The sequence below is a fragment of the Mesorhizobium sp. B2-8-9 genome, assembly GCF_006439475.1.
Taxonomy (GTDB): domain Bacteria; phylum Pseudomonadota; class Alphaproteobacteria; order Rhizobiales; family Rhizobiaceae; genus Mesorhizobium.
Map to the genome: position 1 here is coordinate 159,699 of NZ_VFTQ01000005.1, position 57,671 is coordinate 217,369.

General features: G+C 63.5%; 42 protein-coding genes and 1 pseudogene (2 of these 43 cut by a window edge). 27 read left to right on the top strand and 16 right to left on the bottom strand.

Going from position 1 to position 57,671, the window contains the following annotated elements:
- On the bottom strand, window positions 1–769 hold the 5' portion of the coding sequence (locus FJ423_RS08675; protein ID WP_140840823.1) for an AraC family transcriptional regulator. The gene continues 65 nt to the left of window position 1, outside the view; 769 of the gene's 834 nt are visible here — the first part of the coding sequence; the start codon lies at window positions 767–769; its stop codon lies beyond the left edge, outside the window.
- Window positions 770–917: 148 nt separating this feature from the next.
- Here FJ423_RS08675 and FJ423_RS08680 point away from each other — a divergent pair, with 148 nt between their 5' ends.
- Window positions 918–2,411 (top strand): winged helix-turn-helix domain-containing protein, encoded by a 1,494-nt coding sequence (locus FJ423_RS08680; RefSeq protein ID WP_140840825.1) that lies wholly within the window; start codon window positions 918–920, stop codon window positions 2,409–2,411.
- A gap of 117 nt (window positions 2,412–2,528) precedes the next feature.
- Here FJ423_RS08680 and FJ423_RS34090 read toward each other — a convergent pair whose 3' ends face one another.
- The 4 genes from FJ423_RS34090 to FJ423_RS08705 form a co-directional block, all read right to left on the bottom strand.
- On the bottom strand, window positions 2,529–3,302 hold the full coding sequence (locus tag FJ423_RS34090) for a hypothetical protein (protein WP_246680109.1): 774 nt from the start codon (window positions 3,300–3,302) through the stop codon (window positions 2,529–2,531).
- Between the two features lie 72 nt (window positions 3,303–3,374).
- Complete coding sequence (locus tag FJ423_RS08695; protein ID WP_281408953.1) at window positions 3,375–6,479, bottom strand: efflux RND transporter permease subunit; 3,105 nt, start codon at window positions 6,477–6,479, stop codon at window positions 3,375–3,377.
- 118 nt (window positions 6,480–6,597) lie between these two features.
- Window positions 6,598–8,178: an FAD-dependent monooxygenase gene (locus FJ423_RS08700; protein WP_210239551.1), complete on the bottom strand. Its 1,581-nt coding sequence runs from the start codon at window positions 8,176–8,178 to the stop codon at window positions 6,598–6,600.
- 2 nt (window positions 8,179–8,180) lie between these two features.
- On the bottom strand, window positions 8,181–9,323 hold the full coding sequence (locus FJ423_RS08705; RefSeq protein WP_140840829.1) for an efflux RND transporter periplasmic adaptor subunit: 1,143 nt from the start codon (window positions 9,321–9,323) through the stop codon (window positions 8,181–8,183).
- Window positions 9,324–9,773: 450 nt separating this feature from the next.
- Between FJ423_RS08705 and FJ423_RS08710 the strand changes: the two genes are divergently transcribed.
- The 3 genes from FJ423_RS08710 (at window position 9,774) to FJ423_RS08720 (ending at window position 13,385) form a co-directional block, all read left to right on the top strand.
- On the top strand, window positions 9,774–10,250 hold the full coding sequence (locus FJ423_RS08710; protein ID WP_140840831.1) for a MarR family transcriptional regulator: 477 nt from the start codon (window positions 9,774–9,776) through the stop codon (window positions 10,248–10,250).
- Complete coding sequence (locus FJ423_RS08715; protein ID WP_140840833.1) at window positions 10,247–11,467, top strand: HlyD family secretion protein; 1,221 nt, start codon at window positions 10,247–10,249, stop codon at window positions 11,465–11,467. The genes FJ423_RS08710 and FJ423_RS08715 overlap by 4 nt, the downstream gene beginning before the upstream one ends.
- Window positions 11,468–11,852: 385 nt before the next feature.
- Window positions 11,853–13,385, top strand: a complete 1,533-nt coding sequence (locus tag FJ423_RS08720; protein ID WP_140840835.1) for a DHA2 family efflux MFS transporter permease subunit — start codon at window positions 11,853–11,855, stop codon at window positions 13,383–13,385.
- A gap of 30 nt (window positions 13,386–13,415) precedes the next feature.
- Here the strand turns inward: FJ423_RS08720 and FJ423_RS08725 are convergent, their stop codons facing one another.
- Window positions 13,416–13,922, bottom strand: coding sequence for a CAP domain-containing protein (locus FJ423_RS08725; protein ID WP_140841074.1), 507 nt, complete (start codon window positions 13,920–13,922; stop codon window positions 13,416–13,418).
- Window positions 13,923–14,090: 168 nt separating this feature from the next.
- Here FJ423_RS08725 and FJ423_RS08730 point away from each other — a divergent pair, with 168 nt between their 5' ends.
- Window positions 14,091–14,915: a DUF2189 domain-containing protein gene (locus FJ423_RS08730; protein ID WP_095767874.1), complete on the top strand. Its 825-nt coding sequence runs from the start codon at window positions 14,091–14,093 to the stop codon at window positions 14,913–14,915.
- 224 nt (window positions 14,916–15,139) lie between these two features.
- Here the strand turns inward: FJ423_RS08730 and FJ423_RS08735 are convergent.
- The 3 genes and pseudogenes from FJ423_RS08735 to FJ423_RS08745 all read right to left on the bottom strand — a co-directional run.
- Window positions 15,140–15,418, bottom strand: a pseudogene (locus FJ423_RS08735) (LysE family transporter); the annotation flags it as partial.
- A gap of 32 nt (window positions 15,419–15,450) precedes the next feature.
- Window positions 15,451–17,424 carry a pilus assembly protein gene (locus FJ423_RS08740; RefSeq protein ID WP_181174750.1) on the bottom strand — a complete coding sequence of 658 codons (1,974 nt, stop codon included), beginning with the start codon at window positions 17,422–17,424 and terminating at the stop codon, window positions 15,451–15,453.
- A 198-nt stretch (window positions 17,425–17,622) separates the two neighbouring features.
- A complete protein-coding gene (locus FJ423_RS08745; protein WP_281408954.1) occupies window positions 17,623–19,542 on the bottom strand; it encodes a TadE/TadG family type IV pilus assembly protein in 1,920 nt (639 codons plus the stop codon).
- 210 nt (window positions 19,543–19,752) lie between these two features.
- On the opposite strand from FJ423_RS08745, the gene FJ423_RS08750 reads away from it, so the two are divergent.
- Complete coding sequence (locus FJ423_RS08750; RefSeq protein WP_140840837.1) at window positions 19,753–20,613, top strand: TIGR01459 family HAD-type hydrolase; 861 nt, start codon at window positions 19,753–19,755, stop codon at window positions 20,611–20,613.
- Between the two features lie 32 nt (window positions 20,614–20,645).
- Window positions 20,646–21,629: a bifunctional riboflavin kinase/FAD synthetase gene (locus FJ423_RS08755; RefSeq protein WP_140840839.1), complete on the top strand. Its 984-nt coding sequence runs from the start codon at window positions 20,646–20,648 to the stop codon at window positions 21,627–21,629.
- A 158-nt stretch (window positions 21,630–21,787) separates the two neighbouring features.
- Here the strand turns inward: FJ423_RS08755 and FJ423_RS08760 are convergent, their stop codons facing one another.
- The 4 genes from FJ423_RS08760 to FJ423_RS08775 all read right to left on the bottom strand — a co-directional run bounded on the left by FJ423_RS08760 (window position 21,788) and on the right by FJ423_RS08775 (window position 26,031).
- Window positions 21,788–22,342: an HdeD family acid-resistance protein gene (locus FJ423_RS08760; protein ID WP_095767869.1), complete on the bottom strand. Its 555-nt coding sequence runs from the start codon at window positions 22,340–22,342 to the stop codon at window positions 21,788–21,790.
- 184 nt (window positions 22,343–22,526) lie between these two features.
- Window positions 22,527–23,954 (bottom strand): glycosyltransferase family 1 protein, encoded by a 1,428-nt coding sequence (locus FJ423_RS08765; protein WP_140840841.1) that lies wholly within the window; start codon window positions 23,952–23,954, stop codon window positions 22,527–22,529.
- Window positions 23,954–24,919, bottom strand: coding sequence for a glycosyltransferase (locus tag FJ423_RS08770; protein WP_181174752.1), 966 nt, complete (start codon window positions 24,917–24,919; stop codon window positions 23,954–23,956). Before FJ423_RS08770 ends, FJ423_RS08765 begins: the two co-directional genes overlap by 1 nt.
- A 110-nt stretch (window positions 24,920–25,029) precedes the next feature.
- Window positions 25,030–26,031: a hypothetical protein gene (locus FJ423_RS08775; RefSeq protein ID WP_210239553.1), complete on the bottom strand. Its 1,002-nt coding sequence runs from the start codon at window positions 26,029–26,031 to the stop codon at window positions 25,030–25,032.
- 192 nt (window positions 26,032–26,223) lie between these two features.
- Between FJ423_RS08775 and FJ423_RS08780 the strand changes: the two genes are divergently transcribed.
- The 4 genes from FJ423_RS08780 (at window position 26,224) to FJ423_RS08795 (ending at window position 32,358) form a co-directional block, all read left to right on the top strand.
- Window positions 26,224–27,306: a glycosyltransferase family 4 protein gene (locus FJ423_RS08780; protein WP_348642885.1), complete on the top strand. Its 1,083-nt coding sequence runs from the start codon at window positions 26,224–26,226 to the stop codon at window positions 27,304–27,306.
- A gap of 120 nt (window positions 27,307–27,426) precedes the next feature.
- Window positions 27,427–28,224 (top strand): MipA/OmpV family protein, encoded by a 798-nt coding sequence (locus tag FJ423_RS08785; protein ID WP_095767864.1) that lies wholly within the window; start codon window positions 27,427–27,429, stop codon window positions 28,222–28,224.
- A gap of 304 nt (window positions 28,225–28,528) precedes the next feature.
- On the top strand, window positions 28,529–31,492 hold the full coding sequence (gene ileS, locus FJ423_RS08790) for an isoleucine--tRNA ligase (protein WP_140840849.1): 2,964 nt from the start codon (window positions 28,529–28,531) through the stop codon (window positions 31,490–31,492).
- 191 nt (window positions 31,493–31,683) lie between these two features.
- Window positions 31,684–32,358: a hypothetical protein gene (locus FJ423_RS08795; RefSeq protein WP_095767862.1), complete on the top strand. Its 675-nt coding sequence runs from the start codon at window positions 31,684–31,686 to the stop codon at window positions 32,356–32,358.
- A 79-nt stretch (window positions 32,359–32,437) separates the two neighbouring features.
- On the opposite strand, the gene FJ423_RS08800 is transcribed toward FJ423_RS08795, so the two are convergent.
- Window positions 32,438–32,893 carry a nucleoside deaminase gene (locus tag FJ423_RS08800; protein ID WP_140840851.1) on the bottom strand — a complete coding sequence of 152 codons (456 nt, stop codon included), beginning with the start codon at window positions 32,891–32,893 and terminating at the stop codon, window positions 32,438–32,440.
- Window positions 32,894–33,074: 181 nt separating this feature from the next.
- Between FJ423_RS08800 and FJ423_RS08805 the strand changes: the two genes are divergently transcribed.
- From FJ423_RS08805 to FJ423_RS08840, 8 genes are all read left to right on the top strand, one after another.
- Entirely contained in the window at window positions 33,075–35,036 is a 1,962-nt protein-coding gene (locus FJ423_RS08805; RefSeq protein ID WP_140840853.1) for a pseudouridine synthase, read from the top strand.
- Complete coding sequence (gene rsmD / locus FJ423_RS08810) at window positions 35,017–35,571, top strand: 16S rRNA (guanine(966)-N(2))-methyltransferase RsmD (RefSeq protein ID WP_140840855.1); 555 nt, start codon at window positions 35,017–35,019, stop codon at window positions 35,569–35,571. The genes FJ423_RS08805 and rsmD overlap by 20 nt, the downstream gene beginning before the upstream one ends.
- 84 nt (window positions 35,572–35,655) lie before the next feature.
- Window positions 35,656–37,017, top strand: a complete 1,362-nt coding sequence (locus tag FJ423_RS08815; protein WP_140840858.1) for a pitrilysin family protein — start codon at window positions 35,656–35,658, stop codon at window positions 37,015–37,017.
- A gap of 2 nt (window positions 37,018–37,019) precedes the next feature.
- The gene (locus FJ423_RS08820; RefSeq protein WP_224632375.1) at window positions 37,020–38,417 is read left to right on the top strand and encodes a pitrilysin family protein; all 1,398 of its coding nucleotides are present in this window, start codon (window positions 37,020–37,022) and stop codon (window positions 38,415–38,417) included.
- Window positions 38,414–39,271 carry a patatin-like phospholipase family protein gene (locus tag FJ423_RS08825; RefSeq protein WP_140840862.1) on the top strand — a complete coding sequence of 286 codons (858 nt, stop codon included), beginning with the start codon at window positions 38,414–38,416 and terminating at the stop codon, window positions 39,269–39,271. The genes FJ423_RS08820 and FJ423_RS08825 overlap by 4 nt, the downstream gene beginning before the upstream one ends.
- A gap of 524 nt (window positions 39,272–39,795) precedes the next feature.
- On the top strand, window positions 39,796–42,231 hold the full coding sequence (locus tag FJ423_RS08830) for a hypothetical protein (protein ID WP_140840864.1): 2,436 nt from the start codon (window positions 39,796–39,798) through the stop codon (window positions 42,229–42,231).
- A gap of 31 nt (window positions 42,232–42,262) precedes the next feature.
- Window positions 42,263–44,275, top strand: a complete 2,013-nt coding sequence (locus FJ423_RS08835) for a type I secretion system permease/ATPase (protein WP_246680110.1) — start codon at window positions 42,263–42,265, stop codon at window positions 44,273–44,275.
- Window position 44,276: 1 nt separating this feature from the next.
- Entirely contained in the window at window positions 44,277–45,578 is a 1,302-nt protein-coding gene (locus FJ423_RS08840) for an HlyD family type I secretion periplasmic adaptor subunit (protein ID WP_140840866.1), read from the top strand.
- Between the two features lie 192 nt (window positions 45,579–45,770).
- On the opposite strand, the gene FJ423_RS08845 is transcribed toward FJ423_RS08840, so the two are convergent.
- Complete coding sequence (locus tag FJ423_RS08845) at window positions 45,771–46,310, bottom strand: dihydrofolate reductase family protein (protein WP_140840868.1); 540 nt, start codon at window positions 46,308–46,310, stop codon at window positions 45,771–45,773.
- A gap of 119 nt (window positions 46,311–46,429) precedes the next feature.
- The gene (locus FJ423_RS08850) at window positions 46,430–47,737 is read right to left on the bottom strand and encodes an outer membrane beta-barrel protein (RefSeq protein WP_140840870.1); all 1,308 of its coding nucleotides are present in this window, start codon (window positions 47,735–47,737) and stop codon (window positions 46,430–46,432) included.
- Between the two features lie 511 nt (window positions 47,738–48,248).
- On the opposite strand from FJ423_RS08850, the gene FJ423_RS08855 reads away from it, so the two are divergent.
- From FJ423_RS08855 to FJ423_RS08895, 8 genes are all read left to right on the top strand, one after another.
- Window positions 48,249–49,562 (top strand): DUF6161 domain-containing protein, encoded by a 1,314-nt coding sequence (locus FJ423_RS08855; protein ID WP_246680119.1) that lies wholly within the window; start codon window positions 48,249–48,251, stop codon window positions 49,560–49,562.
- Window positions 49,563–49,688: 126 nt separating this feature from the next.
- Window positions 49,689–50,573, top strand: coding sequence for an HNH endonuclease (locus FJ423_RS08860; protein ID WP_140840872.1), 885 nt, complete (start codon window positions 49,689–49,691; stop codon window positions 50,571–50,573).
- A 107-nt stretch (window positions 50,574–50,680) separates the two neighbouring features.
- Window positions 50,681–51,568: a restriction endonuclease gene (locus FJ423_RS08865; RefSeq protein WP_140840874.1), complete on the top strand. Its 888-nt coding sequence runs from the start codon at window positions 50,681–50,683 to the stop codon at window positions 51,566–51,568.
- A gap of 208 nt (window positions 51,569–51,776) precedes the next feature.
- On the top strand, window positions 51,777–52,826 hold the full coding sequence (locus FJ423_RS08870) for a LacI family DNA-binding transcriptional regulator (protein WP_140840876.1): 1,050 nt from the start codon (window positions 51,777–51,779) through the stop codon (window positions 52,824–52,826).
- 74 nt (window positions 52,827–52,900) lie between these two features.
- Complete coding sequence (locus FJ423_RS08875) at window positions 52,901–54,148, top strand: sugar ABC transporter substrate-binding protein (RefSeq protein ID WP_140840878.1); 1,248 nt, start codon at window positions 52,901–52,903, stop codon at window positions 54,146–54,148.
- Between the two features lie 330 nt (window positions 54,149–54,478).
- On the top strand, window positions 54,479–55,399 hold the full coding sequence (locus FJ423_RS08885) for a sugar ABC transporter permease (RefSeq protein WP_140840882.1): 921 nt from the start codon (window positions 54,479–54,481) through the stop codon (window positions 55,397–55,399).
- Window positions 55,400–55,410: 11 nt separating this feature from the next.
- Window positions 55,411–56,256 (top strand): carbohydrate ABC transporter permease, encoded by an 846-nt coding sequence (locus FJ423_RS08890; RefSeq protein ID WP_224712111.1) that lies wholly within the window; start codon window positions 55,411–55,413, stop codon window positions 56,254–56,256.
- An 18-nt stretch (window positions 56,257–56,274) separates the two neighbouring features.
- On the top strand, window positions 56,275–57,671 hold the 5' portion of the coding sequence (locus FJ423_RS08895; RefSeq protein WP_140840886.1) for a glycoside hydrolase family 127 protein. Its footprint extends 583 nt past the window's final position; only the first 1,397 of its 1,980 coding nucleotides appear in the window; the start codon lies at window positions 56,275–56,277; its stop codon lies off the right edge, out of view.

Below are 57,671 nucleotides of genomic sequence, written 5' to 3' on the forward strand. Positions count from 1 at the left end.
CATAGCGCTCGAACTCGGGCGCATCGGCGATCTCGTGGCCGGAGGCCGGCAGCCAGCTGTTCCAGATCGTGTTGACGGTCCGGCGGATGGTCGAGATGTGCTCGCGATGCGAGAATACCGCATGTTTCTGCGCCGGCACCCGCACGCGGTGGAAATCCTTCGGCAGGTCGGAGAAGTCCGTCACCTCGACGCCGACGACATAGTCGAAATTGCCGGCATCGTCGCCGTTGACGCAGACGCCGTAGGCGACATCGCCGATCTCACCCGGGATGTTGCCGATATAAGGGCCGAAGCGCTGCCACTGCATCGGAATGCCGGCGCTGGTCTCGCAGCTGTAGCGCTCGCCGAGCCCGGCGACGAGGAAGGGGCGGCTGGTCTCGAAGCGCGGCGGCTCGAGTGTGGTGAGAAGCGAACTGTCCATCAGAATGGGCTCCACGAGGTCCAGGTTTTCGGCCGAGCCTTGCGCGCGCACCAGCTCCGGCGTGGTGCCGAATTGCTCGCGAAAAGCCCGCGTGAACGCCTCATGCGAGCCGTAGCCGGTATCGAGCGCGACCGAGAGGATGTCGCGCGCGCCGCCGGCCAGCTTGCGCGCCGCTTCGCTGAGCCGCCGCGCTCGCATATAACCCATCACCGATCGTCCCGTGGCCGCGCCGAAGGCGCGCGTCACATGGAAGCGCGACACGCCGCTGCTTGCCGCTATCTCGTTGAGGCTGATGGCGTCGGGCAAGTGGCTTTCGACAAACCATAGCGCCTTCTCGGTCGGGTTCATGGCTCCTCGCATTTGGCGGGACGATACTAGCCCTACGCCGCCGGCCAGTTTGATCGAAATTGCGCTCTGGGCAATAATGGTGATGTGCGAGCCGGGTCGAGCGGGAAGGGCTGACATTGTGCACGATAGGCGGGAAGGGGTGTTCCCGATGACGACGGCGACGGCCGATCAGGTGTTCCGGTTTGGCGGGTTCACGCTCGACCTTGCCATGGGTACGCTGCGCGGCGTCAACGAGCCGCTGTTCCTGCGCCCGAAAGCCTATGCGCTGCTGTCGCATCTTGCCCGCAACATGGGCCGCGTCGTGCCGAAATCGGAACTGATGGATGTCGTCTGGCCGGGCGTCTACGTCACCGAGGATTCGCTGACGCAATCGGTACGCGAAATTCGCAAGGTGCTGGGCGAGGATATGGTGCGCACCATCTCCAAGCGCGGCTACATGCTTGCCGCCGAGGCCGAAGCCGCGCCCGAGATCAGTTCGCAGCCGATCGTGGCCGTCGTGCGCTTTCGTAACGATAGCGGCGATCCGGCCGACGAGGCGATGGTCGACGGCTTTGCCGAGGACCTGATCAACGGCGTAGCGCGGTTTGGCACGGTCACGGTCCTGGCGCGCAATTCGAGCTTCTCTTTCACCTCCTTCGGCCGCGCCGAGTGGCCGCAGATCCGCGCCCGCATCGGCGCCGACTATCTGGTCGAGGGGTCGCTGCGTCGGCAGGGCGAGCATGTCGTGGTGGCCGTTAGCCTTGTCGACATCGCCAGCGCCAGACAGCTCTGGGGCGACCGCTACCAGTCCCAAGGCGCCGGGCTGTTTGCCATCGAACGCGAGATCGTCGAGCAGATCGTCAGCCGCCTGGTGACGCGGGTCACCAATGCCGGGCTGGAGCGAGCTTCACGCAAGCCGGTGACCAGCCTCGCCGCCTACGAGCTTCTGCTGCGCGGTTTTGCGCTGTTGCGCGATCCGGCTCAGACCGACCAGCGCGGCGCCGAGGCCTTGTTCGAGGCGGCGATCGCCAAGGACCCGAATTACGGGCTTGCCTACTCCTATCTCGCTTTGGCGCGCTCGCTGGACGGGGAGTTCGGGCGCGCCAACGATGCCGTGCTGGAGAACGCGCGCGACCTTGCCGACAAGGGCCTGGCCTTGTCGCCCGATCAGCCGACCGGCCATCGCGTGCAGTCCCTGATCCGCCTCTATATGCGCGATCACGAGGCGGCCGAGCATCACATGCGCATCGCGCTTGAGCTCAACCCCTACGACGCCGACAGCATCGAGCAGATGGGAATGCTGCTCACCATGCGCGGCCGGCCGCTAGAAGCGCTGACCTGGCTGGCCCGCGGCGTTCGCATCGATCCCTTGCATCCGCACTGGTACCAGTTCGACCGCGCGCTGGCGCTTTATATGATGGGGGAGTACCGGCAAGCGGCAGAGGCGCTGGAATTGGCAACGCGCCCGGCGCCCTGGATCCGCACGCGGCTGGCGGCCTGCTATGCCCAGATGGGAGATATGGAGAAGGCGCGTCGGCAGATCGCCCTCGTCGACGAGGGCGCTCCGTTCTCGCCGCTCGACTATGCATTGCGCGGCGTTCCGTTCGAAAGCCAGGCGGATGCTGAGCATCTCGCCGAAGGCGTTAGGCTTGCCCTCGGCTAAATGCATGTCGCTCAGACGTGCAGCGGTTCCGAGACAACGTGCACCAGAACAAAGACCTAAAGCGCGTCGCGTGACTCCGTTTCAGCGCAACGCGCCTTAAGTCGTGCTCGGGACCAATCAATCGGTCACGACCACGATGTAGCGGCCCTGATAGGCGCGGTAGTAGGTGCCGCCGCAGCGCCAGACGTCAAAACCGTTGACCTTGGTGCGGACGCAGCCGGCGGGGAGCGTCGCGACCCAGGCTGTCGTATGCCGCAGCACGCGCCAGGTGGTGGTGCGGCGGGCAACGCCCGCTGCGCTGCGCGGCGTCCAGGGCGCGCCAATTCGTGCCTCGGCAGTACTGACCAGCGACAGGGCCGGAACGGCGCTGCCGACGATCTCGACGGCGGTGATCGCGAGGGCGAGCAACGCTGCCGCCGAACGGCATTTCCTGAGGGATTTCATAGGCATGTTGGTTTCTCCAGATGTTGGTGAGGTCTGGTGGGAGGATGCAGCGGCAAGCCGGGTCGAACCCGTCAGCACCGCCAGGTGAGCAACCACGAACAGCCAGTGCGCCGCGGTTGTGACGCCGCCGACGACGAGCACGTCGGCGGCGATGAAGAACTGCCAGAACAGGAGGTTTGCCGTTCCGAGCAGCACATGCACGGCAGCCATCACGGCATGCCAGATGCGGGAGTAGGCGATACGCCAGAGCGTCACGCCGATGATCAAGGCGAGCCCATGCGCTTCGATAAAGCCGATGCCGGTGCCGGGCGCGTTGTTGAGCAGCACGGCCTCGGCGCCGCGGCCGAAGAAGGAGCCGGCGATGTCGGTGGCGAGCCCGCCGACCGATGCGAGGATTAGGAAGCCGGCGTTGAAGCGAACCAGAAGATTGCCAAAGAAGGGTGTCATGATCGTTCCTTTCCGTGTTGGATGAAGGGTCGCCACGGCGGCATGCGCCGTGGCTGTTGGAGGAAGCGCCGGTCAGGCCGCCAGCGGTTGGGGCTCGGCGGCGGCCGTGGTCCGCTCGGCCGCGGGAGCGCTCTCGACCGGCGCCTTGATGCCGAACCAGGTGACGTAGAGCGTCGGCAGAAAGACCAGCGTCAGCACGGTCGCGACCAAAAGGCCGCCCATCACGGCATAGGCCATCGGCCCCCAGAACACGGTTGGCGCGATCGGGATCATGCCGAGAATGGCGGCCGCCGCCGTGAGCAAGATCGGCCGCAAGCGATGCGTGGTGGCGCTGATCACCGCCGCCCAGGGTTCCTCGCCGGCGGCGATATGCTGGTCGATCTGCGCGATCAGGATCACCGAGTTGCGGATCACGATGCCGATCAGCGACATTACGCCGAGGATCGCGACGAAGCCCATCGGTGCTCCCGACAGAAGCAGTGCGCCGGCGACGCCGATGAGAGCCAGCGGAGCGGTGAGCAGCACCAGCACCAGGCGCTGGAAGCTCATCAACTGGATCATCAGCACGGTGGCCATGATGAACAGCATCAGCGGGAAGACCACGAAGATGCTGGCCTGCGCCTTGGCGCTGTCCTCTATCACGCCGCCCTGCTCGACGCTGTAGCGCGCCGGCAGCTCCGCCTCGAAGGTGGCAATGGGGCTCGCTAGCCGCTTCGACACGGTGGTGGCGTTCTCGCCAGGTGCGACGTCGGCCTGGACGGTCACGGTCGGCAGGCGGCCGCGGCGCCAGATCAGCGGCGGCTCGGTCTGATAGCTGAGCTTCGCGACCTGTTCGAGCGGCACCCGCCGTCCGCCCGAAGCGCCGATCGTCAGACCGCGCAGCGTGTCGATGCTGGCGCGTTCGCTGTCCACGGCACGTGCGACAATGTCGACGAGATAGGTGTCGTCGCGCATCTGCGTGATTTTGGAGCCGGACAGCACTGCGTTGATCGTCTCCGACAGCTGCTGCGAGGAGATGCCCAGCGCGCGCGCACGATCCTGGTCGACATCGACCTTGATCACCTTGGCCGGCTCGTTCCAGTCGTAGTTGATGTTGCGCACGGCGGCATCGCTGCCCAGCACCTGCGCGAACTGCTGCGCGAGGCTGCGCGTCTTGTCCGGGTCCGGACCGCTGACGCGGAACTTCAGCGGCCAGCCGACCGGCGGGCCGAGCTCCAGCGGCGTGACGCGGGCCATAACGTCGTCAAAGCCGGTCGACAGCTTTTTCTCCAGCCGGTCGATGACCGCCTGGCGTACGGCGTGGCCCTTGGTGACGACCACGGCCTGGGCGAAGAAGTCGTTGGCGAGCTGCGCGTCAAGCGGCAGGTAAAAGCGCACCGCGCCCTGGCCGACATAGAAGCTCCAGTGGTCGATATCTGGATCGGCGGCGAGCAGCTTCTCGACGCGCTCGACCACGGCATCCGTAGACTTGATCGAAGCAGTGCGCGGCAAGGTGAGGTCGAGCATGACCTCGGGCCGGTCGGACTTCGGGAAGAACTCCTGGCCGACGAAGCCCATCGCCACGACGGAGAGCGCGAACAGTCCGGCCGTCGCCGACAGCACCAGCCACTTCGCCCGCATCGCCATTTCGAGCAGCGCCTGGAAACCGCGGGCGATGCGCGAGGGAAGATTGCTGCCACCATGACCCTTTATGCGATCGGGCAGCAGGAAGACTCCGGTCAGCGGTGTGAACAGCACCGCAACCACCCAGGATACAACGAGCGCGATCGCTACGACAGCGAACAGCGAGAAGCAGTATTCGCCGGCGCCGCTCTTGGCGAAGCCGACCGGCACGAAGCCGGCGATCGTCACCAGCGTGCCGGTGAGCATCGGGAAGGCGGTCGAGGTGTAGGCATAGGTGGCGGCCGAGATCTTGTCGTAGCCTTCCTCCATGCGCGCGATCATCATCTCGACCGCGATCATCGCATCGTCGACCAGCAGGCCGAGCGCGATGATCAGCGCGCCGAGCGAGATGCGCTGCAGCGAGATGCCGAAATACTCCATGGTGACGAAGGTGATCGCCAGAACCAGCGGGATGGCGACCGCCACGACGACGCCGGGACGCCAGCCGAGCGCCAGCAGCGAGACGGCGAGCACGATGGCGATCGCCTCGCCGAGGCTCTTGGTGAACTCGCCGACGGATTCTTCCACCACATGCGACTGGTCGGCGACCAGGCCGAGTTCGGCGCCGAGCGGCAGCTCGCCCTCCATTTCATGCATCTTCTCCTTGACCGTCTCGCCCAGCGCCAGCGCGTCGCCGCCCGAAGTCATCGAGATGGCGATGCCGACCGCCGGCTTGCCGTTGAAGCGGAACATCGGCTGCGGCGGGTCGGAATAGGCGTGCTTGACCTCGGCGACGTCGCCCAGCCGGAAGTAATGGCCGTTGGCATAGAAGTTGATCGCCTTGAGGCTTTCCTCGGAGGTGAAGCTGCCCGAGACGCGGATGGCGATGCGCTCGGGGCCGGCATCGACCGTGCCGCTGGGCGTCAGCGCGTTCTGCGCCTGCAGCGCCTGCGACAGCGTGCCGACATCGAGGCCGAGCGCCGCCACCTTCTGCGTCGAGAATTCGAGATAGATCTTCTCGTCCTGCTGGCCGATGAGGTCGACCTTGGCGACATCTTTCACCGCCAGCAGCCCGGCCCGCAGGCTGGTGGCGAGATCCTTCAACTCGCGATGGCTGAGGCTGTCGGAGGTGAGCGCATAGATTAGCGAATACGTGTCGCCGAACTCGTCGTTATAGAACGGGCCCTGCACGCCTGACGGCAGCGTCGGCTTGATGTCGTCGAGCTTCTTGCGCACCTGGTACCAGAGCGGCTGCACCTGGTCGGCGGCCACCGTGTCCTTGAGGTTGACGAAGACGACGGATTCGCCGGGTTTCGTGTAGCTCTTGACGTAGTCGAGGTCCGGCAGTTCCTCGAGCTTCTTCTCGATGCGGTCGGTGATCTGCTCCACTGTGTCGCTGGTGCTGGCGCCCGGCCACATCGTCTTCACCACCATGGTTTTGATGGTGAAGGGCGGGTCCTCCTCGCGGCCGAGGCCGCCATAGGCGTAGAGGCCGGCAAGTGCGGCCGCGATCATCAGATAGACGATGAAGCTGCGGTGGCGCAGCGCCCATTCGGAAAGATTGAAGCTGGTCATGATGCGGTTCCTTTTCAGGGCGCGCGCAAGCGCGCTCCGCCGGCGCTTGCCGGCTGGCCAAAACAAATGACGGTTTGGGTTCAGTCAGCGCCCGCCGCTCGGCGGGCACCGTCGCAATTCAGGCCAGGCTGTGCATGGTGCCCGGCACACGGTAGGGCGCGCGTTCGGCGGTCCTCGGTCGGATGGCGAGGCCGGCGAGATAGCGCTGGAAAACGGCGGCTTCCTGAACCGGCGAGGCGAGCGCGACATGGCCGTCCGGCCTCACCAGATAGGCGGCGTCGCGCTGTAGCCCGGCTTTCCCGGCTGCATCGGTCCAAGCGAAGGCATGCACTGCAATTCCTGTCGGTGCGAGCATCGCCCGGAAATCGCAATTGACCTCGCCATAAACATGGATCTGCCAGTCGAGCGACCGCAGCGGCTCGAAATTGTCGCCGCCCGCGCCCATGATGTTGCAAGCGACATAGGGCAGGCGATCGCCGCCGCTGACCTTGCCCGCCACCCCCGAGCTGATCGGCCCGGCGCGATACTGGATCGCCGCCTGCGAGATCACGCCGAAGAAGGCGCGCGAGCCGATCGAGGTGTGCAGGGCGATGTTCAGGATCTTCGGCATCAGGTAGCGCCGGAACAGGCCGACGAGCCGCGAGCGGCTGGTAATGAAACGGAAAGCGGTGTCGGTGCTCTCGATCAGCTTGTGCGCGAAGGCAATGCGTTCCGGTTCGTAGCTGTCGAGCAGGCGCGCATCAGCCCGGCCCTGTACGACCGCCGCGAGCTTCCAGGCGAGGTTCACCGCATCGCCCATGCCGGTGTTCATGCCCTGGCCGCCGGCCGGGCTGTGGATGTGGCCGGCATCGCCGGCGAGGAAGACGCGGCCGACGCGGAAGCGCTCGGCGACCCGGTGATGGACGCGGTAAGTCGAGAACCAGTTGACCTCGTCGACCTTGACGCCGGTGTCGCGCTCGACATCGGCGCGGATCGCCTCGAAGCTGATCGTCTCGTCGGCTTCATGCGCCTTCGGCACGATCCCAATCAGCCGGACCGAACCGGACTGCCGCACCGGCATGACGATTGCGAAGCCGTAGGTGCTGATCGTCGTGTCCATGCCGTTGCGGGTGATGTCGCCGCTACCTTTCACGTCTGCGACGTAGAAGGACTGCTCGTAGGTGCCACCGGGGAAGCCGATGTTCAGCCCGTGGCGCACCGCGCTGCGGGCGCCGTCGCAGCCTGCGAGATAGGCGGTGCTGACGGTCTCGATCCGGCCATTCCTGCTCAGCGTGGCGATGACCGCCTCGCCTTTGTCCTGGAAAGCGACGAGCTCCGTATTGCGCTCGATCTCGACGCCGGCGCGCTCCAGATGCGTGATCAGCACGCGCTCGTGGATGTCCTGCGGCAGCGCGAAGGCGAAGGAGTAAGGGCTGATGCCGCGGCCGAAATCCGACAGCGGCAGCCTGGCGGCGACGCCGGCCGGCGTGTGCACGGTAAGCCGCTCGAGCTTCACGCCTGCCGCCAGCACGTCGTCGACGATGCCGATCTGGCGGTGGAACTCCAGCGTGCGCGCCTGGACGGCCAGCGCCCGCGAGGTTTCGCCGGGAGCGGCGGCCTTGTCGAAGATGCGCACCGGCACGCCGAGCCTGGTCAGCCACAGCGCGAGCGTCAACCCTGTCGGACCGGCACCGGCGATGAGGACCTTTGCCTTGGACATGGTCATTTTCCTTCTCCCTCGATGATACGAACTTTTTCGTGCTCCCGCAGCCGGTTCACGCCGGCGGTGACGACCATATCGCCCTTGGCGAGCCCGTTGCTGACCACCACGCGGTCGGTCTCGTAGCGGGCGACCGTGATGGGCTTGAGTTCGACAGCGGACGAAGAGGTGACAACCCAGACTGCCGGCTTGCCGTCCTTGTCGAAGAGCGCGCTGCCCGGCAGCACCATGACCGGCGCGCCACCACCCATCTCGGCGCGGCCGGCGACGCTTGCGCCGAAACGCATCTCGTCGGGTGCATTGTCGATCGAGACCTTCACCTGGAAGGTGCGGGTCGCGGCATCGGCCATCGGCGCGATCTCGCGGATGGTGCCGACGGCCGTGATCGCCGGATTGCTGAGTAGAGAAACGGTCACCTGCGGCGGCCGCTTGGTGTCGGGAGCGTTGGCGAAGGCGGCTTCCGCGATCGAGAACACGGCGTCGCGGCTGTCCGGATCGGCGACGCGCACCACCATCTGTCCGACATTGACTGACTGGCCGGCTTCGGCGCCGGCGGCGGTGACGATGCCGTCGAATTCCGCATGCAGCTCGGTATAGCCGAGCTGGTCCTTGGCCATATCGGAGGCAATGGTCGCCGATTTGAGCTTGGCTTGCGCCGAGCGCAGGTTCTTCAGCGTCGCGTCATAATTGGCCCGCGTCGTAAAACCCTTGGCGAGCAGCGCGCCGATGCGCGCCTCGGCGGCATTTGCCTCGACAAGTACGGCCTGCGCCGCCGCGACATCGGCTTCGGCGCTGGCGAGCCGGTTGCGATAGTCTTGATCGTCGATGCGGGCGAGCACGTCGCCCTTCTTCACCGTCGCGCCGATCTCGGCGATGCGTTCGATGAGCTTGCCGGATAAACGAAAGCCGAGGTCGCTTTCGAGCCTCGGACGGATCTCGCCGACGGCAGTGCGGGTGTCCGCGCCGAGCATCGGGGCGACCGCTATCGCCTTGACGAGCTTCGTCTCAGGCGTCGCGGGTTTGGCGTTCGAGGCCTCGCTTCTTGCGCCATGCCAGGCCATTGCGGCGCCGCCGGCAAGAACGGCGATCGATCCGGCGACAAGGCGGCGCCTCAGCGGCCTGTTGTGGAAGAGTGCGGCAATCATGTTGTCTCCATGCCCAGGGTTGCGGCCGCGCTGGGAGGATGCGGCCCGGGAAATATGTTGGCTGGAGCGGGATCGGGCGTTCGCGGGCCTGTCTTTCACCAGCCCGATCTTCTTGCGGTTTCCGGCCTGGGAAATCCCGAACGGTTTCTGAAAATTTTCCGATGTTTGTCCGAGAGACAGCCTCGAAAGGATTGACGTCGGCGCTCCAAATGTATGGCGCCCTTCGATCGGCATCATCACGAGCTCGCTCGCCGCCTTCTTCGTCGTCACCATGCTGATGCGCAACCGGCCATGATCTCTTGGCCTTGGGATGGGCCTACCGGCACCGACCCCTGCACGTTCATCGATCGCTAACCGTAAGGGAGCTTGCCTTGCTGCAGCGTCGATTTGCCGGCTTCTGGAACAACGCGGCCTCTTGAATAGTAAGCACGCTTATTATATGTATCGCTCATGGTTTCCGACGGTATCGACAGATTAGGGTTTTTGATCCACGACGTGCAGCGCTTGATGCGCAAGCGTTTCGAGGCGCGCGCCAGTGGGTTGGGTCTTTCCTCGGCGCAATGGCGCCTGCTCGTGCGCGTTGCCAAGGAGGCGGGCGTCGCGCAGGCGCGGCTTGCCGAGCTCCTCGAAATCGAGCCGATCAGCGTCTCCCGCCTGGTCGACCGCATGGAGGAGGGCGGCTGGATCGAGCGTCGCCAGGACGCGACCGACCGGCGCGTGCGCATGATCTTTCCGACCGAGAAGGCGAACGCGGCCTATGCCGACGTCAAGAGCCTGGCCGGCGAGGTCTATGAGGAATCGCTGACCGGCGTGTCGGCGGAAGATCGCCGCGTCCTGATCCGAGTGCTGGACGCCATCGTGCAGAATTTGACGGACGCCGAGACGTCCCTGGAAAAGATGAAGAATACGGAAGGGGCAGCAGCATGAACGCGGCAGCCAAGATAGAAGACGACAACGTCACCAAGCTTGCGCCGGCCCAGCCGGTCGTTAATGCGCCGGCGCAGCCGGTCGCTGAAGCGCCGGCCCAGCCGGCGGCCGCTCCGGTTGCGGCGGCTGCCGAGCCGCGGCTCGCTCCGGCGCTGAAGAAGAAGCGCCGCCCCGGGCGCTTCCTGTTGATGGTCGCCCTGCCGCTGGCCCTGCTTGCCGGCGGCGCGTATGTCTGGATCACGGGCGGCCGCTATCAGGAAACCGAGAACGCCAACCTGCAGCAGGCCAGGATTTCGGTCGCCTCCGACACGGCTGGCCGTATCGTGCAGGTCGGCATAGCCGACAACCAGCTGGTCAAGCAGGGCGACCTTCTCTTCGTCATCGACCCCGCGCCTTACAAGATTGCGCTCGCCCAGGCCGATGCGGCGGTTGCCGCCGCGCGCCTCAATGTCGAGCAGCTGCGCGCCGCTTACAGCCAGGCGATGGCGCAGGAAAAGTCCGCCTCCAGCGAGGTCGACTATGCGCAGTCGCAATATGGCCGCGCCGCCGATCTCGCGCAGAAAGGCATCAACGCCAAGTCGTCGCTCGACGAGGCCCGCAACGATCTCGACAAGGCCAAGCAGCAGCTCGCCGTCGCACAGCAGGGCATCGTCAGCGCCAAGGCAGCGCTCGGTGGCAATCCGGATATCGAGACCGACAAGCATCCGACCGTGATGGCGGCGCTCGCCGCGCGCGACAAGGCCGCCTACGATCTGGCGCAGACGACGGTCAAGGCGCCGGCCGACGGCATCGTCTACCAGGCCGCGTCGTTCAAGGTCGGCCAGTATGTCGGCGTCGGCACGCCGCTGTTCGCTCTGGTCGAGACTGGCGACACCTGGATCGACGCCAATTTCAAGGAGACCCAGCTCACCAACATGAAGCCGGGCCAGAAGGCCGAGATCGTCGTCGACACCTATCCGGGCCGCACCTTCGAGGCGACCGTGAAAGCCATCGGCGCCGGGACGGGCGCGGAGTTTTCGCTGCTGCCCGCGCAAAACGCCACCGGCAACTGGGTCAAGGTCACGCAGCGCATTCCCGTGCGCCTGGAATTGACCGACCCCGACGCCAAGATGGCGTTGCGCACCGGCATGAGCGCCACCGTCACCGTCGATACCGGCGTGGCGCGCGGCCTGCCGTCGATCTTCGGTCACGCCACGGCAGGGGAGCAGGCGCGGTAAGACAGCGAGCCCGTCGCGATCCGGCGGGCATTGAGGGGATTGGTCTGGTGGAGACGTGGCAAGGGATCAGCAAGGTAAGCCGCATGGCGGCTCGTTCGAAAGCTGAGGCCCGGCCACGGACCCGTTGGTCCTCAGGTTTCCGGGCGGCAGGCATCCGCTCCAACAGAGACTTTCAGTCGATGTAACCCCCACATCGATAGTCGCGTCCCACCGCGATGAAGGTCTCTCAACGAAGGCTTTGCCGCCCGGAAACCTAGAGCCGGATGATTTCGGGCCTGTTCGACCTGAAATCTGAACCCGCCTCTAAATCAAGGAGATAGAGCAGGATACTTCGGCATCATGCTCTAGCGTATATGTTTTTGTTACCTGCTGGAAGTTCAGCATCATGAGCACGCCCGAACCTTTCAAGGAAGTGCCGCACCGCGGACTGATCACAGTCGCGCTGATGCTGGCGACGATCATGCAGGCGCTCGATACCACGATCGCCAACGTCGCGCTGCCGACCATGACCGGCGACCTCGGCGCCTCGCCCGACAACATCAACTGGGTGCTGACCTCCTATATCGTGGCGGCGGCGATCATGACGCCGGTTACCGGCTGGCTCGCCGACAGGCTCGGCCGCAAGGAGCTGTTCCTCACCGCCGTCGTCGGCTTCACCATCTTCTCCATGCTCTGCGGTCTTGCCTGGAGCCTCGAGACCATAGTGCTCTTCCGCCTGCTGCAGGGCGTGTTCGGCGCGGCCATCGTGCCGCTGTCGCAGACATTCCTGCTCGACATCAACCCGAAGGAGCGCCATGGCCAGGCAATGGCGATCTGGGGCGCCGGCATCATGCTCGGGCCGATCCTGGGGCCGACGCTCGGCGGCTGGCTGACGGAAAACTTCAACTGGCGCTGGGTGTTCTTCATCAACCTGCCGGTCGGCATCCTCGCCTTCCTCGGCATGGCCGCCTACCTGCCGGTCATCGCCAAGCGCGTGCGCGGCTTCGACTTCTTCGGCTTCGCCATGCTGTCGCTCGGTGTCGGCGCGCTGCAGCTTCTGCTCGACCGTGGCGGCGAGGTCGACTGGTTCAACTCGGCCGAAATCTGGATCGAGCTCGCGCTGTCGCTCACCGGCTTCTGGGTGTTCATCATCCACACGGTGACGGCCGAGCATCCCTTCATCGATCCGAAGATATTCCTCGACCGCAATTTCTTGACCGGGCTGGGCTTCATCTTCGTCATGGGCGTGCTGATCCTGGCCTCGATGTCGCTGTTGCCGCCGATGCTTGCCAACATCTTCGGCTATCCGACCGTGACCATCGGCGTCGTGCTGGGGCCGCGCGGCATCGGCACGATGATTTCGATGCTGGTCGTCGGCCGCATCATGCACAGGATCGATGCCAGGATCCTCGTCGCGATCGGTTTCCTGCTTACTGCGCAGTCGCTCTACACCATGGCGAGCTTCACGCCGCAGATGGACAATTGGCTGATCATCTCCTCGGGCGTCATCCAGGGCCTAGGCATGGGCATGGTGTTCGTGCCGCTGTCGACGGTCGCCTTCGCCACGCTCGACGCGCGCTACCGCACCGACGCCACCTCGCTGTTCAGCCTGGTGCGCAATCTGGGCTCCTCCATCGGCGTATCGGTGGTCGCGGCGCTGATGGTGCGCAACACCCAGATCAACCACACCGAGCTGTCAGCCTTCATCAATCCGTACAACCCGAATCTGTGGGCCGCTTCTCCGGCGGCCGCCGCCGGCAATCCCCTAGCACTTTCGCAGGTCGACCGCGCGGTGAATGCCCAGGCGATGATGATTTCCTATATCAACGACTTCAAGATCCTGATGGTGATGACGCTGGCCGCCATTCCTTTCGTCATTCTGCTGCGCAAGCCAAAAGCGGCACCGGCGGGCGGGGCGCCGGCCGCGCATATGGATTGATAAAGTCGCTGCTCTCAGCCGGCCGCCTTTTCAGCGGCCCAGCACCAGCGCCCAATAGCGCAACGCCGGATCGCGGCCGTCGCGCACGTAAGCCAGCCCGAAGCGGCTGAAGTCCTGATCGAGCATGTTGCGGCGGTGGCCGGCCGAATGCATCCAGATGTCGAACAGCTTCTCAAGGTCGAAGCGGCCCTCGGCGATGTTTTCGGCGGCGGCGCCGCGCACGCCATTGTCCTTCATGCGCGAGGCGAAATCCTTGCCCCAGGCGGTGGTGTGGCTCATGCGCTCGCGGGAGGCCATATAGCCGGCCTGCTGCAGCGCCGCCTGTTCGAGCTGCGCGTCCGGCGTCAGCGTCGGCAGACCGGCGGAGCTGCGGATACTGGCCAACGTCGCTGTCGCGGACGAAGAGACACCGGCGCCTTCGCCGGTTGGCACGGAGACGGTGCTGCAGGCGGCTATGCCGGCAAGCGCCACCAGGCCGGCGGCCGCGAGCAACGTGCGGCGGTTGAAATCGGGGGAGGTGGTGATCGAGGTGGTCATGCGGCCTCTGATACCGGCGATCGTGGCTTTTGCCGGGCAGGGCGATGAAAATCGCATGAAGCGCGACATTCCCCGGAAGATCGGTTATCATCCCGGCGTTCTTGAAAGTGGCAGCCACGGGCGGCCACCCAGGCGGTGACCGCCCCCGGTATAAAACGGAGGACGGTTATGGCTGGTTTTCATGTCATGGCGGACGCGCGCGGGATGCATGTGCAGCCCACGGTGCGCCACATCACCACGTCGGATCTCTGGGATGCGTTGAGGCTCGGCGCCGAGGATTTCTGGGCCAAGCCGTCGCATTATGTGTTCCTGTGCCTGATCTATCCGATCGTCGGCCTGATCCTGACCCGGTGGAGCTCCGGCTCCAACGCCATCCAGCTCGTCTATCCGCTGATGTCAGGCTTCGCGCTGATCGGGCCCTTCGCGGCCATTGGCCTGTATGAGATCAGCCGCCGGCGCGAGCTCGGCATGAGCAGCCGCTGGCACCATGCGCTCGACGTGCGCCACTCGCCGGCGCTCCCGTCGATCGCCGTCATCGGCGTCCTGCTCTTCGCGCTGTTCCTGTTGTGGCTGTTCGCCGCGCAGTCGCTCTACACCAGCCTGTTCGGCGCCGAGCCGCCCGCTTCGGTCGGCGCCTTTTTGCGCGATGTGCTGACGACCGGCAGGGGCTGGACGTTGATCCTCGTCGGCAACGCCGTCGGTTTCGTTTTCGCCGCCGTCGTTTTGGCCACCACCGTCATTGCCTTTCCGCTGCTGCTTGACCGCGATGTCGGCGCCGTCTCGGCAATTGAAACCTCGGCCCGTGCCGTCATGGCCAATCCGCTGACGATGGCGCTTTGGGGGCTTACGGTCGCCGTGTTGCTGGTGGTCGGCTCGATCCCGCTGTTTGCCGGGCTTGCCGTCGTCATGCCGATCCTCGGCCACGCGACCTGGCATCTCTATCGCAAGGTGGTCGAGCCGGAGCAGATCCGGCCTGTACGCCGGCCGATGTAGATCTGATGGCTCGCCCTTAGGGTGCGTTGAGATTCAGGTCAGGCGGAGTCGAGAATGATGGCTGTCGAGAACCGGCCTACGCCGGCCGTAGCCTTAATAGGGCAAAGACACTTATGAGGGCTTCGGCCGGCGAAGGCCGGAGCGGAGCGTACTGCCGTACGTGAGCACCGGAAGCGCAGACAGCCGTCATTCGCAGGCCGGTCTCACCTGAATATCAATGTGCCCTAGCGCTGCGCCTCGGTCGCCATCTTCAAGGCCAGGGCGGTCAGCACCGTGCCCATCATCCAGCGCTGCACGACCAGCCAGAACGGCCGTCCGGCGAGGAAATTCGCGATCGAGCCGGCCGTCACCGCAATGATGGCGTTGACGGTGAGGCTGATCGAGATTTGCGTCACGCCGAGCACCAGAAGCTGCGACAGAACATGACCCTTGGCCGGATTGATGAACTGCGGCAGCAGCGACAGGTAGAGCACGGCCACTTTCGGATTGAGCAGGTTGGTCAAGGGGAGATCAGCAGCTTCAGCGCTGGCCCCCCTTACCCAACCACGCGCAAATTGGACAGCTCGTTGGCAATCTCCTTGAAGTTGTCGGAGAGCGTTGCGCCGGTGGCGTTCCAGAACAGCTTGGCCGGTTTGCTGGGGTCGGTCGGATCCTTGCGGAAGCGGGAATCGGAAGAGCAGGCCTTCAGCGCGGCCATCGCCTTCTGGTCGCTTGAACTGATAGACGACATGTCGAGCGCCACCGTCATCACCATGATGTTGGCCGCCTTGGCATTGTCGCACAGCTTCGCCATCTGCTCGTTCATCGCCGCGGTGTAGTTGCTCGACGAATAGTTGAACTGGCCGATGGCGCTCGACGTGCCGCCGAACAGGCGGGTGACCGAGGTGCCGTTGTAGCCGACGCCGGTATAGCCATAGGCGGCGTAGGTCGACTTGTTGCCGGCCGGGTCGGAATTGACCGTCGAATAAGTGTTCTCGCCGTCGGTGAGCACGATGACGACCTTGTCGTTGCCGCGCTCGGATTCCGGACGGCCTTCGGTGAAGGGTTCGGCGCTCGAAACCGTGCGCCAGCCCCAGGCCATGCCTTCGGGCACATTGGTGTTGCCGTTGGGCTGCATCAGGTCGATCGCCGCCTTGATGGCGGCAAGCCCATCTGTTTGGGTGATGTCGGTGAGCGGCGTGATCGGTGTGGTGGTGCAGCTGTAATTCGGCCCGGCGCCCGAACTCAATACCGGAGCATTGATCGGCCGTGGCATGAAGTATTTGGCCATATTGGACTGCCTGATCTTGCCGGTGGTGCTCGACGGATCGTCGTTCCACCAACTGTTGGCGGCGCCATAGGTCACCGGCTTCGGTTCGTCAGGATCCTGTGTGACATACCAATGGTTGCCGGGCTCGTCGGGCGCGAACATCGGCACGAACATGGTCGCCGGATCGCCGACGCCGATGCCCGTGTTGTTCGGCCCGCCGGAGGCCGGCGTGTCGTTGACATTGTAGGGATAGGGCCGCACTTCCACGCAACCCTGCCAACTGGCGAACGGGCCATAGGTGTCGTTGTAGTCATATTCGTTGTGGCTGCGCTCGCAGGTATGGTTGTCGCGATATTCGTCGCAGACGACGCGCTTGCTGCCGGCGATGCGTTCGTGGCTGGTGACGACCTTCATATCCCGATAGAGCTCGAAACGGGTTAGTATCTGCCCTTCCTCCGCGCCCCAGCCGGTGCCCTTTTTATACCAGATGCCGTTGATTTTCTGGGCGTATTTGGCGGGAGCGTTCAGCGTCGACCAATCGAAATTCTCGTTGGCGATTGGCGACAGCCCGTAGGTGTCCATCCAGGAGGCATTGTCGTTGTTCGGCCCGACATTGACCGACGCCGCGAACGGCACGAGGCTGAACTGGACCGGCTTGTCGATCTGCTTGATCTGCGCCGCCTGCTGCCCCAGCGTGTCGACGAGCTGCTTGGCCGCCTGCTTGAGCAGGTCGATGCGCTTCTGTCCCGTGCCTGTGCCGGGCGTTGTCATGGAGCCTGAATTGTCGAGCACCATCGCCACTTCCAGCGTGTTCTTTAGCCGCACCTGGGAGTTCATGGCGAGGTTGATCGGCTTGTTCGCATCGACCGTGGATGCGCCGACGAGCAGCGAGGCGGACGGGTAGAAGTAAGGGTGGTAGTTCAGCGTCGCGCTCATCGTGAGCAGACCGCCGCCGGCCTGGCTGGTGGGCAGCGTGATGTTGAGCGAGATGTCGGCGGGGTCGATGTTGCTCAAATTGGCGTTGAAGAAGTCGACCGCATAGGCTCTGATCTGGTCATCCGTGGCGCCTTCGGCAAGCCGCCGCGCCGCGGCGAAATTGGCGGCATCGAGCGCGTTGAGCACCATCTGCTTCTGGCGGTTGAGCTCGCTGAAGTCGACGGCCATCGCCACTGCTCCCATCAGCGGCACCATGGCGATTGCGGTCATGAGCGCATAGTTGCCGCGGCGGTCACGGCAGAATTGATGCCAGAATTTGCGCATTTTTCTCGAGCGGCCCCCCGCCGGCGGATTCTCTGTCGGGCGACATTTCCACAAAACGCTGAAGGACCGGTTTGGCAAACCCCTCGATTGCTTAACGGCGACTTCACCAGCCGCTAACCAAATCATTTCCGATGGTGCGCCGCACGATGGAAACGCCCGCCTGGCGAGCGGGCGTCATCGATTGCTTGTCCGAGCAGATCAGCTGACGATGCGCAGGTTCGACAATTCGTTGCCGATTTCCTTGAAGTCGTCCGACAGCGTCGCGCCGGTCGAATTCCAAAACAGCTTCTTGGGCTTGCTGGGGTCGGTTGGATCCTTGCGGAAACGCGAATCCGACGAGCAACTCTTCAGCGCGGCCATCTGTGCCGCTTCGGCGCTGTTGCTGGAATCGAGGTCGAGCGCGATGGTCATGACAATGATGTTGGCGGCTTTGGCATTGTCGCACAGCGTGGCGAAATGCTCGTTCATGGCCTTGGTGTAGTTGGCATTCGAATAGTCGGTCTTGCTGACATTGCTGCTGGTACCGAGAAAAATGCGGCCATAGCTGTAGGTGGTATTGTACGGGTTCACATAACCCAGCGCCGAATAAGTAGATTTGGCACCCGCCAGGTCATTGGCCCCGAGCGAGTTTGGTGTGTAATACGTGTTGGCGCCGTCGGTCAGGACGATCAAGACCTTGTCATTACCTTTTTCATTTTCGGCGCGGCCCTCAGTGAACGGAGCTGTGCTGGAGAGAGTTCTCCAGCCCCAGGCCATGCCTTCCGGTACATTGGTGGCGCCGCTGGCGGCCATGGCATCGATCGCCGTCTTGACCGACGTTGCGCCTGCGGTTGTCGATACATCGGTGAGCGGCGTGATCGCGGTTGTGCTGCAACTGGTGTTTGGGCCTTCGTTCATGCCGTAGGCGGGCGTCACTTTGGTGCCGATGCCGGCATTGAAATATTTCGGCATATAGCGCTGCCGCGCCGCGTCTGTACCGCTTGATGCATCCAAGTGCCAATTGCTGTAAGCGGAACGCGAATAGCCGTCGGCGTTATCAGTCTCGTCAGGTGCGAACATAGGTACGAACATAGTCGCCGGTGTCGAGCTCGATGCCGCCGTATCCTGAATGTTGTAGGGGTAGGGGCGCGATTCGACGCAGCCGCCCCAGCTCGCAATTGGTGCGTACACAATGTTGGACGTGCAGTTGTTATTCCTGTCTTTGGTGCACGACGATATGCGCTTCATCCACTTGTAGATCGAGAAGCGCGTCAGCACATTATTCAACTGAGCTGGATCCCATGCCGAACCTTTCGCGTAGTAGTTGTTGCCGGATTTCACCGCGTATTGGTTGGGAGAGTTGGCCGAAGTGAGCGTCGACCAATCGAGGTTCTCCTGGTCGAGCGGCGAGAGGCCTGTGGTGTCCATCCAGGCAGCGTCGGCGTTTGCAGAGCCGACATTAACCGAGGCGGCGAAGGGCACCAGGCTGAACTGGACAGGCTTGGAAACTTGCTTCATCAACTGCGCTTGGCCGGCCAACTGGTCGACGAGCTGCTTGGCGGCACTCTTGAGCAGATCGAACCGCACCTTGTTCGAGACGCTGATATCGTTCATCGAGCCCGAATTGTCGAGCACCAGCGACACTTCCAGCGTGTTCTTAAGGCGGATTTCAGATCTGGCCGAGAAGTTGACGTTCGTCTGGCCCGGCGTTCCGCCAAGCAATGCGACCGCGGCCGGCAGGAAGTAAGGTTGGTACTTCAGGGCGGCTTCGAGCACCAGCGTGCCGCCGCCCGCATTGTTGTTGGGCAAGGTGACCGTCAGCGTGGTGTTCGCCGGAAGGACGTGCCTGAGATTGGCCTCGAAAAATGTCTTGGCATAGGCCTTGGCTTCGGCGTCGGTGGCGCCGGCGACGATATGCTGTGCCGTCGCGATGCCGGCGGCGTCCAGCGCGTTCAGCGTCTCCTGCCGCTCTCTTATGAGCTCGGTATAGTCGACCGCAAGCGCCACCCCGCCCATCAGCGGTATCATGGTGACGGCCGTCATCAAGGCATAGTTGCCTCGTCTGTCGCGTAGGAATTTGCGGATCAATGCCCTTAGCCCCCGCCAAGATCCTGTAGTTTCTCGTTTAGCATGATCCATGAATCGTTAAATTTTAGCTCCCTCGAAGCGTCAAGATCGCACGGTCGTTTGACTGGGCATTAACCCTGTGCACCGACGCGCCGTCGAAGGCCGATGCCGGAAAGCTGGTGACAGGATGAAGCGCTTCGGTTATGCGGGACCGGCCGTGGCGTCCTCTGAACTGAAGAATGGCTGTCGCGGTCTTGTCAGGATCGAAATCAGGGACACGGCATGGCGGATTCGCCTGACATTATCGCTTCGCTCGACGATCTTGCAGGGCGCTACGCCGCCATACTGTGCGACGTATGGGGCGTCGTGCACAATGGTGAATGGCACTTTCCGGCCGCTGCCGCGGCGCTTGCAAGGGCGCGCGCGGCGAATGTGCCTGTCGTGCTCATCACCAATTCGCCGCGTCGCAGCGCCGACGTCGTCGCCCAGATGAAGGTGATCGGGGTACCGGCCGACGCCTTTGACCGCGTCGTCACTTCGGGCGACGTGACCCGCGACCTGATCGCCGAAGGACCGAGGAAGATCTTTCACATCGGTCCCGCGCGCGATTTCACCCTTTATGATGGGCTCGACGTCGATCTCGTCGAGGAATTCGAGGCCTCCGGCATCGTCTGCACCGGCCTCTATGACGACGAGGTCGAGAAGCCCGCCGACTATGCGGAAATGCTGCAGCGGCTGCGTGCGCGCAATCTGCCGTTCATTTGCGCCAATCCGGATATCCTGGTGGAGCGCGGCGAGCGCACCATCTGGTGCGCCGGCGCGCTCGCGCGAGATTACGCGCAGCTGGGTGGCCGTACGCTGATTGCCGGCAAGCCCTTCGCGCCGATCTACGATGTCGCCATGAAGGAGGTCGCCGGCCTTCTTGGCCGCGCCGTCGAGCGCAGCGAGGTTCTCGCCATCGGCGACGGCATGATGACCGACGTCAAGGGCGCGGCCGACAACGGCTTTGACGTGCTCTATGTTTCGGGCGGCATCCACGCTCGCGACTATGGCGATCCGCTCCGCCCCGATCCTGAAAGGCTGGCCGGCTTCCTTGAAAAGCACGGCTACCGGCCGGTCGCCGTCATTGCGCGTCTGCAATAAGTTGGAGGTCTGGCCATGACGGGCGCCTCGACATGAACCAAGCCTTCCAACGTCTTTCGGCTGTCGCGCCGCTGCCCGCGCATCTGCGCGGCGGCGTCGTGGCGATCGGTAATTTCGACGGTGTCCATCGCGGCCATCAGTCCGTCCTGGAGCGCGCGCTGAGCGAAGCAACCCGCAATGGCGTGCCCGCTTTGGTGCTCACCTTCGAGCCGCATCCGCGCAAGGTGTTCCGGCCACAGGTGCCACTCTTCGTGCTGACGCCGCCGCCGATGAAGGCGCGGCTGCTCGCCGGACTTGGCTTTGCCGCTTTGGTCGAGCAGCCGTTCACGCGCGATTTTGCCTCGCTCTCGCCCGAGGCTTTCGTGACCGATGTGCTGGAGAAGAACCTCGGCATCCGCCACGCCGTCACCGGTTTCGACTTTCATTTCGGCAAGGACCGCCAGGGCGGGCCGGCCTTTCTGATGGCGGCCGGCGAACGGCACGGCTTCGGCGTGACGCTGGTCGACGCCTTCCGCGATGAAGGCGCGGAGGTGGTTTCATCGAGCCGCATCCGGGACCTGCTCGCCGAAGGCAAGGTGGAGGAGGCCGCCGGCCTGCTCGGCTACCGTTTCACCGTCGAGACTGAGGTGATTGGCGGTCAGCGGCTTGGTCGCACTCTCGGCTTCCCGACCGCCAATATGCGGCTTTCGCCGGAAGCGGCCTTGAAAGAGGGGATTTATGCCGTCCGCTTCCGTCGCGCCGACGGCGCGCTTCATGACGGAGTCGCCAGCTTCGGCCGGCGTCCCACCGTCGACGACAATGGCGCGCCGCTGCTCGAAACCTACGTCTTCGATTTTTCCGGCGATCTTTATGGCGAGACCTGCCAGGTGTCGTTCTTCGGCTTCCTGCGCCCGGAGCTCAAATTCGACGGCCTCGATGCGCTGGTAGCACAGATGAAAAAGGACGAGGCAGAGGCGAGGGCGCTGCTCAAGGGCGTGCGCCCGCTTTCGCAACTGGACGCCGAAATCGCGTTCTAGGCTGCGTTGATATTCAGGTGATGCCGGCCTGCGAACGACGGTTTCCTGCGCTTCCGGTGCTCACGTACGAGAAGTACGCTCCGCTCCGGTTCTCGGAAACCGCCGTTCTCGGCTCGGCCTGACCTGAATCTCAACACACCCTGGATCGCCGCTTGCTGCTACCGCTTCAGCGCCAGCCCGATGGCGATGAAGCTCCATCCCTGGAACACTAGATCGATCGCCAGGAAGAGGCCCAGCACCCAAAGGCTGTTCACCGGCCAGCCCATGGCAATCATCAGGCCGAGCACAATGGTGATGATGCCGGCGGCCAGCAGCCATCCCCAGCCTTGCTGTGGCCGATGATTGAAGGCCACCCAGGACCGCAAAAGTCCCGAAGCGACGAGCGCGATGGCCAATAGCAGCGTCAGCACCGCCGAGGCAAGCAACGGGTTGTCGAAGGCGAAGAAGCCGGCAACGGCGTAGAGCAGGCCGCTCAGCAGCCAGTAGAAGAAACGTCCCCAGGTCTTGACCCCGAAGGCGTGGATGATCTCGATGACACCTGCCATCAGCATTAGCCAGCCGACGACATAGACGGAAGCGACGGTGGCGATGAACAGATTGCCGAAAGCGATGCCGCCGAAGATCAGCAGCAACACGCCGAGCGCCACAAACCATCCCCATTTGTCCCGCGTCTGGCCGATCGCGTCTTTCAGAGCATCGCCTTGCAAAGTCATGATCTTTTCCCTCCGATGTCGCCGCGCCGCTTGCGGGTGAAAGGAAGGTAGTCCCGATGAACTTGAGCGTCCAGCGAGCAGCGCGGCGCCAGCGAAGCGCCGCCTTCGTCAGCCCGCCATTTGCCGACGAACCGACTTCGCCGGCGTCGGCCGGATGACCGCGATCGGCGGGCATACAGCGATTTCAACGTTGCGGCGTTTGGATTTCGTCAGGGAAGGGTGCCAGCGTCGCCTCCAGCGTCTCCCGGCCGGCCTGCCCCCAGCTTCGCGCCACGAAATATGCGGCCTTCGCCTCGTACGGAGCACGGGCCGCGGGCGAAGTGATCCACTCCCGCATCGCGTTTTCCCATCCTTCGACGTCGAGCGGATCGAGGCAGAGTCCCGACGAACCGACCACTTCGGCGATGGCTCCGCCCGTCGAGGCGATCAGCGCCTTGCCGTAGGCCAGCGCCTCGACAGGCGGCAGCCCATATCCCTCATAGAGCGACGGGTACACGCAGAACGCGCTGTTGCGGTAAAGAAGGGACAGCGTACCATCATCGACGTTGTCGAGATGAACGAGGCTCTTGCCGTAGGCAGGATGGCCGTGAAGCTTGGCCAGGATGCCGTCGACCATCCAGCCGCTGCGGCCGACGAAAACCAGCTTCATGCCGCTACGCGCGACTGTTCCGTCCAGGACGAGGCGCGTCCAGACATCCATGAGCAGCGAGTGGTTCTTGCGCGGTTCGATGGTGGAAACGAAGACCACGTAGCGATCCGTCTCAAGCCCATCCGGCAGGCGGCCGTCCGCCTTCGATTTGCGGGCACTGTCGCAGCCGAGAGGGACATGCTCCAGCTGCGGCAGGTGGATGCCGCGCTTGGCGGCATATTCCACGACATCGGTGGTGACGCGCCTCGAAGTCAGGATGAAACGGTCTGCCAGCCTCATCGCCAGATCCACATAATCCGTGAATCTCTTGACGTCGTGCGGCTTGTACCATTCGGGAAACTGGATCGGAATGATGTCGTTCAACAGCACGATCAGCTTTGCGCCGGCCAAGCGCGCCTCACGCGAAATGACCTCGATATCGGTGTGCGCCCAGTCGTTGTTCATCAAGAGCAGATGGTCGCCGGGCGAAAGGTCGTATTTGTTGCCGGCCACGGTCCTGAGCGGGACGATCCGGGCGCGTGAACCGCCCACGCCAGCGACTTGCCGCCGCTCGGTTTCCTTCATCAGCCGGTTTTCGATCCGCTCGAGGAAACGAAGCAAAGGGCTGCCGGGATTGCGCAGGCCGAACGCGCCGATTTCCATTATCAGGATCCGGCGCGGTCTGATGATCGCCATCAGCGACCGCCGTGCCCAGTTCGGCCAGCGATCGTAAAAACGCATCTTGAAGCGGGCAGGGTCCGGGTAAAAGCTCATGTCGCACGAAATGTCGCCGGCGATGATCTCCGCCGCCATGGTCGGCGAAACCTGTCTAAGCATCCGCTCGATCGGGTCGAACACCGTGAATGCCACCTCGGAGGCCTTGAATGCGGCCGCCGCGGCTGCGTAGTGGCGTTGCACGCGGACCAGGCCGACCGGGGGGCCGAGCCAGCGCACCATGCTGGAGAGATCGACGACAAGCCGCATCAGCTGGGCCGAATTCGTGCAGGACGCGCGATCATCCTGCGCCAGGCCAGTCGAGGTCCTAGCGCGAGCGTCCTGAAGGACGGGGCGCCGACAGCCGCAAGGAACAGCAGCTTGCAAGTGACGGCCATGGGTATGCCCGCGGTTCGCAACAGCAACTCGATGTCGCGTCTTTCCAGGCTGGAGATGCCGGCCCCTGTGGCGGCGCGCGATGCCAGAAAGCTCGCGATGGCCTGCGCGGGTTGGCTGTTGGCGTCGAACGGCTCGGTGCGATTGCGACGCAGCAGCGCCGACTGCCTAGCCAATGCCGCGGCAGCCTTCTGCTGATCCTGCTTCATGCGCGATACCTGTCCCGGATGCGATCTCAGCTTCACGAGCCGCGCATCCATGTTGGCCAGTTTTCCGGTCTCGGAAAGCCGCAGCCAAAGATCGTAGTCCTCGGCATAGGTGAACGCCCGACGGTAGCCTCCCGCGCGCCGGACGGCCTCGGTCAGGAACATCACCGTCGGATGAAGCATCGGATTGTACCTGGCAAGCGCGTCCCGCAACTGGTCGTTGCCGGCCGGAACGTCTATCTGCCCCAACGGGTTTCCGTCCCGGTCGATCTGCAATCCCGCCGTGCCGAGCAACTGCAAATCGGCGTCGGCCTGGAAACACGCCACCTGCAGGCGCAACCTGTTGGACAGCGAGATATCGTCGCAATCCATGCGCGCGGCAAGAGGGGCCCGCGCGAGCGAAATCCCCATGTTCAGCGCATCGACGATCCCCTTGCCGTGGTTGGCGACAACTTTGACGCGGCCATCACGGTTGCCGATCGATGTCGCGATCGCGGCGCTGTCGTCGCAAGATCCGTCGTCGACAACGATGATTTCGATATCCGCCAGATCCTGGTCCAGGATGCTTTGCAGGGCCTCGCCGACATATTGCGCGCCGTCTCGCACCGGAATGATGACGCTTACTGTCGGCAATGGAACTTTCCTTGCGATGATCGGTCGCGACCGAATGGCCGTTGAATTCTCGGATGTCGGCAGCCTGGCTTCAAAATTCCAATTCCAAAGTTTCCTCGGTCTGTCGACCGTCAATTTCCTTGTCGCGCCGATCCGAGCGGGACCTCAAGTGCGGGCGCGAGCAGCCGCAGCACCGCCTCACGCTTTTTCGCCTTCAACGAGAGGTCGCCATCGAGGCCGACTTCATGAAGCCAGCTTCCCCGCCATTCGCAATAGGCCCGTCTGAGCTCAACCCCAGGCAAGGCCGCGAATGCGGTTATCGGCCGTTGCGGAACTGTGCTCGGATCCATATACCGATAGAGCGCCTCCCAGTTGGCTCCGCCGGTGTCGAGGCCGGCGAACCAGTCGAGCCCGAAATCGAGAGGCTTGCGGCCGACGGCGTCGAATCGGAAGAAGCAATAGCCAGCCCACAAATACCATCGCGAGCCTGCCCTGCGGAGGTCGCCGTGAAACGGCGCAACTTCAAGAGGCTCGAAAGGGTCGCATGGCTGCGTCGGGAAAAGATCCTGGTCCAGGAATCCGAAGGCGGTCGGCGCGGCAGGCTTCAGAATATTGTGCCACATCCAGTTGAGCGCCGCGCCATGGGACCGGCTCGGGCTTCTTGCGGTCCACGGATTGGTCGGCAGCCTAACATGCGCGGCGCCATGGGTTGCGCATACCTGCCTGTTGTCGCGTGCGGAAGCTTCGCTGATGCTGTTGTCGGCAACGATGTGGAGATCATGGCGAACGAATCGTCTCGTCAGCCGCAACTGCAATTCCAGGCACTGAGCATCGCCGAAAGCGACGGTAATCAGGACATGGCGATCGCGGGCGGCGGCACGGATCCCTTGGATATCGCCATTCTTGAGCGGCTGACGCAGAAACCTTCGGTCGATTTTCCGGTAACGGGCACTCTTGACGGCATGCAGCAACGGCTGCAGCCTCAGCCATTGCCGCAAGTCATATTCGCGCAGGGCCTTTGGCACGGCCGCCGCGGCTTTCAGTCGGACCCGGCTTGGTAGCCACGATCGCCCCGTGGAATTTTCATGCGCGCTCCAATTGAGTTTTTTGAAAAAGCTCGAATGCAACAGCATCCAGGTCTCTTGATAACGGGCTATATACAGCATATGCGTCTTTTCAACACGACCAACATTTGAGCGCCCGGCGTGTTTGTTTGAATGGGGAAGTCTGGGGCGCACCCGGGGTCTCTCTCCGATCTGACTTGGGGGTGGGGTGGCGCTCCGGAAAACGCGATGAGAATCTGCTGCGCAATCTCTACCCTCTTCATGAATGGGGGTCTGCAGAGGGATTGTCTCAATATCAGCGACCGATTGGTCGGGCGCGGCCACAGCGTGACGATCCTGACGACGCGCCAGGTCGGTCATGTCGAGAGCTCGGCTACGATAAAAATCCAGCCGGCAAGGGTTCTCTCCAATCCGGGCACCGAATATGCGCTGGGAAGGTCGGTGCTGACGGCCAGGCGCGACTTCGACTGCGTGGTCGGTTTCAACAAGATGGCGGGTCTGGACATCTACTATGCCGGCGATCCGCCCTATTTTGTGTCGAAGCTCGGATGGTGGCGGCCGTTTTCGCCCCGCTTCATGCGCCAGCAGAATCTCGAATCGATGATCTTTGCCCCTGGCAACACCGTGCAGATCATTGCGCTCAGCGAAAACCAGGCAGCGCTTTACCGAGACTTCTGGCGAACCGAGGAATCGCGCATTCACGTCGTCGGCCCGACGCTCGATCCGAAACGCCGCAGACCGGAACTGCTCACTGTCGACCGCAATGAGATCCGCGATCGTTTTGGGCTTCCCCGCAAATCCGTCATTGCCTTGACCATCGCCAACAGATTGAAGGTGAAGGGTCTCGATCGGGCGGTAAAGGGCCTGCAGCCGTTCCCGGATATCCATTGGCTGATCGCCGGTCTTCGAAAAGGCAGCGAGGAAGAAACGCGACTTCGCGCCCTGATTGCCAAATCCGGCATGTCGGAACGGGTTACCCTGCTGGGCATCCAGGAAGACATTCCGGCGATTGTGGTTGCAAGCGATTTCATGCTGCATCCGGCTCGTCTTGAAAATACAGGCACGGTGATCCTCGAGGCACTCGCAAACGGCTTGCCCGTCATCGCATCGGACGCCTGCGGATATGCAAAATATGTCGAAGCCAGCGGAGCGGGGCTGGTTGTGGCCAACCGCGACGATCCTGAAATCTGGCGGCAGGCAATCCTGAAGGCCGGCAACCCGGCGGTCCCCGCGCAATGGCACAAGGCGGCTCTTGCCTACGGGGCATCAAATCCGCTTACCGGCGGACTGGAAGCGGCCTGCGATCTGATAGAGACGTCTCGCCGCACCCGGCGTGCCGCCTAATTCGTCCGTCGATTCCGCTGGTTCCGACGTCATGACTTTAAGTCAAATTTTACCGAACGCACGGCATGGCTTGAGCGCTGGCAGGTGGTGCTGCCGGCGCGTTTCGCGTAAGGGGTGACGATGCGTATTGTCGGGACGATTCCGCTGGCCGTTGCCATGGGCCTGTCCACCGCGCCCGTCGCCCAGGCGGGCGAGGGCAGCTGGATATCCGGCGACTGGTATCTGACGCTCGGCGCCACAGCACTGGTCGCGCCGAATTTCGAGGGCGGCAAGAAATATATGCTCAGCGCCCAGCCGATCATTTCGCTCGGCAAGGTCGGTCCGGAGGCGCGTTTCACCTCGCGCAACGACAACATCTCGCTGGCGCTGATCGATGACGGTTCCGTTCGCGCCGGCTTGACCGGCAAATTCATATTCTCGCGCGAGAGCAAGGATGAGCTCAAGGGGCTCGATCCGGTGCGCTTCGGCGGCGAGGTGGGCGGCTTCTTCGAATTTTATCCGCTGGACTGGTTGCGCGCGCGGGCCGAGTTGCGGCATGGCATCCGCTCCCACAACGGCTTCGTCGCCGATATCGCGGCCGACGCCTTCTACGACATCACGCCGACCGTTCGCATCTCCGGCGGTCCGCGCGTTTCCTTCGCCTCGTCGGACTATTTCGACGCCTATTACGGCGTCAATGCCAAGGAAGCGGCGGCTTCGGGCTTGAGCGAGTACCATCCGGGCGGCGGTGTGAAGTCGACAGGCCTCGGCGGCGCGATCACCTGGAAGGTGACCGAGCCGATGACGGCGAGCGTCTTCACCGAATATTCGCGCCTGATGGGGCCGGCTGCCGATTCCAGCCTGGTCAAGGAACGGGGCGACCGCAACCAGTGGACCTTCGGTGTCTCGACCACTTACCGCTTCAATTTCACGATGTAGGTCGCGAAAGCGGCCTCATGCCTTGAAATCCGCGCTTTATTCCTGCCGCGCCATCCGCTAAAAGCCACGCCATGACGAGCTTTTCGCGCCTTTTCGCGATCGCGATACGAATTACGGGCCCGGTGTTCCGGGCGGCCTGAGCGCCGCTGGAGCCGCCGGGAGTTTTCGCGCGCGCCCCTCGCGTTTTTTCATGAACATCAACGCATATCGCCCAAAGGTGGCTTCGTTTTGGGAAAACGATATGCGTCAAGGCAAGACCTGAACGCCCGGCTTTTGTCGTCGGGTACCCTGAGATGGCAGATCAATGACCGACACTGTTGAGACGATCGACTATTCCAAAACGCTTTATTTGCCGCAGACGGATTTCCCCATGCGCGCCGGCCTGCCCGAGAAGGAGCCTGGCCTGGTCAAGCGCTGGCAGGACATGGACCTTTACAGAAAGCTGCGCGAGGAGGCCGCCGGCCGCGAGAAATTCGTGCTGCATGACGGCCCGCCCTACGCCAACGGCAACATCCATATCGGCCATGCGCTGAACAAGATCCTCAAGGACGTCATCAACCGCTCCTTCCAGATGCGCGGCTATGACGCCAACTACGTGCCGGGTTGGGACTGCCACGGCCTGCCGATCGAATGGAAGATCGAGGAGCAGTATCGCGCCAAGGGCAAGAACAAGGACGAGGTGCCGGTCAACGAGTTCCGCAAGGAATGCCGCGACTTCGCGGCTCATTGGATCAAGGTGCAGGGCGACGAGTTCCAGCGCCTCGGCGTCATCGGCGATTTCGGCAATCCCTATACGACCATGGCTTACCATGCCGAGTCGCGTATTGCCGGCGAACTGCTGAAATTCGCCATGTCCGGCCAGCTCTACCGTGGCTCGAAGCCGGTGATGTGGAGCGTGGTCGAGCGTACCGCGCTCGCCGAGGCCGAGGTCGAGTATCAGGACTATGAGAGCGACACGATCTGGGTGAAGTTCCCCGTCGCGAGTCTTGCCCAGCCGGTCGCCGGCGCCGCGCCGGCGCTGGACGAGGCCGCGCTCGATCTGGTCGAGGCGCATGTCGTCATCTGGACGACCACGCCCTGGACCATTCCCGGCAACCGCGCCGTGAGCTATTCGCCGCGCATCGCCTATGGCCTCTATGAGGTGACGGCGGCCGAGAACGCCTTCGGTCCGCAGCCCGGCGAGAAGCTGATTTTTGCCGACGCGCTGGCCGAGGACTGTGCGGCCAAGGCCAAGGTCACGTTCAACAGGCTTCATAGCGTCTCGGCCGAACAGCTTGGGAAGCTTACGCTTTCGCATCCTTTCAAAGGGCTCGGCGGCGGCTATGAATTCCCGGTGCCGATGGTTGCCGGCGAGCATGTCACCGACGATGCCGGCACCGGCTTCGTGCACACCGCGCCCGGCCATGGCCGCGAGGATTTCGACGCCTGGATGGAAGCCGCGAGCGAACTGAGGGCGCGCGGCGTCGATACCGCGATCCCCTTCACGGTCGACGATGCCGGCTTCTTCACCAAGGACGCGCCGGGCTTCGGCCCCGGGCGCGAGGGCGGTGCGGCGCGCGTCATCGATGACAACGGCAAGAAGGGCAACGCCAATCAGGCGGTCATCGACGAGCTGATCAAGCGCAACGCGCTCTTCGCGCGCGGCCGGCTGAAGCACAGCTATCCGCACTCCTGGCGCTCCAAGAAGCCGGTCATCTTCCGCAACACGCCGCAATGGTTCGTCTATATGGACAAGGACCTTGGCGACGGCACGACGCTGCGCGGTCGCGCGCTGAAGGCGATCGACGGCACCCGCTTCGTGCCGGCGGCGGGCCAGAACCGCATCCGCGCCATGATCGAGGAGCGCCCGGATTGGGTGCTGTCGCGCCAGCGCGCCTGGGGCGTGCCGATCGCCGTCTTCGCCGACGAGGACGGCAATGTGCTGAAGGACGAGGCCGTCAACCGGCGCATCATGGACGCTTTCGAGAAGGAAGGCGCCGACGCCTGGTTCGCCGAGGGCGCCAAGGCGCGCTTCCTCGGCAATCACGATGCCTCGAAATGGCACCAGGTGATGGACATCCTCGACGTCTGGTTCGATTCCGGCTCGACGCATGTCTTCACGCTGGAAGACCGTCCGGATCTCAAATGGCCGGCCGACGTCTATCTCGAGGGCTCGGATCAGCATCGCGGCTGGTTCCATTCCTCGCTGCTCGAAAGCTGCGGCACCAGGGGCAGGGCGCCTTACGACACGGTCATCACCCATGGCTTCACCATGGACGAGGAAGGCCGCAAGATGTCGAAGTCGCTCGGCAACACTGTCGTGCCGCAGGACGTCATCAAACAGTCCGGCGCCGATATCCTGAGGCTCTGGGTGGTGACGACCGATTATTGGGAAGACCAGCGCCTCGGCAAGAACGTGCTGCAGACCAATATCGACGCCTACCGCAAGCTCAGGAACACCATCCGCTGGATGCTGGGCACGCTCGCCCATGACGACGGCCAGGATGTGCCGGTCGAGGCGATGCCGGAACTGGAACGGCTGATGCTGCATCGGCTGTCCGAGCTGGACGAGGTGGTGCGCCAGGGCTACGACGCGTTCGAGTTTAAGCGCATCACCCGCACGCTACTGGACTTCATGGTGGTGGAGCTTTCGGCCTTCTATTTCGACATCCGCAAGGACGCGCTCTACTGCGACGCGCCGTCGAGCCTGCGCCGCAGGGCGGCCGTGCAGGTGGTGCGCCACCTCTTCGAATGCCTGGTGAAGTGGCTGGCGCCGATGCTGCCCTTCACCACCGAGGAAGCCTGGCTCGACCGCCATCCGCAAGCCGTATCGGTGCATCTCGATCAGTTCCCGGCGATCCCGCAGAACTGGCGCAACGAGGCGCTGGCCGAGAAATGGCGCAAGGTAAGGCAAGTGCGCCGTGTCGTCACCGGCGCGCTTGAGATCGCGCGCGCCGAGAAGCTGATCGGTTCGTCGCTCGAAGCGGTGCCGGTGGTGACGCTCGACGACGCGGTGCTGGAAGCAGCGATCGCCGATGTCGACATGGCCGAGATGGCGATCACCAGCGACCTCGTCGTCAAGCATGGCAAAGCCCCGGAAGGCGCCTTCACGCTCGACGACGTCAAGGGCGTGGCGGTGGTGGTGGAGAAAGCCGAGGATCGCGGTCTGATCAAATGCGCGCGCTCCTGGCGCTACACCGCCGATGTCGGCCAGGACCCGGAATTCCCGGACGTTTCGGCCCGCGATGCGGCCGTGCTGCACGAGCTGAAGGCGCTTGGCCGTCTATAAGCCGGTGCAAAAGCAGCGCGCCGGGTGGCCGGAAACCCGCCCGTGCGTTGCCCTTGACGAGCGGTTGAGGTAAACACGCGACACTCCGGCAGACAAATTGTCGCCGGATTTCCATCGCAAATGCGGGGAAGCAGGGGACCGTGCCCTTGGCCGGTGGCGACCGAAAGGCTGTTAGAGTGGGACTTTTTGGCATGACCGACAGAACGTTTGCGCGCGCCGCGCTGATGGCGCCGCTTGTGGTATCGGCCATCGCAATGTCCGGCTGCGTGAGCTCGCCCACCTACGGGACCGGCAAGACCGCTGCCGCGCAGCTCTTCGATGATGTTTCCGGCGCTGCCGCGATCACGCCGAAGCGTCGCGATCCGATCGACTACAAGCCGCGTCCTGAACTGGTGAAGCCAGCTCCTGGGCAGAAGGAAAGCTTGCCCGCGCCGCAGCAGAGCATCCAGACGGCGAGCGCCGACTGGCCCGAATCGCCGGAGGCGCGCCGCGCCCGCATCCGCGCCGACGCCACCGCGCACCAGAACGATCCGAACTACCAGCCTGAAGCGGCCGAGGATGTCCAGACCGATCCCGAAGCGGTGAAGAAGGCGATGGCGGATTCGGGTTCCAGCCACCCGCCGCGCTGGTCGCCGGATGATTCCAGCGCCACGCGCCGCGCCGAGGTTCAGCGCCGGCTGGCCGAACAGAAGCAGGGCGATCCGACCACTCGCAAATATCTGAGCGAGCCGCCGCTTGCCTATCGCCAGGCGGCCGCCACCGCGCCGCAGAACGAGCTCGGCGAGGACGAGTACAAGAAGGAGCGCCGTCTCAAGGCGCAGGCCGAAGGCAAGAAGGGCGGCTGGTTCGACTGGCTCGGCCTGTGAAATAGTCAGTAGTCAGTAGTCAGTAGTCAGTAGTCAGTGGTGACTGCTTCACTACTCACTAACCACTACTCACTACACCTCACCCGCCATTCCGTCTCTCGCGAAAAAAATCCTTGAGGATGAGGGCGGCGTCGCTTTCGCCGATCCCCGCATAGACATCCGGCGCGTGGTGGCAGGTGGGCGAGGCGAAGAAGCGCGCGCCGTTGACCACCGCGCCGCCTTTCTCGTCGGCGGCGCCGAAATAGAGCCGCCGCAGCCGGGCGAAGGAGATCGCGCCGGCGCACATCGCGCAGGGCTCCAGCGTCACATAGAGATCGTGGCCTGTGAGACGCTCGCTTGCGAGCTTCCGGCAGGCCTCGCGGATCGCCAGCATCTCGGCATGCGCGGTCGGGTCCGAGAATTCGCGCGTGCGGTTGCCGGCTTTCGCGACCACCGTGCCGCCATTGGCGATCACGGCGCCGACCGGCACTTCGCCGCGGCCGGCGGCCGCTTCGGCCTCTTCAAGCGCCAGGGCCATGAAATCCGGTCGTTTCAAGCGGTCTCCATTCCGATTACTCCTCGCCACCCGACAGCGATCCTGTTATCTAGCGCGAGACCTTGAAAACCGGAATCGGTTTTTGCCGCGCTGGCATATGCGCAATAATCAAGATGACACCGCCTGCGCTGGGCGTCCGAAAGGGCGTGCTGCGCTGTAGCAGGTGAAGACGAGCGAAGTAATGAACGACGACAAGAAATCTCCACGCGGGCCGCGCAAAGGCGGCTCGAAACCGGCGGGCCGGCGAGACGGCAAGCCGGCCTACGGCGCCAAGAAGCCGTTCGCCAAGCGCGAGCGGCCCGCCGCTGCCGAAGGCGAGCGCCGTTATGGCGAGCATAGCTATAAGCCACGCGAAACGGGTGAGGGCGCTGGGCGTGCCGAAAAGCCGTTCCTCAAAGGTCCGCGCCGTGACGGCAAGCCCTTCGAGAAGCGCGATGGCCGCAAGCCTTACACACCGCGCGGCGACCGGCCAATGGCGGCCGAAGGCGAGCGCCCGGCCCGCGACTTCAAGCGCAGCTACAAGCCGCGTGAAACGGGGGAAGGCGGGGAGCCTGGCGACAGGCCGTACCGCAAAGGTCTGCCGCGCGACGGCAAGCCCTTCGACAAGCGTGAGAGCCGCAAGCCTTATACGCCGCGTGGCGACCGGCCGGTAGCGGCCGAAGGCGAGCGGGGCGAACGACGTTTCGACCGTCCCAAGCGCGAATTCGGTGATCGCCCGGTACGCGACTTCGCCGACCGGCCGAAGCGCGACTTCAGCGATCGCCCGCCGCGCGACGCCACCGCAAGAAAGCCGGAAGGCGGCTTCAAGCCACGGCCGCGGCCCTCGGAAGCGGCATCGGAAAGCGGCGAGCGCATCGCCAAGCGGCTGGCGCGCGCCGGCATCGCGTCGCGCCGCGACGCCGAAGAACTGATCGCGGCCGGCCGCGTCAAGGTCAACGGCAAGGTGCTGGACTCGCCGGCCTTCAATGTCGGCGCCGACGACATCATCCATCTCGACGGCACCGAGATTCCGCCGATCGAGCGCACGCGTCTCTTCCTGTTCCACAAGCCGGCGGGAGTCGTCACGACCAACCGCGATCCGGAAGGCCGCAGGACCGTCTTCGACGTGCTGCCGCCCGACCTGCCGCGGCTGATGACGATCGGCCGGCTCGACATCAACACCGAGGGCCTGCTGCTTTTGACCAATGACGGCGGGCTGTCGCGCGTGCTCGAATTGCCGGCGACCGGCTGGCTGCGGCGCTATCGTGCGCGCGTCCACGGCAAGGTCGAGGAGAGCGCGCTCGCCGGCCTGCGCGAAGGCATCGCCGTCGACGGCGTCTTCTACGGCTCGATCGAAGCCTCGCTGGATCGCGAGCAGGGCTCCAATGCGTGGCTGACGCTCGGCCTGCGCGAAGGCAAGAACCGCGAGGTGAAGAACATACTCGGCGCGCTTGGCCTCGACGTGACGCGGCTGATCCGCATCTCCTACGGGCCGTTCCAGCTCGAGGACCTGCCGGAGGGCCATGTGCTCGAGATCAAGGGCCGCGTGTTGCGCGAACAGCTTGGCGAGCGGCTGATCGAGGAGTCCGGCGCCAATTTCGATGCCGAGATCCAAAAGCCGTTCTCCAACAAGCCGGTGCGCGGCGGCGGGCCTCGCCGTGAAGAGACCGACCGGCCGAAATTCACGCGCGACGGCGACCATCGACCGATCGGCGAGGGCGGGCTGATCAAGGCGCGCAAGCGCCGCGAAGGCAGCCGCGACGAGGCGCTGAGCAAGCTCTCGACAAAGCCGGACAGGGCATTTGGGCCGGACAGGGCGTTCGGCGAGCGCGGCCCGAAATCCGACCGCGGCGGTTTCGGCGACAAGCCGCGGTTTGGGGGCAAGAAATCCGAGCGCGAGCAGCGGCCGATCGAGCCGCCGGGCCAGCGCAAGGCCAATGTCTGGATGGCGCCGGGCGCCCGGCCGATCGGCAAGGGCAGGGCGGAGGCCGATGCCGCCAAGGCCGCCGAGGCGAAGGCGCGCAAGGCATCCTACAAGCCGGGCGGCAAGGGCAAGCCGAGCGCGAAGCCGTTCGGCAAGCCTCGCGGCGAGCGTCCTGAAGGCGATGGCGGCGACAGGCCGCGCGGTCCGAAGAGGGGCGGCGATGCGGATCGTCGGCGGTGAATTCCGCGGGCGTCCGCTGGCGACGCCGAAAAGCAATGCCATCCGCCCGACCACCGACCGCACCCGCGAGGCGGTGTTCAACGTCCTGGCGCATCGCTACGCGGAAAAGCTCGACGGCGGCCGCGTGCTCGACCTTTTCGCCGGCACCGGCGCGCTCGGACTTGAGGCGCTGTCGCGCGGCGCCTCCTACTGCGTCTTCATCGAAGAATCGACCGAAGGGCGAGGTCTGATCCGCGAGAACGTCGAGGCCTATGGGCTCACCGGCCGCACCAAGATTTTTCGTCGCGACGCCGCTCATTTGGGCGAAGCCGGCACGATCTCGCCCTTCGGCCTGATCTTCGCCGACCCGCCCTATGGCAAAGGGCTCGGCGAGCGCGCGCTGCGCTCGGCCAAGGCCGGCGGCTGGCTTCTGCCTGGCGCGCTCTGCGTCGTCGAGGAGGCTGCCTCGGCGGCGTTCGAACCGGGCGCCGGTTTTTCCGTGATGGACGAGCGCAATTACGGCGAAACGGTCATCCGCTTCATCGAGGCCAACTAGCCTCGCCTCGAAAATGCCGAACAAATCACTTTGCCTCACCAGCGAACCTTGCCTATCGTCGCGCAACCGCGACCGGAGAACTTGATGAGACAAACAGGGATTGGGCTGCGCGCAGCGCTTCTGGCGGGCGCGCTGGCGCTTGCCGCGGCCGCTCCGGCCCGCGCGGCCGATGATGGCGAGGTCAAGGATTTCCTGCTCGACAACGGCATGGAAGTGGTCATCATCCCGGACCATCGCGCCCCGATCGTCACCCACATGGTCTGGTACAAGATCGGCAGCGCCGACGAGCCGCCCGGCAAATCCGGCATCGCGCATTTCTTCGAGCACCTGATGTTCAAGGCCACGACAAATCACGCCGCCGGCGAGTTCGACCGTGCCGTGTCCGAGATCGGCGGCTCCAACAACGCCTTCACCTCTTACGACTACACCGCCTTCCACGAGACGGTGCCGCCTTCGGCGCTCGAGCAGATGATGGGCTTCGAGGCCGATCGCATGCGTAACCTCATCCTGACCGACGATGTCATCAAGACCGAGCGCGACGTGATCCTGGAGGAGCGCCGCTCGCGCATCGACGGCAACCCGCAGGCGGTGCTCGACGAGGAGGTCGACGCGACGCTCTGGCAGAACCAGCCTTACCGCATTCCGGTGATCGGCTGGATGCAGGAGATGGAGCAGTTGAACCGTCCGGACGCGAAAGCCTTCTACGACGCCTATTATCGGCCGAACAACGCCGTGCTGGTGGTGGTGGGCGACGTCGATCCCAACGCGGTGAAGGCGATGGCCGAAAGGACCTATGGCAGGGTCGCCCGCGGCCCGGACCTGCGGCCGCGCATCCGTCCCGTCGAGCCCGAGCAGAACACGAAGCGCACGGTGACGCTCACCGACGCGCGCGTCTCGGTGCCGAGCTTTTCGACGCAATGGGTGGTGCCGTCCTATCATACGGCCAAGCCCGGCGAAGCCGAGGCGCTCGACCTGCTTGCCGAGATACTCGGCGGCGACAACCGCAGCAGGTTGTACCAGCAGCTCGTCGTCAAGCAGGGTATCGCTTCCGAGGCCGGCGCCTACTTCCAGGGCACCATGCTCGACGCCACCAACTTCACCGTCTATGGCGCCCCGCGCGGCGACGCCAAGCTTGTCGATATCGAGGCGGCGGCCGATGCCGAGATCGCCCGCATCGTCAAGGACGGCGTGAGCGACGATGAGCTGGAGCGGGCCAAGACCCGTTATGTGCGCTCCATGATCTTTGCGCGCGACAAGCAGGACGACATGGCCAACATGTACGGCACGACGCTTGCGACGGGCGGCAATGTCAAGGACGTCCAGGAATGGCCCGACCGCATCCGCAAGGTAACCGCCGATGAAGTCAAGGCGGTCGCTGCCCGCTATCTGGTGCTCGATCGCTCAACCAGTGGCTATCTCTTGCCGCAGCAGCAGGCGGGGAATTGATGATGAGCATGGTTCTTGGCCGCACGAGCACCTTTCCTTCTCCCACAAGGGGAGAAGGTGGACGCGTCTATCGCGCCGTTGCCATACTTTGCTTCGCCCTGTTCTTCCTGCTTTTGCCGGCGCTTGCCGCGCGCGCCGAAATGAACATCCAGGAGGTGAAGTCCAAGAAGGGCGTCACCGCCTGGCTGGTGGAAGACCATTCGATCCCGCTGGTTGCGATCCGTTTCGTCTTCGACGGCGGCACGGCGCAGGATCCGGCCGGCAAGGAAGGCCTGGTCAACCTGATGACCGGGCTGTTCGACGAGGGCGCCGGCGACCTCGACAGCGAGGGCTTCCAGGTGAAGCTCGACGATGCCGGCGCCGAGATGAGTTTTCAGGCCGCCCGCGATGGCACCTATGGTTCGATGCGCATGTTGTCCGAGCAGAAGGACGAGGCTTTCGGCCTGCTGAAGCTGGCGGTGAACAGTCCGCGCTTCGACCAGGCGCCGATCGACCGCATCCGCGCCCAGATACTGTCCGGGATCCTCGCCAACGAACGGGATCCCAACACGATCGGCCAGCAGCGCTGGCTGCGCGCGATCTATGGCCAGCATCCCTATGCGCGGCCGGACGAGGGCAACAAAGACAGCCTCGCCACCATCACTGCGGACGACCTCAGGGCCTTCCACAAAGCAAATTTCGCCCGCGGCGGCCTGCATGTGGCGGTGGTGGGCGATATCGACGCCGCCACGTTGAGCAGCAGGCTCGACGAGGTGTTCGGCGACCTGCCGGACAAGCAGGCGCTGGCGCCGATTGTCGACGTCACGCCCAAGCTCGGCCAGCAGCTCGAAGTGAATTACGACTTGCCGCAGACCTCCCTGCAGCTTGCCTGGCCGGGCGTGAAGCGAAGCGATCCCGACTTCTACGCCGCCGCGCTGATGAACGAGATACTCGGCGGCTCGACATTCACCTCGCGTCTCTACGAAGAGGTGCGCGAGAAGCGCGGCCTTGCCTATAGCGTCAGCTCCGATCTCGTCGATCACGAGCATTCCAACGCGCTGCTGGTGACGACGGCGACGCGTTCCGACCGCGCGGCCCAAACGCTTGCGATCGTGCGCCAGGTGGTGAAGGACATGGCCGAGAACGGCCCCTCGGAGGAGGAGCTCGCGGCGACCAAGAAATACATGGTCGGCGCCTACGCCATCAGCAATCTGGATTCGTCCAGCTCCATTGCCGCGACGCTGGTGGAGCTGCAGATCGATCATCTCGGCATCGATTATATCAAGCGGCGCGCGGCTCTCATCAACGCGGTGACGCTGGCCGACGTCAAGGCGGCGGCAAAGAAGCTCCTGTCCTCCGATCCGGCGGTGATGGTCATCGGGCCGCCGCTGGTTCAGGTGGCGGGAGGCCGCAAGGGATGAGCCCGACCTTCGGGGTGGCCTTCGGCGGCGGCGGCGCGCGCGGTCTTGCGCATATCCATATCATCGAGGCTCTCGACGAGCTTGGCATCAAGCCGGCGGCGATTGCCGGCTCGTCGATCGGCGCCATCATGGGCGCCGGCATGGCGTCGGGCATGAAGGGCGCCGAGATTCACGATTATGCCCGGTCGATCCTCGGCAGCCGGGCCGAAGTAGCGGCGCGCATGTGGCGCTCGCGGCCGGGCACGATCGCCGAAGCCATGCAGGGCGGCATCCGCGTCGGCCAGTTCAATATAGAGCGCATCCTGAAGGCGTTCCTGCCTCAGGATATCCCCGCCACCTTCGAAGAGCTGAAGATTCCGCTCAAGGTGACGGCGACCGACTATTTCGGCCACAAGCTCGCGGTGTTCGCCGAGGGTGAATTGCATTCGGCGCTTGCGGCCTCGGCCGCCATTCCGGCGGTGTTCCGCCCTGTGGTGCGCAATGATTGCCTGCTGATCGACGGCGGCATCTACAATCCCGTCCCTTTCGATCTCCTCGAAAAGGATGCCGATATCATCATCGCAATCGACGTGGTCGGTGCGCCGAGCGACGCCGAGCGCAAGCATCCGACCACGGTCGACCTGATGTATGGCGCCTCGCAGTTGATGATGCAGTCGATCATCGCCAACAAGCTGCAGCAGTCCAGCCCCGACATCCTGATCCGCCCAAAAGTCTCGAAGTACCGCGTGCTCGATTTTCTCAAGATCGAGGCGCTGATGGCCGAGACGGCGGAGATCAAGGATGAGCTGAAGCGCGCCGTGGAGAAGGCCGTGGAAGCGCATGGCGGCAGGCAGGACAACAAGAAGGCGGTTTGAGAGCCTCCTCCAGCCGCATCGCTTCAGGTGCCATGGCTGCGCAAGAGGTCTGACACCGAAGTCTGAACGGTCGGCGCAAAGGTCCCTTATAGAATAAGACTTAAGAATAGAGCACAGTATTCTTTATGCCGAATGGTCGAATTCGCACCCGGATTTGAGTTCTGTCATTAACTCTTCATCGAATTGCCCGTTGACGCACGCTGCGGTAGAGTTAATAATATCCTAATATAGTAGCGTGAACAATCTCGAGATCGGCAACAACGAGATACTGCGCTACTGGGGTAGGGGAACGCAGCGCGGCATCTGTGCCGCTTTTAGCCGTCACCATCGAGCCACCACCCGCCATGAGGCACCATGTTGTATTTGGTGCGCTCGGGCCGGGGACGGGCAGGTGCGGCGCGCCGGGCGCTAAGCGGATCCTCCTCCCCGCACGGAATTTGGACGCCGATCTTGGCGTCGTTGCATGGGGTAGTTAGCCGCCGTGGCGGCCAAAAAGGCGCGCGAGCGTCTCTGGAGGAAATGAGATGAGTATTGAGCTTGATACCCAGTCTTATATTGAAGCGACGACTATCGGATCGGGAACCGGGAACTACGATTCCTTTTTGCGACTCCAAGCGACCAGCGTGGAGGAAGGTTTCAACACCGATCAGAATGGCAATGTCGTCGACAACAAGGCGTCCTTCACGCACAGCCTGCAATGGAGCGATATGCAGGCGATTAGCGCTGACCCCGACGGCGACGGCGTCTTCTCGCAATACATTGAGTTCCGGCTCGATCTCAATGAAAGCAACAACGCAACCAACGGCGAGATTACGCTCACCGGGCTACAGGTCTATATTTCCGGGGCCGGGGCCACGTTGACCGATTACAACGCCGGATTTGCCGGGTTTGTCCCTGTCCTCGATTTTAGCGGTGCGCAACTGCTGATCGACGCTAACCATGGGTCGGGGACCGATGACTATCGCGTGCTGATCCCGGTCAGCGCCTTCATTGACGCAGGCGTTACGCCCGATTCTTACGTGACGCTTTATTCAAGCTTTTCCGGATCGAATGGCGGCTTCGAGGAATGGCGTACCATCACCGGTTCGGGTGCCTCGGAAGACAATCCGGCGATCGCGATCGATAAGATAACGGTCGATGGCACAGCATCCGGCGACGGCATAGTGGTGCTGGCCGGTGACGCGATTTCCTGGGAATATACCGTTACCAACACCGGCAACATGGCGTTGTCGGACGTCGTAGTGACGGACGATCAAGGGGTGTCCGTCACAGAAGTTCTTGGAGCCGACAACTCTCACAACGTCGGCGATATCAACAACAATGACCTCCTTGACGTCGGCGAGATCTGGAAGTTCACCGGTTCTGGCCAGGCGATTATCGGCGACTATGCCAACATCGGTTCAGTGTCCGCCTCGTCCAATGGCACCACGGTGAACGACACCGATGAATCCAGCTATTTCGGCGCCGATCCCGAGATCGCCATCAACAAGGTGACGGTGGATGGCGGGACCAAGGGCGACGGCCTCAACATCCTGTCGGGCGAAGCCATCTCCTGGGAGTACACCGTCACCAACGTTGGCAATGTCGCGCTGTCTGGTGTGACGGTTACCGACAGCGATTCTGGTGTGACACCAGTTGCTGTGCTTGCCGATGCCACTCACAACATCGGAGACACTAATCTGAACGGCAAGCTCGATCTCGACGAGGCTTGGATCTACACGGCCAGTGGTGTCGCGGGGAAGGGCTCCTATAGCAACATCGGCACGGCCTCGGGTTCATTCACTGACGACGCCAGTCACACCGGCAGCGATACCGCAACTGACGGCTCCAGCTACTTTGGTGCCGATCCGCACATCACACTCGACAAAAAGACCAACGGCGTCGATCATGATCTCAACATCTTCCAGGGTCAGGCGGTCACCTGGACCTACGATGTCACCAATGACGGCAATGTCGCGCTCGCCAATGTGGTCGTGAAGGATGACAACGGTACTCCGCTCAATCCTAGTGACGACTTCAATGCTTCGGCAATCACCAGCGGCGGGTTCAATACCGGCGACACCAACGGCAACGGTCTGCTCGATGTCGGCGAGACTTGGCACTACAAGGCTACCGGCACGGCGCAACTGGGCAGCTACGTCAACAACGCGACGGCCACGACCGACGCGTATACGGACACCGCCGGCCATTCGCGCACGCCGAGCGCCACCGACAGCAGCGACTATGAGGGTTTCTCCAACAAGGCCCTGACGCAGGGCTTCTGGGGAAGTCACTCCGATGCCTGGGACAATGTCGCCAACAACGAAGGCAATCCGACCAAGAGCGCCTTCGCCAGTCACGTTTTGTCCAGTCTGGATATCAATCCGCGCAGCGATGGCTATTTGCTGCTGGGTGACAGTAACGGCAATGGCACGGCAGACGCTAACGAACACACCCTGCTGATTTCGATAAGCTTGGCGAAATCCATTGAATCGTCCTCGACCAGCGGTGACGCCAGAGTGATCATGCTGCAGCAGGCGATTGCCGCTCAGCTCAATATCGACAACCACGTCGCCCAGCCTAACGATCTGGTCGGCGAGGCAGTGATGTGGCTGACCGGTCAGGGCGCCTGGGCAAACCTCGGCGTCAATGTCGACACCAATAGCGACGGCATCGTCGACCAGAACGGCTCGGCGCTCGGGGGCAGTGCTGTAAAGACCAGCTCCACGGCTTGGACCAAATATGTCGACGTTACCGACGCCAGCACGGGCATCACGGACTGGAATGGGGGCAAAGAAGCCGACGGCGAAGGGCTGAAGAACGCCCTGATGTGGTTCAACCAGGGCCAGTTGGTGACCTCCGGCCCCGGCGGCCATGTCGCCTGGTTCAACGGCACCAGCATCATCGACGAGCACCCGAATACGCTTGACCAATTCTGGGTGACGCTGCACGAAGTCGGAGGACTGACGGGCATCAGCTGAGCGGAACAATCAGGCCTGGCGAAAAACCGACATGGCAACAACCGGCATGTTCGGCACAGGGCAGGCGAGGGCGAGGCTGGCGGGCCTCGTCCTTCTCGTCCTTGGCGTGGCGATTGTTGCGGCCGGATCGCTCTCGGGGGGCACGGTGTTGGGCGCAACGGCGATCGCCGGTTTCGGTGGTCTGGTTTTGTTTCGTGCCCGTCCTGCTGATTTCGGCGAGCGTGACGCGGCTGCCAAAGTTGCCGCGTCCACCCGGCCGGCCGCAAAGCCGACTAAGCGCCCGCCTGGCTCAGAGCTTGCTGAGGCCCTTCGCGCCTGCCGCTCCGCTTTCCTTGCGGTCGGGCTGTTCAGCGGCATCCTTAACGTTCTGATGCTCGCCGGCTCGCTCTATATGCTCGAGGTCTATGATCGCGTGCTGCCGAGCCGCAGCCTGCCGACGCTGGCTGGCCTCTCCATCCTGCTCCTCATTCTCTATAGCGGACAGGGAGTGCTCGAATTCGTGCGCGGACGCGTGCTCGTCCGCATCGGCGGGGCTCTTGACGAGGCGCTCGGCGGCCGAGTCTATCAATCAATCCTGCGTCTGCCCCTCAGGACGGGCCGCGACAGCGACAGCTTGCAGCCGATGCGCGACCTCGACAGCGTCCGCGTCTTCCTGTCGGGCAGCGGGCCAACGGCGCTTTTCGACCTGCCATGGCTGCCGCTCTATCTGTTTATCATATTCATGTTCCACTGGCTGCTCGGCGTGACGGCGCTGGTCGGCGCGGTCGTGCTGGTCGCGCTGACGATCATGGCCGAACGGCTGACGCGAAAGCCGGTTTCGTCCGGAACGTCGAGCGGCATCCGCCGCAACGGCCTGGTCAGCGCCGCCAATCGCAACGCCGAGGTCGTTGCCGCCATGGGCATGGCAGGCGGTCTGACCGCGCGGTGGGAAGACGCCAACCTCGATTACATCGCCGAGCAGCGCAAGGTGAGCGACGTGGCCGGCGGCTTCGGCGCGATATCGAAGGTCCTGCGCATGCTGCTGCAGTCGTCGATGCTCGGCCTCGGCGCCTGGCTGGTCATCGAGGGGCAGGCAACGGCGGGTATTATCATCACCGCCTCGATCCTCAGCGGCCGCGCGCTGGCTCCGGTCGATCTTGCGATCGCCAACTGGAAGGGCTTCGTCACCGCGCGCCAGGGCTGGCAGCGGCTGAACAGGGTGCTGGCGGCGCTGCCGGCTGAAACCGAGCCGATGTTGCTGCCGCCGCCGAGCGCGAATGTCGGCATGCAAAACGTCTCGGTCGGCGCCCCGGGCACGCAGAGACTGCTGGTCCACGACGCAAGCTTCGCTCTGGAGGCGGGCCACGGCGTCGGCATCATCGGACCGAGCGGGTCGGGAAAGTCCACGCTGGTGCGCGCGCTTGTCGGCGCCTGGCAACCGGTCGCCGGCCGCATCAAGCTGGATGGCGCAGACCTCGATCAATGGTCGCAGGCGGAGCGCGGCCGCCATATCGGATACCTGCCGCAAGATGTCGAGCTCTTCGCCGGCACCGTGGCCGAGAACATCGCGCGCTTCGAGCCGGACGCGGACGCCGGCGCCATCATCGCCGCGGCGAAGGCAGCGGGCGCGCACGAGCTGATCGTCGGTTTTCGCGAAGGCTACGAGACCGAGATTGGCGAGCACGGCGAGGCGGTCTCGGCCGGTCAGCGCCAGCGCATCGCGCTGGCGCGCGCGCTCTATCGCGATCCCTTCCTCGTGGTCCTGGACGAGCCGAATTCCAACCTCGACATGGACGGCGAGCAGGCCCTGATCAAGGCCATGTTGGGCGTCCGCGAACGGGGCGGGGTTGTCGTGCTCGTCGCGCACCGGCCGAACGTGCTGGCGGCCGTCGATTTCGTGCTGGCGATGAATCAGGGACGCGTCCATGCCTTCGGCCCGAAAGACGAGGTGTTCGCCAAGATGTTCCCGACGCTGCGGCCGGTGCCGACCAGCGCCCCGCAACTGAGAGTGGCTTCCGACGGTCCCCATCTGGCCGTTGCCGACGGAACCGAGGCAGGGCGCTGACATGGCTATATCAGGCGCTTCGCATTTATCCATCCGCTTCTACACGCGGCTTGGCGTCGGCGTGGTGCTCCTGCTTGCGGGCGGCGTCGGCGGCTGGGCATCGGTCACCGAGATCGCCGGCGCGGTCATCGCCCCCGGCGCCCTCGTCGTCGATTCCCACGTCAAGGACGTGCAGCATTCCACCGGCGGCATCGTTGCGGAGATCGACGCCCGGGACGGCGACCACGTGAAAGCGGGAGATCTTCTGGTCCGTCTCGACCGCACCGTGCCGGCAGCCAACCTTGGCGTGGTGAGCAAGGCGCTCGACCAGCTCGCCGCGCGCAAGGCGCGCCTCGATTCGGAGCGCCGCGGCAGCGACGCCATCATCTTTCCGAACGAGCTTTTGGACCGCATTGCCGATCCTGACGTCGCCGAGGCGGTGGCAGGCGAAAAGCAGCATTTCGAGACACGGCGCACGTCCCGCGCCGGCCAGAAGAGCCAGCTTGAGGAGCGCATCGCGCAACTCGAGAAGGAGATCACCGGCGACACGGCGCAGGCTGAGGCCAAGAGCAAGGAGATAGAGCTGGTGCAGAAGGAGCTTGCCTCGGTGCGTACGCTCTGGGCCAAGAAGCTCATTTCCATCGACCGGCTGACCCAGACCGAGCGAGAGGCCACGCGCCTCGACGGCGAGCGCGGCCAGCTAATTGCGGCCCAGGCTCAGGCGCAGGGACGGATTGCCGAGATCAAGCTGCAGATCATCCAGATCGATCTCGACCTCAGCACCGAAGTGAACAAGGACCTGCGCGACGTCGACGGCCAGATGGGCGAGCTTCTGGAGCGCAAGGTCGCCGCCGAGGACCAGTTGAAGCGGGTCGACATCCGCGCGCCGCAAGACGGCATCGTGCAGCAGTCGATCGCCTATACGATCGGCGGCGTGGTGAAGCCGGGCGAGACGATCATGCAGGTCGTGCCCGACAATGACAGCCTTGCGGTGGAAGCCAAGATCGCGCCGAGCGACATCGACCAGCTGTGGGTCGGCCAGCCCGCTTCGCTGCGCTTTTCGGCCTTCAACCAGCGCACCACACCGCAGATCAACGGCGTCGTCGAGCGGACCTCGCCCGACATCACCACCGACCAGCGCACGGGCGTCAGCTATTACACGGTGCGCATTACCACGACGGCCGCCGAAGTCGCGCGGCTCGGCGAGGTCAAGCTGGTTCCCGGCATGCCGGTGGAATCCTTCATCAGGACCGAGGATCGCTCGGTGATGTCTTATCTGGTCAAGCCGCTGCAGGATCAGATCAGCCGGGCATTTAGACAGTAGGCCACCAGTACGTTTCACCGTTCCATGGAAACGGCGAAACGCCTATCTCTTTGTTTTGACGCAATTCCGGACGGAAAACCGCCCCTCTAGAGCATGATCCCGAAAAGTGGGAACCGGTTTTCGGAGAAGATCATGCTCCAACAAAGAGTTAGATCAGGATGGCGATTCAACGAAACGTCATCCTGATCTAGTCTAAGCTTTCGCGACCGCCCTGTATTCCATCGCCACCACGCCATTGCTGAACGGCACGGCCGAAACAAGCTCGAGCGCTGTCGGTTTATCCGAAGGAAAGAGCCGTTCGCCCTGGCCTGCGGCTGCCGGATAAACGAGCAGTCTGAGGGTATCGACAAGGCCAACGCCGAGCAGTTGCCGGGCGAGATTCACGCTGCCATGCACATAGATGTTGCCGCCGCTTCGTTGCTTCAGCCGGGTGACCGCATCGGTAAGGGGGCCTTCGAGCAATTCGGCCGGATGCCAATCGAGGCCTTTCAAGGTCGTCGAGGCGACATATTTCGGCAGTGCGTTGAAGCGGTCGGCGAAGTCGCCTTTTTCGGCAGGCCAGTGGCCGGCAAAGATTTCGTAGGTGACGCGTCCGAGAAGCATGGCGCCGCTGTCGGCAAGCTCATCCTCCTTGAATGCCTGCATCTCATCGTTCCAGGCGACGTTCGGCAGCCTCTCGTGCTCGGCGACGCCGTCGATGCTGATGAATTCGGTGACGATGAGCTTTCTCATGGCATCCTCTATTTGGTCAGGTCTCGCACCATAGGACGGCCACGCCGGCGCGTTCCCGACAAAATAAAAAAGCCCGCCGGAATGACCGACGGGCTTTCGCTTTGGCTGGAGGCCTTGGCTTAGTTGAACTTGTACTTGGCGTCGATCCGCACGGTGTGGAAGGACGGCGTCGCCATCGCGAGACCGCTCGGGATCGGCAATGCATCCGAGAAGTCTTCCTTCTCGAATTGCGAGTAACGGTATTCGATGCCGACGGTCATCTTGTCCGACAGGGCAGTTTCCAGGCCCGCGCCGACCGAGAAGCCACTGGAGCCCCAATCGGCGTCGAGCGGTGCCGGAGCATCGAGCTTGAAGTGCTGCCAGCTGTAGCCAGCGAGCGCGTAGGCCAGCGTCGCCTCGTTGACCTTCATGCCGATGCGGCCGAGCACGTCGAAACCATAATCGGTATTGAGGTTGATCGAATCGACACCCAGGAACCCGCCCAGCTCAAGCTTCGACTTGATACCGGAGAGACGCGCGTCGACGAGGCCGCCGACCACCCAGCTGCCCATGTCCTGGTCGTAGCCGATGCTGGCTTCGCCGAACACGCCTTCGCCGCCGAGGCCATTGAACTTGGCGCTGGCGAGCGGCGGAATCTCGATCTGGTGCACGACCGCGCCGGCACCGAGCCCACCGCCGACATAGAAGCCGGTCCAGTTGTAGGAAGGCGTCTCGAAGCTGGCGCCGCCGCCGTCATTGGCGTTGAAGCGATAGCTGGCGGCGACCTCGAACGTATGGCGCGAGGTGTCCAGGTTGAGCGTGCCGTCCGGTGCCAGGAATCCGGCATCCGAGAGCAGGCTGTCGTTGGTGCTGAAGCGGGTGTAGCGGTACTCGCCCTTCAGCGTCCAGTTGCTGTTGATCGCCGTTTCAACGCCGGCGCCGACAAAGTAGCCGCCCTGGTCCCAATCGAAACCGAAGCCGGTATTGGTGTCGAGCTTGTACTTCTGCCAGGCATAGCCGCCCAGGACATAGCCCAGCGTGGTCGGCGTCAACAGGTAGCCGGCGCGAACGCCAACATCGAAGCCGTAAGTTTCCTTGATATCGGCATTGAGGCCGCCGGCATCGAGCGAAGTCTTGATCGTGCCGACATGCGCGTCGATCAGGCCGCCGAGCAGGAAGCGCTGCGAGACCATGTAATCATAGCCGGCAGTCACTTGGCCATAGACGCCTTCGCCACCGATGCCGTTCAGCGAAACAGGCACAAAATCGCTGCTGAGCTTGTGCACATTGGCGCCGGCGCCGAGGCCGAAGCCGACATAGATGCCGCTCCAGTTGAAGCCCGGAGCCGCCTGCTCCTGGACCACGTCGGCGGCCTGCGCGGCCGACATCAAAGCGACGGCCGAAACGGCGCCCAGCAAAACGGATTTCACGGAAATACGAAGAAGCATAGCCCATAACCCCAAGTTAAAACCCGACGAGGTTCTAGCAGGGGTTGTCGAATTTTGTCGTGGCAGAAATGCCACACCCGGGGGTAAACTCCCGTAACGGCAGGTATAAACCCGGTGCGCACCCAGAAAAGGTCGGTTTGGCTGCGGGAGGGCGCGGTTTCTGGTCCGGCCACTTGTTCGACGCTGGACCAGTTTCACGAAATAGGCCTTGCGCGATCGCGACGCGTGGTTTCGGACCAGGCGCGCATGCGTCTCCCCAACGAGCACCTTCACCACTCTGAGCCGGGTCTCGCTGGTGGAGGCTGCGCCTCGGGGACGCTGAACGGATGAATCGGGTTCGAATATTCTGTCAGTTTCTTAGGAGGCGGGTAGGCGAGTTTCCATCCATGCCAGAAGGGACAGCCGGCGAGGGATTGCCGCATCCGCTTTGATCCTCGCCCGCGGGCTGGCCGGCGTAGCGGGTGGGGATACGTTGGCAGAAGCGGGCCAGGTGAAATCGTGATTGCCAGAAGTGGGGGATAATGACGGCGTCCACCACGGCTCACTTGCACAACTGTGTGGTGTGAAAATAGCATCGAAAAAGTTGGGTTATGATCGCTATTTGGGCGGGGGGTATGGTATGCCAATCAAATCTAAGGATGGCGGATATCCGGTTAGATTCAGTGTTCCAGGCCAGCGCTGGAGTAAAAAATTTCGTAGCCAGGACGAACTGCGTTCGTTCTTAACGTCTGAAATCAGACACTGGCAGGAACAAAATCAGCCCAAAGAATTCCCGCTTCCGGGTGGCTCACAAGGCCTTGCCTTCCTAGATCCGCTGACAACCGCAATCTTCAGCGAATCCATGAACACAGGTCCTCATGCGGAAGATGCGCTCAGGATTCTTGAGGAGCGAGGTGCCATACTAAGTGAGGGGTTGTATGGCCGCTTCCTTTCCAAGCTGCGATCTGAGAAACCTAAGCTGTATCCTGGCGCCGTAGCAGCCATTGCTGCCGCGCTTGGCCCACAGAATGCGTGGCCCGACCAGGGCAATCGTCAGCCATTCCCCTGGGCCGTGTGGCTATCGGGCTTGGGCGCGCTCTTAGAACTGGTGCCATTACGGGCGGCAAAGCCGGAAGCGGATCAGTTGGCTAGCGTCGTGTCGGACGCTCTCGCCCATAGAGACGAAGTGCAGGAAATGAAGCACGCTTTCGAGACCTGGAGCTCGAAAACTCAAAGCGATACAGGAACAGAAATCGAAACCTTCCGGCAACGCTCGGCCGATGCTGTAAAATTTGCACAGGCCCAATTGGCCCAGGCGTTAGCTGACTCCAGCACGCGCATATTGGAACTTGAAGATAAGGTGCGAAGGCGCCTCGTTTTGGAGGCACCGACGACATACTGGTCAAAAAAGGCAAACGGCCACGTTTCGATAGCGTTCGGATTCGGTGCGTTGTTTCTGCTCGGGTTAGGAGGCGGAATATATTGGCTTACGCACTACGGTGTTGATCTGGTGGCAGACGCCCATCGACGCATCGTCGGAGACGCTCAGGACCCGGGTCTGCTCGCCCTTGTACCACTGGCGTTCATTACACTCCCTACGCTGGCCTTCGCATGGCTGCTGCGGCACGTCAGCCGGGTGATAGTGCAGAATCTGGCCCTGGGTGCCGATGCGAGGCTTCGAGGAACCATCGCAACGACATATAGCGCACTCACGGTCGACCAAGCTGCGACACCCGCTGAGTTGGCGATCGTTTTCAATGCACTGTTCCGGCCGGTGGATGGCAGTACTCATTCTGAAATTGCTCCGCCCAATTTGGCCGACCTGATGGAGCTAGCGAAGAAATAGATACTGCAGATGCCATCGGTCGTTCATCCCCCTCGAAACTGGGGAATCGGAGCCGGCCTGGACTGAGTTCTCGATTTTGTGCCGTACGGTTCGGCAGTTAATTCCAGGAAAGCATTATAGAAGATCATGGCATTTGGGGTTTTCATTCACCGCTCCGATTCGATCTACCACGACAGCCCCGCTGAGCAGTACCAATTCCCTCGCCAGTATCTGCGCCGTGTCGAAGCCTGCGTCGGCGATTGGATCATCTATTACGAACCCAGCAAAGTGGCCGAGACGCGCGGTTACTTCGCGATGGCCAAGGTCCAGCAGGTCATTCCCGATCCCGCGGCGCCTGACATGTACCTCGCTCTGATTGAACCCGGAACCTACCTCGATTTCGTCAATCCTGTTCCATTCAACGGGGCAGACGGTTTGGTCGAACGAGGTCTGCTCAATAACGAGGGCAGAATATCCGGCCGTGCCCAATCCGCCGTCCGCGCACTCAGTCCTGCCGACTTCAACCGCATCATCGATCTGGCTTTCGACACGAGTGAGGTGGTGCTCCCGCGCATCGGCGTGGGCTTTAAAGAGGAGCAGGCGCCATTTCAGTTTGAGCAGAGCCGCGACCGGGTGAACTACATCGGATCGCGGATAGTCCGGGATCGCATCTTTCGCCGCATCGTTTTGCGCGCGTATGACGAGCGCTGCGCGATCACAGGGCTGAAGCTGATCAATGGCGGCGGCCGAGCCGAGGTCTCAGCCGCTCATATCCGGCCGGTCGAAAATAGCGGCCCGGACGTCATCAACAACGGCATCGCGCTGTCGGGCACAGCGCATTGGATGTTCGACCGCGGTTTGATCAGCCTATCCGATGACCTGGAGATCCTGATCTCGCGCCAGGTCAACGACCTCGACAGCGTGCATGGGTTCATCAACAAGACGCGTCGCGCGCTTCAGCCGAGCCGGCAGTCTGAACGACCGCATCCTCGGTTCTTGCAATGGCACCGGGAGCATTGTTTCAAGCAATAGGCTGGGCCGCCGGGCTCGTTTCCTCTCGCCACCACGTTTGGATTGCGAACGTCGGAGGCACTAGCCTACAATTGCTACAAGTCATCATAAATTGATTGGGCGATTCCATGGCGCAACTGACGACCACTGAGATGGCGTTGATTGACGGCATTTTCGGAATGTACAGCGGCTATGTGCTGGATTTCAGTAACGATCGGTTCGCAGCGTTTTTTAATCGTGATCTAAAGATCGACATCTACCATGACCGCTACGCAATGTATGGAACGTCGAAGGGAAAACACTTCCGCGCCTTCATTGAGATTGCGCCCAACGCCGACGTAGTGCGGGCGCTCACGGCTCTGTGGGAATATCGCGAAGCCGGTATGCTCGATCGCGGCGAGGCTGAGAATGTCCCTAATGCCCGGCAACGCCTCAGCAACCTGCTTATCAAACTCGGAGGCAAACCGTTGCTGGCAGATCCAAGCGCCGTGCAACCATCTGCACCTGAGCCGAAAGGGCCAAACGATGGTGTTCTGGCGGCATTGGAGCAGGAATTTTTGGCGATGGCAGCGATGGACGAGGCGCCGCAGCAGCGAGGCTATGCGTTCGAGCGCTTTCTCAAACGCTGGTGCGACGTGTGGGGTCTGGATGCACACGCCTCTTTCCGGACAGCCACTGAACAGATCGACGGCTCATTTCAACACGAGGGCAGCACCTATCTGGTCGAGGCTAAGTGGCATACACGTCCGGTCGACGCCGCATCGCTGCACGGCTTCCAAGGCAAGCTACTTGAACGTCCGGACTGGACTAGGGGGCTCTATGTCTCATATGGCGGTTTTTCCGGTCAGAGCTTCGAAGCCTTCACCGCGCGTCGCTTGATCATGATGGACGGTGCTGACGTCTATCACGCACTCAACCGGCGGTTAGACTTGGGGGAGGTCATCCGCAAGAAGGTGCGGTACCACTCCGAGCGGCGACAGCCTTTCGCACGGGTGACCGACCTATTTTCAGCGTAAGATGAGATACTGAAGCTATTGCTACGCACCTGCGACCTCCGCTTGGCACCAGTGTGTCTCAACCCCCTTGCCAACCCCGCCGCCTTCCCCTAATCTCCGCTTGAGAAAACCTTTTCCCAACCCGCTTCGCGTCCGCTGACTCACCCGTCATCACCGCGCTGGGCGGGAAGAGAAAACCTTTTCCCAGCTAGGGGAATTCGCCGCGACCATGTCCGCCGACGCCGAGCCTGCGCCAGTTTCCGCCAAGCCGCCGGTCACGCTGCGCGAGGTCGCCGCCGCGGCCGGCGTCAGCGTGGCGACGGCGTCGAAGGCGCTGAACGGGCAGGGGCGGATGACGGCGGAAACGCGCGAGCGCATCCGCGAGACGGCGCGGCTGCTCGGCTTCCGGCCGAACAGCCTGGCGCAGAGTCTGTTGCGAAAACGCTCCTTCACCGTCGGCCTGCTCACCAACGATACCTATGGCCGCTTCTCGCTGCCGCTGATGGCCGGCGTTTCGGATGCGCTGGTCGACAAGGGCGTGTCGGTGTTCCTGTGCAACGTCGAGGACGACCAGCGGCTCGGCCAGCTGCATGTCGAGGCCATGCTCGACAAGCGCGTCGACGGCATCGTCGCCACCGGAAAACGCATCGACCGCCATCTGCCGGTCGATCTCTCCAACCTGCGCATTCCGGTCGTCTACGCCTTCACCCAGCCGGATCCCGGCGCGGTTGGGCTCGTTTCCGATGACGCCGGCGGCGCGCGGCTGGCGGTGGAGCAGTTCTTGCGGCTCGGGCGCCGCCGCATCGCCCATGTCAGCGGCCCGGCGAGCTTCGCGGTGGTGCACACGCGGGCAGGGGCCTACCGCGACGTCCTGAGGGAGAACGGCTTGCCCGCAGCCGAGCCGCTGCTCGGCGCCTGGTCGGAGGCCTGGGGCCACGATGCGGTGGCAAGACTGTTCGGCAAGGCGGGCAGGGAAGGATGGCCGGACGCCGTCTTCTGCGGCAACGACCAGATTGCGCGCGGCGTCATCGATGCGCTGCGCGAGCGCGGTATCCGCGTGCCCGAGGATGTCGGCATCATCGGCTTCGACAATTGGGAGATCGTGGCCGAGGCGACGCGCCCGCCGCTGACCTCGATCGACATGAACCTGGCGAGCCTCGGCCGCGAGGCCGGGCTTGCCCTGCTTTCGCTCGTCGACGGCCACCCGGCCGCGCCGGGCATCAGGAAACTGCCGTGCCGGCTGGTGGTGCGTCAGTCATGCGGCAGTCCGCCGCAATGAAGCAACAAGGCTACGCGCCGGTTAGACCGGGCGGCGTGGCCAAAACAGGGAGGAGAACCATGAGGAGGAGTAAAATGAAGACCATGTTTGCCAAGCTGGCTTTGGCCGCGGCCGTCATCGGCGGCGGCCTGCAGGCGGCGTCCGCCGAGACCGCCAACATCTGGGTGCGCGCTGACGGCTCGAATTTCATGCCGCGCATCGTCGACGCCTTCAACAAGGCCAACAAGGACCAGATCAAGCTAGACATCATTCCCAACGCCGAGATCATCCCGAAATATGGCGCCGCCGCCGCCGGCGGCACCGCGCCCGACGCGCTCTCGCTTGACCTGATCTACACGCCGTCCTTCGCCGCCGCCGGCCAGTTGGAGGACATCACCGATTGGGCGAAATCCTTGCCCTATTTCGCCAGCCTGTCGCCGGCGCATGTGAAGACCGGCACGTATAAGGACCGCATCTACGGCCTGCCGTTCTCGGCCGACGCCTCGGTGCTGATCTGGAACAAGAAGCTGTTCAAGCAGGCCGGGCTCGACCCCGAGAAGGGACCGACCAACTGGGCCGAGATCGAGGCCGACGCCGAGAAGGTCAACGCGCTCGGCGGCGACATCAAGGGCTTCTATTTCTCCGGCAATTGCGGCGGCTGCAACATCTTCACCTTCACGCCGCTGATCTGGGCCTCCGGCGGCGACATCCTGTCCGAGGACGGCTCGAAGGCGACGCTGGACAGCCCGCAGCTGCGCGGCGCGATCAATCTCTACCGTTCGATGGTCAAGAAGGGCCTGGTGCCCGAGGGCGCGCAGACCGACACCGGCGCCAACTTCTTCGCCGCCTTCGCCGGCGGCAAGATCGGCATCTCGCCGTCCGGCGCCTTCGCCATCGGCGCGCTCAACACGCAATACCCGGACGTCGACTACGGCATCACCTTCCTGCCGGGCAAGGATGGCGGCTGGTCGTCCTTCGCCGGCGGCGACAATTTCGTCGTCACCAAGGGCACCAAGAAGATCGCCGTGGTGAAGGAGTTCCTCGACTTCGCCTATTCGCTGGAAGGCCAGACCATTCTGGCCAAATATGGCAGCCTGCCGGTGCGAAACGACATCGCCAAGGACGCGCTGAAGGATCTCGACCCGCGCTATCAGGTGGCGGCCGAGGCGATGGCCAAGGGCAGGACGCCCTATTCGGTGGTGTTCAACGACCTGATCAACTCGGCCAACGGGCCGTGGACGCAGATGATCAACGAGGTGTTCTTCGGTGACGATGTCGACGGCGCCATCAAGAACGCGCAGGAGACGATGCAGTCGATTATCGACCAGGCGCCGAACAAGTAGACACCAGGGCCAGCCGGCGGCGAGGATAGCGCAACGCCTCGCCGCCAAGGCTCTGACCGGCCGCCCGCCCCGTCTCCCTGGCCGGGCGGCCGGGGACTGCATCGCTGAATGGCAGGGTTTTATCGCGTTGAGAAAGCACGCTCACCAATTTGCGGCGCCGCGAGGTTCGCTCCCCCTTCTCCCCTTGTGGGAGAAGGTGTCGCCGAAGGCGACGGATGAGGGGTGTTCCAGCGGAGTGATGCGTTGGCGTTCCCTGGAACACCCCTCGTCCGTCTCGGCGCTACGCGCCGATCCACCTTCTCCCACAAGGGGAGAAGGGGGAGCCCAGCCATGACCGCCATCACCGCAACCTCCGCTCCCGCCCGCTCACGCATCGGCGTCAGCCGCCGGCAATGGGTGGGCCTGCTCTATGTCCTGCCGGCCGTCGCCCTGGTCACCGTCTTCTTCGTCATCCCGCTCGGCATGACCGCCTGGATGTCGCTCCACAATTGGCCGCTGATGGGCGAGCATGCCTTCATCGGCCTCGACAACTACTTTGCCATCCTGCGCGACACGCGCTTCTGGAATGCGCTGAAATTCACCTTCTACTACACGGTGATCGTCACCATCGCGATCTTCGCCGTCGCCTTCCCGCTGGCGATCTTCATCGAAAAGCCGCGCCCGCTCACCAATCTCTACCGCACCGCCTTCTTCATGCCGGCGGTGGTCGGCTTCGCCTCGGCGAGCCTGCTCTGGTCCTGGTTGCTCAACGTCGATTCCGGCCTGTTCAGCCCGGCCGCCTTCGATCTCGGCCTGACCGCGAAGAAGGTCAATCTTCTCGCCACGTTCCAGCCGGCCTTCTGGTCGATCATCGCCATGGTGGTCTGGAAGGTCGCCGGCTTCACCATGATCATCCTGATGACCGGCCTGCAATCGATCCCGCAGGACCTGCAGGAGGCGGCGGTCATCGACGGGGCAGGGCCGTTCGCAAGGTTCCGGGCCATCACCTTGCCGCTGATGCGCCGCACGCTGGCGCTGGCGCTGATCCTGTCGGTGGCGGGCTCGATCCTCGCCTTCGACCAGTTCTACATCATCCTGCGCGGCGGCCCGCGCAACCAGACGCTGACGGCGGTCTACTGGATCTTCAACCAGTCCTTCGTCTCGTTCAAGCTTGGCTACGGCGCCGCGCTCTCGATGGTGCTGCTGGTCATCCTGGTGGCGCTCAGCCTCATCCAGCTCTGGCTGCTGCGCAAGCCGGAGGGGCTCGACTGATGGCCGAGGCGATGTCGCAAAATCGGAAAGTCGGCTTCAGCCTCGCCAGGCACTCCACCGGCACCATCGCCTCGGTGCTGTTCCTGGCGCCGATCGTCTGGACCGTGCTGTCGACCTTCAAGCCGGCGCAGGAAGCGCGCCAGCCGCCGCTGCCGCCCTGGCCGACCACCGGTTTCTCGATCGAGAATTATCAGACGTTGAACTCCTTCGGCGACGGGCTCTGGGTCTCGGCGCAGAACAGCATCTATGTCTCGGTTATGACGGTGCTGCTCTCGGTGCTGGTCAGCGTGCTCGCCGGCTACGGTTTCTCGCGCTTCCGCTTTCCGTTCCGGGATTTCTTCTTCATCCTGATCCTGTCGACGATCATGATCCCGTTCCAGTCGATCCTGACGCCGATCTTCCTGGTGCTGACGAAGCTCGGTCTGCACAACACGCTGACCGGGCTGGTCTGCGTCTACGTCACGCTGCAGCTGCCTTTCTCGATCTTCATGATGCGCAACGCTTTCGACGCCGTGCCGCGCGAGATCGAGGAGGCCGCGCGCATGGATGGCGCCAACAATGTCACCATGCTGATCAAAGTCATGCTGCCGCTGGTCTGGCCCGGCGTCGTCACCATCGCGCTGTTCGCCTTCCTCGGCGCCTGGAACGAGTTCCTGGCAGCCCTTGTGCTGATGACCGACCAGTCCAAATTCACCCTGCCGGTGATGATGACCGCCCTTCAGTCCGGCCGCTTCGGCGCGATTGACTGGGGCGCGGTGCAGGCCGGCGTCACGGTGATGATGGTGCCCTGCCTGATCCTGTTCCTGGCGCTGCAGCGCTTCTACATCCGCGGCCTCATGGCCGGGGCCGTCAAGTAATTCGAATGGAGTGAAATCATGACCGCATCGCAGCCCGCCGCGCAGCCCTCCGCCAGGCCGAAGCTCGCCTTCCGCCCGTTGCCAGTACCGCAGGTCGATGTCCGCGGCTTCTGGGGCGACCGTGTCGACGCGGTCGCGACGCGCACCGCCGAGATCCTCTACGACCGCTGCGTCGAGGCGCGCATGCTGGAGCAGATCGATCCGGACGTGCCGTCGCCGGGCGTCGTCATTCCCTTCCATTCGCCGTCGCCGGACGAGGCAGCCAATCCTACCTTCACCGGCTCGACTGTGACGACACAGATGTTCTGGGACTCCGACTGGGGCAAGACCATCGAGACCGCGGCCTATTCGCTCTACCGTCGCCGCAATCCCGAGCTCGAGAAGAAGATCGACGCCGTCATCGACATGTACGAAAAACTGCAGCAGGAGGACGGCTATCTCTCCAGCTGGTACCAGCGCATCCAGCCGGGCCTGCGCTGGACCAACCTGCGCGACTGCCACGAACTCTACTGCGCCGGCCACCTGATCGAGGGCGCGGTCGCTTATTATCAGGCGACGGGAAAGCGCAAGCTGCTCGACATCATGTGCCGCTACGCTGACCACATCGCCTCGATGTTCGGCCCCGAGCCTGGCAAGAAAAATGGCTATTGCGGCCATGAGGAAATCGAGCTGGCGCTGGTCAAGCTCGCTCGGGTGACTGGCGAGAAGAAGTACATGGACCTGGCGAAATATTTCATCGACCAGCGCGGTCAGCAGCCGCATTATTTCGACGAGGAGGCGCGCGCCCGCGGCGCCGATCCCAAGGCCTATCACTTCAAGACCTATGAATACAACCAGTCGCACAAGCCGGTGCGCGAGCAGGACAAGGTCGTCGGCCATGCGGTGAGGGCGATGTATCTCTATTCCGGCATGGCCGACATCGCCACGGAATATGGCGACGACACGCTCAGGGTCGCGCTTGACCGCCTGTGGGACGATCTCATGACCAAGAGCCTCTACGTCACCGGCGGCCTCGGTCCGTCGGCGCACAATGAAGGTTTTACGAGCGACTACGACCTGCCCAACGACACCGCCTATGCCGAGACCTGCGCTTCGGTGGGCCTGGTGTTCTGGGCAAGCCGCATGCTCGGCATGGGTCCGAACGCCCGCTACGCCGACATGATGGAACGGGCGCTTTACAACGGCTCGATCTCCGGCCTGTCGCTCGACGGCTCGCTGTTCTTCTACGAGAACCCGCTGGAGAGTCGCGGTGGCCACCATCGCTGGAAATGGCACCGCTGCCCGTGCTGCCCGCCCAATATCGGCCGCATGGTGGCCTCCATCGGCAGCTATTTCTACAGCCTAGCCGACGATGCGCTGGCGGTGCATCTCTATGGCGATTCGACTGCGCGCTTCGAGATCGCCGGCCGGCAGGT

Coding starts and splice junctions, on each gene's coding strand:
- FJ423_RS08740 (WP_181174750.1), bottom strand. CDS start 17,424: ATGCGCAAATTCTGGCATCAATTCTGCCGTGACCGCCGCGGCAACTAT.
- FJ423_RS08840 (WP_140840866.1), top strand. CDS start 44,277: ATGGCTATATCAGGCGCTTCGCATTTATCCATCCGCTTCTACACGCGG.
- rsmD (WP_140840855.1), top strand. CDS start 35,017: ATGCGGATCGTCGGCGGTGAATTCCGCGGGCGTCCGCTGGCGACGCCG.
- FJ423_RS08815 (WP_140840858.1), top strand. CDS start 35,656: ATGAGACAAACAGGGATTGGGCTGCGCGCAGCGCTTCTGGCGGGCGCG.
- FJ423_RS08835 (WP_246680110.1), top strand. CDS start 42,263: ATGGCAACAACCGGCATGTTCGGCACAGGGCAGGCGAGGGCGAGGCTG.
- FJ423_RS08775 (WP_210239553.1), bottom strand. CDS start 26,031: ATGCTGTTGCATTCGAGCTTTTTCAAAAAACTCAATTGGAGCGCGCAT.
- FJ423_RS08700 (WP_210239551.1), bottom strand. CDS start 8,178: ATGTCCAAGGCAAAGGTCCTCATCGCCGGTGCCGGTCCGACAGGGTTG.
- FJ423_RS08870 (WP_140840876.1), top strand. CDS start 51,777: ATGTCCGCCGACGCCGAGCCTGCGCCAGTTTCCGCCAAGCCGCCGGTC.
- FJ423_RS08720 (WP_140840835.1), top strand. CDS start 11,853: ATGAGCACGCCCGAACCTTTCAAGGAAGTGCCGCACCGCGGACTGATC.
- FJ423_RS08805 (WP_140840853.1), top strand. CDS start 33,075: ATGAACGACGACAAGAAATCTCCACGCGGGCCGCGCAAAGGCGGCTCG.
- FJ423_RS34090 (WP_246680109.1), bottom strand. CDS start 3,302: ATGACACCCTTCTTTGGCAATCTTCTGGTTCGCTTCAACGCCGGCTTC.
- ileS (WP_140840849.1), top strand. CDS start 28,529: ATGACCGACACTGTTGAGACGATCGACTATTCCAAAACGCTTTATTTG.
- FJ423_RS08715 (WP_140840833.1), top strand. CDS start 10,247: ATGAACGCGGCAGCCAAGATAGAAGACGACAACGTCACCAAGCTTGCG.
- FJ423_RS08825 (WP_140840862.1), top strand. CDS start 38,414: ATGAGCCCGACCTTCGGGGTGGCCTTCGGCGGCGGCGGCGCGCGCGGT.
- FJ423_RS08755 (WP_140840839.1), top strand. CDS start 20,646: ATGAACCAAGCCTTCCAACGTCTTTCGGCTGTCGCGCCGCTGCCCGCG.
- FJ423_RS08850 (WP_140840870.1), bottom strand. CDS start 47,737: ATGCTTCTTCGTATTTCCGTGAAATCCGTTTTGCTGGGCGCCGTTTCG.
- FJ423_RS08820 (WP_224632375.1), top strand. CDS start 37,020: ATGAGCATGGTTCTTGGCCGCACGAGCACCTTTCCTTCTCCCACAAGG.
- FJ423_RS08780 (WP_348642885.1), top strand. CDS start 26,224: ATGAATGGGGGTCTGCAGAGGGATTGTCTCAATATCAGCGACCGATTG.
- FJ423_RS08795 (WP_095767862.1), top strand. CDS start 31,684: ATGACCGACAGAACGTTTGCGCGCGCCGCGCTGATGGCGCCGCTTGTG.
- FJ423_RS08885 (WP_140840882.1), top strand. CDS start 54,479: ATGACCGCCATCACCGCAACCTCCGCTCCCGCCCGCTCACGCATCGGC.
- FJ423_RS08745 (WP_281408954.1), bottom strand. CDS start 19,542: ATGGATCATGCTAAACGAGAAACTACAGGATCTTGGCGGGGGCTAAGG.
- FJ423_RS08730 (WP_095767874.1), top strand. CDS start 14,091: ATGGCTGGTTTTCATGTCATGGCGGACGCGCGCGGGATGCATGTGCAG.
- FJ423_RS08830 (WP_140840864.1), top strand. CDS start 39,796: ATGAGTATTGAGCTTGATACCCAGTCTTATATTGAAGCGACGACTATC.
- FJ423_RS08680 (WP_140840825.1), top strand. CDS start 918: ATGACGACGGCGACGGCCGATCAGGTGTTCCGGTTTGGCGGGTTCACG.
- FJ423_RS08750 (WP_140840837.1), top strand. CDS start 19,753: ATGGCGGATTCGCCTGACATTATCGCTTCGCTCGACGATCTTGCAGGG.
- FJ423_RS08705 (WP_140840829.1), bottom strand. CDS start 9,323: ATGATTGCCGCACTCTTCCACAACAGGCCGCTGAGGCGCCGCCTTGTC.
- FJ423_RS08725 (WP_140841074.1), bottom strand. CDS start 13,922: ATGACCACCTCGATCACCACCTCCCCCGATTTCAACCGCCGCACGTTG.
- FJ423_RS08695 (WP_281408953.1), bottom strand. CDS start 6,479: ATGACCAGCTTCAATCTTTCCGAATGGGCGCTGCGCCACCGCAGCTTC.
- FJ423_RS08785 (WP_095767864.1), top strand. CDS start 27,427: ATGCGTATTGTCGGGACGATTCCGCTGGCCGTTGCCATGGGCCTGTCC.
- FJ423_RS08845 (WP_140840868.1), bottom strand. CDS start 46,310: ATGAGAAAGCTCATCGTCACCGAATTCATCAGCATCGACGGCGTCGCC.
- FJ423_RS08865 (WP_140840874.1), top strand. CDS start 50,681: ATGGCGCAACTGACGACCACTGAGATGGCGTTGATTGACGGCATTTTC.
- FJ423_RS08760 (WP_095767869.1), bottom strand. CDS start 22,342: ATGACTTTGCAAGGCGATGCTCTGAAAGACGCGATCGGCCAGACGCGG.
- FJ423_RS08765 (WP_140840841.1), bottom strand. CDS start 23,954: ATGCGGCTTGTCGTCGATCTCTCCAGCATGGTGCGCTGGCTCGGCCCC.
- FJ423_RS08875 (WP_140840878.1), top strand. CDS start 52,901: ATGAAGACCATGTTTGCCAAGCTGGCTTTGGCCGCGGCCGTCATCGGC.
- FJ423_RS08710 (WP_140840831.1), top strand. CDS start 9,774: ATGGTTTCCGACGGTATCGACAGATTAGGGTTTTTGATCCACGACGTG.
- FJ423_RS08890 (WP_224712111.1), top strand. CDS start 55,411: ATGTCGCAAAATCGGAAAGTCGGCTTCAGCCTCGCCAGGCACTCCACC.
- FJ423_RS08860 (WP_140840872.1), top strand. CDS start 49,689: ATGGCATTTGGGGTTTTCATTCACCGCTCCGATTCGATCTACCACGAC.